This is a genomic window from Azospirillum sp. OGB3, from assembly GCF_014192915.1.
In the GTDB taxonomy this organism is placed as follows: domain Bacteria; phylum Pseudomonadota; class Alphaproteobacteria; order Azospirillales; family Azospirillaceae; genus Azospirillum.
In genome coordinates, this window is the sequence record NZ_JACHYN010000018.1 from 58,993 (window position 1) to 112,491 (window position 53,499).

Annotated in this window: 59 protein-coding genes; 46 read left to right on the forward strand and 13 right to left on the reverse strand. The window is 62.3% G+C overall.

Annotated features, from left to right (window positions below):
- Positions 1–125 precede the first annotated feature (125 nt).
- Both FHW79_RS26680 and FHW79_RS26685 read left to right on the forward strand, forming a co-directional pair.
- A complete protein-coding gene (locus FHW79_RS26680; RefSeq protein WP_183181713.1) occupies positions 126–437 on the forward strand; it encodes a ribbon-helix-helix domain-containing protein in 312 nt (103 codons plus the stop codon).
- A 57-nt stretch (positions 438–494) separates the two neighbouring features.
- The gene (locus tag FHW79_RS26685) at positions 495–1,061 is read left to right on the forward strand and encodes a FlhC family transcriptional regulator (protein WP_183181714.1); all 567 of its coding nucleotides are present in this window, start codon (positions 495–497) and stop codon (positions 1,059–1,061) included.
- A gap of 43 nt (positions 1,062–1,104) precedes the next feature.
- Here the strand turns inward: FHW79_RS26685 and FHW79_RS26690 are convergent, their stop codons facing one another.
- The 3 genes from FHW79_RS26690 to FHW79_RS26700 are packed head-to-tail and all read right to left on the reverse strand — an operon-like array spanning position 1,105 to position 3,835.
- Entirely contained in the window at positions 1,105–1,410 is a 306-nt protein-coding gene (locus FHW79_RS26690; protein WP_211108501.1) for a hypothetical protein, read from the reverse strand.
- A gap of 49 nt (positions 1,411–1,459) precedes the next feature.
- A complete protein-coding gene (locus FHW79_RS26695; RefSeq protein WP_211103733.1) occupies positions 1,460–1,747 on the reverse strand; it encodes a hypothetical protein in 288 nt (95 codons plus the stop codon).
- 54 nt (positions 1,748–1,801) lie between these two features.
- Positions 1,802–3,835, reverse strand: a complete 2,034-nt coding sequence (locus tag FHW79_RS26700; RefSeq protein ID WP_348984282.1) for a DNA cytosine methyltransferase — start codon at positions 3,833–3,835, stop codon at positions 1,802–1,804.
- Between the two features lie 152 nt (positions 3,836–3,987).
- Here FHW79_RS26700 and FHW79_RS26705 point away from each other — a divergent pair, with 152 nt between their 5' ends.
- The 10 genes from FHW79_RS26705 to FHW79_RS26750 all read left to right on the forward strand — a co-directional run bounded on the left by FHW79_RS26705 (position 3,988) and on the right by FHW79_RS26750 (position 12,834).
- A complete protein-coding gene (locus tag FHW79_RS26705) occupies positions 3,988–4,860 on the forward strand; it encodes a hypothetical protein (protein ID WP_183181716.1) in 873 nt (290 codons plus the stop codon).
- 14 nt (positions 4,861–4,874) lie between these two features.
- A complete protein-coding gene (locus tag FHW79_RS26710) occupies positions 4,875–6,224 on the forward strand; it encodes a site-specific DNA-methyltransferase (RefSeq protein ID WP_211108502.1) in 1,350 nt (449 codons plus the stop codon).
- Between the two features lie 276 nt (positions 6,225–6,500).
- A complete protein-coding gene (locus FHW79_RS26715; protein WP_211108503.1) occupies positions 6,501–6,764 on the forward strand; it encodes a hypothetical protein in 264 nt (87 codons plus the stop codon).
- A 316-nt stretch (positions 6,765–7,080) separates the two neighbouring features.
- On the forward strand, positions 7,081–9,063 hold the full coding sequence (locus tag FHW79_RS26720; protein WP_183181718.1) for a hypothetical protein: 1,983 nt from the start codon (positions 7,081–7,083) through the stop codon (positions 9,061–9,063).
- Between the two features lie 10 nt (positions 9,064–9,073).
- The gene (locus FHW79_RS26725) at positions 9,074–9,826 is read left to right on the forward strand and encodes a hypothetical protein (protein WP_183181719.1); all 753 of its coding nucleotides are present in this window, start codon (positions 9,074–9,076) and stop codon (positions 9,824–9,826) included.
- A 48-nt stretch (positions 9,827–9,874) separates the two neighbouring features.
- Positions 9,875–10,132, forward strand: coding sequence for a hypothetical protein (locus tag FHW79_RS26730; RefSeq protein WP_183181720.1), 258 nt, complete (start codon positions 9,875–9,877; stop codon positions 10,130–10,132).
- Positions 10,133–10,341: 209 nt separating this feature from the next.
- Positions 10,342–10,815: a hypothetical protein gene (locus FHW79_RS26735; RefSeq protein ID WP_183181721.1), complete on the forward strand. Its 474-nt coding sequence runs from the start codon at positions 10,342–10,344 to the stop codon at positions 10,813–10,815.
- A 179-nt stretch (positions 10,816–10,994) separates the two neighbouring features.
- On the forward strand, positions 10,995–11,255 hold the full coding sequence (locus tag FHW79_RS26740; protein ID WP_183181722.1) for a hypothetical protein: 261 nt from the start codon (positions 10,995–10,997) through the stop codon (positions 11,253–11,255).
- Positions 11,256–11,283: 28 nt separating this feature from the next.
- Positions 11,284–12,249, forward strand: coding sequence for a hypothetical protein (locus tag FHW79_RS26745; RefSeq protein ID WP_183181723.1), 966 nt, complete (start codon positions 11,284–11,286; stop codon positions 12,247–12,249).
- 48 nt (positions 12,250–12,297) lie between these two features.
- Positions 12,298–12,834 carry a hypothetical protein gene (locus FHW79_RS26750; RefSeq protein ID WP_183181724.1) on the forward strand — a complete coding sequence of 179 codons (537 nt, stop codon included), beginning with the start codon at positions 12,298–12,300 and terminating at the stop codon, positions 12,832–12,834.
- Positions 12,835–12,931: 97 nt separating this feature from the next.
- On the opposite strand, the gene FHW79_RS26755 is transcribed toward FHW79_RS26750, so the two are convergent.
- The gene (locus FHW79_RS26755; RefSeq protein ID WP_183181725.1) at positions 12,932–13,417 is read right to left on the reverse strand and encodes a MucR family transcriptional regulator; all 486 of its coding nucleotides are present in this window, start codon (positions 13,415–13,417) and stop codon (positions 12,932–12,934) included.
- Positions 13,418–13,615: 198 nt separating this feature from the next.
- Between FHW79_RS26755 and FHW79_RS26760 the strand changes: the two genes are divergently transcribed.
- The 3 genes from FHW79_RS26760 (at position 13,616) to FHW79_RS26770 (ending at position 16,981) form a co-directional block, all read left to right on the forward strand.
- A complete protein-coding gene (locus FHW79_RS26760; RefSeq protein WP_183181726.1) occupies positions 13,616–14,671 on the forward strand; it encodes a phosphoadenosine phosphosulfate reductase family protein in 1,056 nt (351 codons plus the stop codon).
- A gap of 89 nt (positions 14,672–14,760) precedes the next feature.
- A complete protein-coding gene (locus FHW79_RS26765) occupies positions 14,761–15,051 on the forward strand; it encodes a hypothetical protein (RefSeq protein WP_149650900.1) in 291 nt (96 codons plus the stop codon).
- A gap of 670 nt (positions 15,052–15,721) precedes the next feature.
- Complete coding sequence (locus FHW79_RS26770; protein WP_247884620.1) at positions 15,722–16,981, forward strand: AAA family ATPase; 1,260 nt, start codon at positions 15,722–15,724, stop codon at positions 16,979–16,981.
- Between the two features lie 192 nt (positions 16,982–17,173).
- On the opposite strand, the gene FHW79_RS26775 is transcribed toward FHW79_RS26770, so the two are convergent.
- Positions 17,174–17,560 (reverse strand): hypothetical protein, encoded by a 387-nt coding sequence (locus FHW79_RS26775; protein WP_183181727.1) that lies wholly within the window; start codon positions 17,558–17,560, stop codon positions 17,174–17,176.
- A 43-nt stretch (positions 17,561–17,603) separates the two neighbouring features.
- Here FHW79_RS26775 and FHW79_RS26780 point away from each other — a divergent pair, with 43 nt between their 5' ends.
- The 4 genes from FHW79_RS26780 (at position 17,604) to FHW79_RS26795 (ending at position 20,116) form a co-directional block, all read left to right on the forward strand.
- Positions 17,604–18,344, forward strand: coding sequence for a hypothetical protein (locus tag FHW79_RS26780; protein WP_183181728.1), 741 nt, complete (start codon positions 17,604–17,606; stop codon positions 18,342–18,344).
- Between the two features lie 5 nt (positions 18,345–18,349).
- Positions 18,350–18,760 (forward strand): hypothetical protein, encoded by a 411-nt coding sequence (locus FHW79_RS26785; protein WP_183181729.1) that lies wholly within the window; start codon positions 18,350–18,352, stop codon positions 18,758–18,760.
- Positions 18,757–19,341: a hypothetical protein gene (locus tag FHW79_RS26790; RefSeq protein WP_183181730.1), complete on the forward strand. Its 585-nt coding sequence runs from the start codon at positions 18,757–18,759 to the stop codon at positions 19,339–19,341. The genes FHW79_RS26785 and FHW79_RS26790 overlap by 4 nt, the downstream gene beginning before the upstream one ends.
- A gap of 91 nt (positions 19,342–19,432) precedes the next feature.
- A complete protein-coding gene (locus tag FHW79_RS26795) occupies positions 19,433–20,116 on the forward strand; it encodes a hypothetical protein (protein WP_183181731.1) in 684 nt (227 codons plus the stop codon).
- A gap of 10 nt (positions 20,117–20,126) precedes the next feature.
- On the opposite strand, the gene FHW79_RS26800 is transcribed toward FHW79_RS26795, so the two are convergent.
- Entirely contained in the window at positions 20,127–20,438 is a 312-nt protein-coding gene (locus FHW79_RS26800) for a hypothetical protein (protein ID WP_183181732.1), read from the reverse strand.
- A gap of 95 nt (positions 20,439–20,533) precedes the next feature.
- Here FHW79_RS26800 and FHW79_RS26805 point away from each other — a divergent pair, with 95 nt between their 5' ends.
- The 18 genes from FHW79_RS26805 to FHW79_RS26885 all read left to right on the forward strand — a co-directional run bounded on the left by FHW79_RS26805 (position 20,534) and on the right by FHW79_RS26885 (position 38,167).
- A complete protein-coding gene (locus FHW79_RS26805; RefSeq protein ID WP_183181733.1) occupies positions 20,534–21,469 on the forward strand; it encodes a phosphoadenosine phosphosulfate reductase family protein in 936 nt (311 codons plus the stop codon).
- Positions 21,470–21,532: 63 nt separating this feature from the next.
- On the forward strand, positions 21,533–22,315 hold the full coding sequence (locus tag FHW79_RS26810; RefSeq protein WP_183181734.1) for an XF1762 family protein: 783 nt from the start codon (positions 21,533–21,535) through the stop codon (positions 22,313–22,315).
- Between the two features lie 250 nt (positions 22,316–22,565).
- Positions 22,566–23,813: an IS4 family transposase gene (locus tag FHW79_RS26815; protein WP_183181735.1), complete on the forward strand. Its 1,248-nt coding sequence runs from the start codon at positions 22,566–22,568 to the stop codon at positions 23,811–23,813.
- Positions 23,800–24,216 carry a hypothetical protein gene (locus tag FHW79_RS26820; protein ID WP_183181736.1) on the forward strand — a complete coding sequence of 139 codons (417 nt, stop codon included), beginning with the start codon at positions 23,800–23,802 and terminating at the stop codon, positions 24,214–24,216. Before FHW79_RS26815 ends, FHW79_RS26820 begins: the two co-directional genes overlap by 14 nt.
- 507 nt (positions 24,217–24,723) lie before the next feature.
- Positions 24,724–29,256 carry a strawberry notch-like NTP hydrolase domain-containing protein gene (locus FHW79_RS26825; protein ID WP_183181737.1) on the forward strand — a complete coding sequence of 1,511 codons (4,533 nt, stop codon included), beginning with the start codon at positions 24,724–24,726 and terminating at the stop codon, positions 29,254–29,256.
- Between the two features lie 203 nt (positions 29,257–29,459).
- Positions 29,460–30,008, forward strand: coding sequence for a hypothetical protein (locus FHW79_RS26830; protein WP_183181738.1), 549 nt, complete (start codon positions 29,460–29,462; stop codon positions 30,006–30,008).
- A gap of 175 nt (positions 30,009–30,183) precedes the next feature.
- Positions 30,184–30,600: a hypothetical protein gene (locus tag FHW79_RS26835; protein WP_183181739.1), complete on the forward strand. Its 417-nt coding sequence runs from the start codon at positions 30,184–30,186 to the stop codon at positions 30,598–30,600.
- Between the two features lie 102 nt (positions 30,601–30,702).
- Positions 30,703–31,083 (forward strand): hypothetical protein, encoded by a 381-nt coding sequence (locus tag FHW79_RS26840; protein WP_183181740.1) that lies wholly within the window; start codon positions 30,703–30,705, stop codon positions 31,081–31,083.
- A 487-nt stretch (positions 31,084–31,570) separates the two neighbouring features.
- The gene (locus FHW79_RS26845) at positions 31,571–31,744 is read left to right on the forward strand and encodes a hypothetical protein (protein WP_183181741.1); all 174 of its coding nucleotides are present in this window, start codon (positions 31,571–31,573) and stop codon (positions 31,742–31,744) included.
- A 136-nt stretch (positions 31,745–31,880) separates the two neighbouring features.
- On the forward strand, positions 31,881–32,015 hold the full coding sequence (locus FHW79_RS33375; RefSeq protein WP_282184034.1) for a hypothetical protein: 135 nt from the start codon (positions 31,881–31,883) through the stop codon (positions 32,013–32,015).
- Positions 32,016–32,132: 117 nt separating this feature from the next.
- Positions 32,133–32,531 carry a phasin family protein gene (locus tag FHW79_RS26850; protein WP_183181742.1) on the forward strand — a complete coding sequence of 133 codons (399 nt, stop codon included), beginning with the start codon at positions 32,133–32,135 and terminating at the stop codon, positions 32,529–32,531.
- A 218-nt stretch (positions 32,532–32,749) separates the two neighbouring features.
- A complete protein-coding gene (locus tag FHW79_RS26855; RefSeq protein ID WP_183181743.1) occupies positions 32,750–34,081 on the forward strand; it encodes a hypothetical protein in 1,332 nt (443 codons plus the stop codon).
- A 316-nt stretch (positions 34,082–34,397) separates the two neighbouring features.
- Complete coding sequence (locus FHW79_RS26860; RefSeq protein ID WP_348984285.1) at positions 34,398–35,000, forward strand: recombinase family protein; 603 nt, start codon at positions 34,398–34,400, stop codon at positions 34,998–35,000.
- A gap of 14 nt (positions 35,001–35,014) precedes the next feature.
- A complete protein-coding gene (locus tag FHW79_RS26865) occupies positions 35,015–35,239 on the forward strand; it encodes a hypothetical protein (protein WP_183181745.1) in 225 nt (74 codons plus the stop codon).
- A gap of 85 nt (positions 35,240–35,324) precedes the next feature.
- The gene (locus tag FHW79_RS26870) at positions 35,325–35,690 is read left to right on the forward strand and encodes a hypothetical protein (protein ID WP_183181746.1); all 366 of its coding nucleotides are present in this window, start codon (positions 35,325–35,327) and stop codon (positions 35,688–35,690) included.
- 42 nt (positions 35,691–35,732) lie between these two features.
- The gene (locus FHW79_RS26875; RefSeq protein WP_183181747.1) at positions 35,733–36,437 is read left to right on the forward strand and encodes a hypothetical protein; all 705 of its coding nucleotides are present in this window, start codon (positions 35,733–35,735) and stop codon (positions 36,435–36,437) included.
- A 150-nt stretch (positions 36,438–36,587) separates the two neighbouring features.
- Positions 36,588–37,316, forward strand: a complete 729-nt coding sequence (locus FHW79_RS26880) for a zinc metallopeptidase (RefSeq protein WP_183181748.1) — start codon at positions 36,588–36,590, stop codon at positions 37,314–37,316.
- A gap of 122 nt (positions 37,317–37,438) precedes the next feature.
- The gene (locus tag FHW79_RS26885) at positions 37,439–38,167 is read left to right on the forward strand and encodes a hypothetical protein (RefSeq protein ID WP_183181749.1); all 729 of its coding nucleotides are present in this window, start codon (positions 37,439–37,441) and stop codon (positions 38,165–38,167) included.
- 29 nt (positions 38,168–38,196) lie between these two features.
- Here FHW79_RS26885 and FHW79_RS26890 read toward each other — a convergent pair whose 3' ends face one another.
- Positions 38,197–38,334 carry a hypothetical protein gene (locus FHW79_RS26890; RefSeq protein ID WP_183181750.1) on the reverse strand — a complete coding sequence of 46 codons (138 nt, stop codon included), beginning with the start codon at positions 38,332–38,334 and terminating at the stop codon, positions 38,197–38,199.
- A gap of 1,714 nt (positions 38,335–40,048) precedes the next feature.
- Complete coding sequence (locus tag FHW79_RS26895) at positions 40,049–40,921, reverse strand: glucosaminidase domain-containing protein (protein ID WP_183181751.1); 873 nt, start codon at positions 40,919–40,921, stop codon at positions 40,049–40,051.
- A 679-nt stretch (positions 40,922–41,600) separates the two neighbouring features.
- Between FHW79_RS26895 and FHW79_RS26900 the strand changes: the two genes are divergently transcribed.
- The 7 genes from FHW79_RS26900 to FHW79_RS26930 all read left to right on the forward strand — a co-directional run bounded on the left by FHW79_RS26900 (position 41,601) and on the right by FHW79_RS26930 (position 47,535).
- Positions 41,601–42,683 carry an AAA family ATPase gene (locus FHW79_RS26900; protein ID WP_183181752.1) on the forward strand — a complete coding sequence of 361 codons (1,083 nt, stop codon included), beginning with the start codon at positions 41,601–41,603 and terminating at the stop codon, positions 42,681–42,683.
- The gene (locus tag FHW79_RS26905; RefSeq protein WP_183181753.1) at positions 42,676–43,560 is read left to right on the forward strand and encodes a ParB/RepB/Spo0J family partition protein; all 885 of its coding nucleotides are present in this window, start codon (positions 42,676–42,678) and stop codon (positions 43,558–43,560) included. Before FHW79_RS26900 ends, FHW79_RS26905 begins: the two co-directional genes overlap by 8 nt.
- Before the next feature lie 138 nt (positions 43,561–43,698).
- The gene (locus FHW79_RS26910; protein WP_183181754.1) at positions 43,699–45,102 is read left to right on the forward strand and encodes a DUF87 domain-containing protein; all 1,404 of its coding nucleotides are present in this window, start codon (positions 43,699–43,701) and stop codon (positions 45,100–45,102) included.
- An 80-nt stretch (positions 45,103–45,182) separates the two neighbouring features.
- Positions 45,183–45,770 (forward strand): DUF1643 domain-containing protein, encoded by a 588-nt coding sequence (locus FHW79_RS26915; protein ID WP_211108504.1) that lies wholly within the window; start codon positions 45,183–45,185, stop codon positions 45,768–45,770.
- 105 nt (positions 45,771–45,875) lie between these two features.
- A complete protein-coding gene (locus tag FHW79_RS26920; RefSeq protein WP_211108505.1) occupies positions 45,876–46,232 on the forward strand; it encodes a helix-turn-helix transcriptional regulator in 357 nt (118 codons plus the stop codon).
- 116 nt (positions 46,233–46,348) lie between these two features.
- Positions 46,349–46,990 carry a ribbon-helix-helix domain-containing protein gene (locus FHW79_RS26925; protein WP_176025385.1) on the forward strand — a complete coding sequence of 214 codons (642 nt, stop codon included), beginning with the start codon at positions 46,349–46,351 and terminating at the stop codon, positions 46,988–46,990.
- Entirely contained in the window at positions 46,987–47,535 is a 549-nt protein-coding gene (locus FHW79_RS26930; RefSeq protein ID WP_183181756.1) for a YgjV family protein, read from the forward strand. Before FHW79_RS26925 ends, FHW79_RS26930 begins: the two co-directional genes overlap by 4 nt.
- Here the strand turns inward: FHW79_RS26930 and FHW79_RS26935 are convergent.
- The gene (locus FHW79_RS26935) at positions 47,517–48,686 is read right to left on the reverse strand and encodes a LysR substrate-binding domain-containing protein (protein WP_183181757.1); all 1,170 of its coding nucleotides are present in this window, start codon (positions 48,684–48,686) and stop codon (positions 47,517–47,519) included. The two genes, FHW79_RS26930 and FHW79_RS26935, sit on opposite strands and share 19 nt — an antisense overlap.
- Before the next feature lie 196 nt (positions 48,687–48,882).
- On the opposite strand from FHW79_RS26935, the gene FHW79_RS26940 reads away from it, so the two are divergent.
- The gene (locus tag FHW79_RS26940; RefSeq protein WP_183181758.1) at positions 48,883–49,566 is read left to right on the forward strand and encodes a GNAT family N-acetyltransferase; all 684 of its coding nucleotides are present in this window, start codon (positions 48,883–48,885) and stop codon (positions 49,564–49,566) included.
- Between the two features lie 130 nt (positions 49,567–49,696).
- The gene (locus FHW79_RS26945) at positions 49,697–50,548 is read left to right on the forward strand and encodes a transporter substrate-binding domain-containing protein (protein ID WP_149650936.1); all 852 of its coding nucleotides are present in this window, start codon (positions 49,697–49,699) and stop codon (positions 50,546–50,548) included.
- A gap of 71 nt (positions 50,549–50,619) precedes the next feature.
- Here FHW79_RS26945 and FHW79_RS26950 read toward each other — a convergent pair whose 3' ends face one another.
- The 4 genes from FHW79_RS26950 to FHW79_RS26965 all read right to left on the reverse strand — a co-directional run bounded on the left by FHW79_RS26950 (position 50,620) and on the right by FHW79_RS26965 (position 52,887).
- Positions 50,620–51,201: a hypothetical protein gene (locus tag FHW79_RS26950; RefSeq protein WP_183181759.1), complete on the reverse strand. Its 582-nt coding sequence runs from the start codon at positions 51,199–51,201 to the stop codon at positions 50,620–50,622.
- Between the two features lie 111 nt (positions 51,202–51,312).
- Positions 51,313–51,951, reverse strand: a complete 639-nt coding sequence (locus FHW79_RS26955) for a DUF1524 domain-containing protein (RefSeq protein ID WP_183181760.1) — start codon at positions 51,949–51,951, stop codon at positions 51,313–51,315.
- Between the two features lie 41 nt (positions 51,952–51,992).
- Positions 51,993–52,268: a hypothetical protein gene (locus FHW79_RS26960; RefSeq protein WP_183181761.1), complete on the reverse strand. Its 276-nt coding sequence runs from the start codon at positions 52,266–52,268 to the stop codon at positions 51,993–51,995.
- A 157-nt stretch (positions 52,269–52,425) separates the two neighbouring features.
- Entirely contained in the window at positions 52,426–52,887 is a 462-nt protein-coding gene (locus FHW79_RS26965; protein WP_183181762.1) for a hypothetical protein, read from the reverse strand.
- Between the last annotated feature and the right edge of the window lie 612 nt (positions 52,888–53,499).

Consider the following 53,499-nt stretch of genomic DNA (forward strand, 5'->3'; position numbering starts at 1 on the left):
CACACAATCAAAAGTCACACCCGCCGCAACTCTAACCGATAGGTGCAATCGGTGTGAATAGGTTCACACCCTTTCGATTATCGTTTGAGTTATAACGAAATTCGAACAGATATACGACGAAGGCAATGATTCTACCGGTTACCAAATCCAGTCGACGCGTGACGATCCGAGGCGATGCGACCATCATCCAGCTTGAAGATGATTTCTGGTCAGCACTGGACAACATCGCGACCCAAGCTGGCAAGAAAACGCCGGATTTCATCCGGAGCCTCTATGATTTCGCGCAGCCATGCCTTTGCGATGACGTCGATTTCCCGACGTTCCTTCGGGTATACGCTATGCGACACACCACCAACCAGCATGACCTCGACTACGATATCAGTGATCCCGCGAATCGCTCAGTCGATTTTTCTCCCTTCACGCCCGTAATTCTGTAGCTCTGATCACACTTCGCGATCCTTTAGAGCTGCACTTAAGGACAAGGACTGTCGGATATGCAACCCAGCCTCAAGAACACCTCGACGTCGGTGAACGACATGGAGACGTTTGATTTGGCTGCCCGAATGGCATTGCGGCACTTCCCGGTCGCCCTCATTCGCATCCAGACGGGCCTTCCCGCAGAGACGGTGGACGAACTGTACCAACAGGCGCACAACGCGCCTCCGCCGCCGCCTCCGCCCCTTCCGAAGGCGCTTGATCTGATCGCCACACCGGAAGCCGCAGCCCGCGCGACCAGCTTCCTGGCCCACTACCTGCGCCTAGCCGGACCGGCCGCCTATCGTCGGATCGATATCGAGGCGCTGATGTTTGCGCATGACCTTCATCTCGCGGCCCGCGACGACGCCAAGCAGACCGAAACCGTTCTCCGGGCGTGGGTGCTGGCGCGCGAGATGCGCTGCCGCACCCTCACGTTCCAACTCTGCTCCTGTGGTCGGGAATTTCTGGCACACGCGGACCAGAAGCTGCCGGCAGCCTGTCACTTCTGCAGCCCGCGGCCGGCCGTGGCAACGCGCTCGGCCGGCGGCGAGAAAAGCAGCGAGGTACGGCTGGCCAACGGCTGACATACTCGGCGACCGTTCGAAACAGGCCACTGGATACACCGTGTCATCGCCGGTCGGATCGGGGCGTTTGGTAAGCCCACATCCGCCGGCCTGACCAGGCCGGAAGACGATGGTAGAGCGCCGAACACGCAAGTGCCAAGGTGAGCGGATACACCACCGGCTTTCCGTCGCTGCTGCGACGACCGGTTTTGTAGTGCTTGATGGAGTCCACCGACAGTCCCAACGCTTCCGCCGCTTCCTCCCGCGTCCTGTACCCCATGGCATCCATCCAATCGTTGAACGCCTCGGGCGTCATGGCGCCCCAGCCATGCTCAGCGTCGGTACCAGATTCCGGCGGCTTGCTGCTCATGTCGTCTTGTCCTCGGTCTCCCCGACGACGTGCCGGGCCGGCCACAGGTTTACGCCGCCACTTTCAGATCGACAACACGCGAGCGAAGCTCGGCCCTGGTTGGTCGCACAGCGCGGCTAATGTGCAGAGCGTAGACGGCGACAGCTTTCCAGTAGACGGCCAAGGGCCCCTTCTTGCTCGCCCACGACTTATCGGCCCTGACCTTCGCATCCTGGTACAGGTCACGCAGAACCTGCGCGAGAATGAGCCGGACTTCAGGTGGAAGGTCGAGCAGGCGGGCGGTGGCAGGCAGGGCCAGGATCGGGTTTCGGACCTCAGGGCGCGAACTGCGGTTCATCGTCATTTCCTCGTTCATGTTCGGTGGTTAGAGAAGAGGGGGAGGGGACCGCCCTTAGGCGGCCAGCTCCTGCCGGCGGCGCGGCGGGGAGTTTGCCGCCACCAGGACACGGGCCAACTCCGGACACACGCTGTTGCCGATGCGCGCAATCTGCTGCTCCTGGGTCAGCGTCCGGCCGTTGGACGTGCGGTCGATGACGTATTCCGGCGGGAACCCTTGAATGAGCTTCAGTTCCTGGGGGACCAGCATCCTCATCGACAAATCGACGATCTGGAACCACCCGCCATTCACGCGGCACAGGCCAAGAAGGTGCGGCAGATCGGTGGCGGGGCCATCGTAGCCGAGCTGGGCGGCGAGCGCGGTCAGGAAGGCGTCAGGTTCAGCGGGCGGCAGCTTGCGCAGGCCGCGCGTGTTCTTCCAATCAACGCGGGCCAGGAACCGCCGTACGGCGCGAACCTGCTCATGCAGGCGCTTGGGGACCGCGGTCAGAAGGGCGTCTTCGAAGGGAACCACCTCGCCGAGGACGGCAGCACCAACAGGTTCAAGCCGCGTTTGGACGAGCCCTTGGTGCATCCCTGACGCTAGAACCGCGGGCGCCGGCCGGTCGAGGGGCCTGCCGTCCTTGCAGGTGCCCTTCAACACCACAATGTGGGCGCCGTGCAGCCCCTGGGCGTTGCGCGTTTCGGCTGTCCCGGGCGCTTCCTTCGTATCCGGCCCGATGCTGTTACCAGGGAGCCGTTGGAGGGCAGCGAGCACCGGCTGCTGGTGGCTGCCCGTGGTCGTGATGGTGGAGGCGGGGCCTCGCAGGCTGTGCCCGATCTCACCGGTGTTGTGCTGAGCGAGGTAGGCGACATTGGTAGGCCCCCTGTCCGACAGCGGGCGAGCCTGGGCGGTCAGCAGAGCACTCTCGTTCTTGGTGACGATCGTCGGGTGCGGCCCGCGCGGATCGCGAACTTTGATGGAGCGGCTGCCGCGCTGCGTGATCTGGGTTGTCGTCGCCATCACGAGCCCGTGGGCATCGCGGGCTGCGGTGATCGTCTTGGCCGGTTCGGTCGAGGCGAAGCCCCGGAATCCCTTACCGGCGTGGTTGAGCGTAGCGACAAAAGGTTCATGACCGTCGCGCATGGACGAGGCGATCATGAAGCGATGGGTGCCGTGGGCCAGCCGATCCAATGTGGCGTCCACAAGCGGTTTCGTCCGCCCAAAGATGCTCCTGGTCGGCAAGGAGAAGTCAATGCAGGTAGACGCCCAAGTGTAGGGCTTCAACTGGCCCGAGCGCACCTCGTCGGAGCGCGGGTCGCCATGCGTCGGCTCCGGCCAGACGACTGGGAGCCCATCGCGGCGAGCAACGATGAACAGGCGGGTCCGGATTGTCGGAACGCCGTAATGATGGGCTGGCAAGGAGCGGAACTCCAGCTGGTAGCCGAGCCGCTCCAGTTCGCCCTGCCATTGCCGAAAATAGAGCCCTTGAAGCGACTTGACCGGCTCACTCAGACTATCCGGTGCCACAGCAGAGCCATCCGGGAATGGGTACAGGATCGGCTCATCCAGCGTAGGTCCAGCCGTAAGCATTTCAGAAACATTCTCGACGTAAATAACCTTCGGTCGCTGCCATTCTGGCAGTCGTGCCCATTTAATGACAACCCACATCAACCCTCTAATCTTCGGGCTACGAAGTGATTTGCCAGAAGCTTTAGAAAAATGCCGACAATCTGGTGAGGCCCACAGGTTGCGTATACTTCTTCCACGGCATACTATATGTGGTTCCACTTCGTATACGTCGCTATGAAAATGCTCCGTTCTCGGATGGTTAATCTCATGCATGGCAATAGCGGCTGCATCGTGGTTAACCGCTAGATCGACGGGCTTTCCAAGCGCCTGCTCTATTCCTTCAGATGCGCCACCACCTCCCGCGAAGAGGTCAACATCAAGCTCATCGTCAGCTGTGGACTTTAATGACAGTGAAAATTGCCTGCCGTGACTTTCAGTTCGCGGCTGCGCGCGCCGCATTCCGTTGCGACGTTGCGCACGAGACCGGGCAGGCGCTTGAGGGGCACGGAAGGGCAGGGGACGGACGAGCATAGCCATCGACAGAACCTCGGGGGCGGGCAGGAAGGTGCGGGGAATTTTTCCTCGACAGCCCCGCTATACCCCTTGACCTGCGACGAGCGCAAGGGTAATTTTTCCCCGTTGTCCCGCCGAGGCTGAGCCTGCGGCTTTAGCGCAAAGAGGCTTGTATCATGGCCGCTTCCACGCAGTTCTCCCGCATGGTCCCGCCCCCCGTCGCCGGGGAAAATGTCCCCGCGAAGGCTGTGCTTGTCCGTGGCATTCCCCTGCACGTCGCTGACCAGGCGCTGCACGCCATCCACTTCGGCTACTGTCCGGTTTCTTCGACCGGATACTGGTCTCACTATGGGCAGTCGCTTCCGTCCCCTGCCGCGCTTGAGGACATCGCCCGGGAGGCGGACAGGCAGCGGGCTTCCGCGCTTCAGCGGCTGCGTGAAGCGAAGGCGATGTCGCCCAAAGGCCGCACCCTAGACCAGCGGTTTTCGGATTTCGTTTCACTCGAAGGCGCAATCTCCGCCGCCGTCAACCACGCCTACCTCGCGCCGCCGGCAGACCAGGACAGACTGCTGCGGGAGATCGCCACCGCGACGCAGGCGCTGGAGCCCTTCCTGAAGCCGGGACACGCCAAGCCGGCCAACCCCGGCTCGCACTGGACCACCGAGCTGCTGGTCGAACGCGCACAGGCCTACCACGGCCTCTGCGCCCTGACGTGCCGCCTGCTCGCACGGCTGCACCAGCGTGGCAAGGCCGTCGACCTCGCCGCATGGACCGCCTTCGTCAACGCCCTCCCCGGCGGCCCCGGCTTCTCCATGCGCCCGCCCACCGTGCTCTTGAAGCTTCTTGGCCAGGTCGAGGACAAGGAGACCGGCGACAAGAATGACGCGCCGAAGCTGGAGGTGCATAGCGCAGCCGCTCCACGGCCCACCCACGACATCGAGGAGGATCAGGCCGCGCCAAAGATTGACCTCCCTCCGGCGGAGCTGGTGGCCGCCGCCTCCGCACCGGTCTGGGCCGTGGACAAGCGCGGTCAGTTCTCATTGTTCTGAGGAAAGCCCCAGGAATGCCGACACACGACAACAAAGGAGGGCTGGTCAACAGCCCGTCTCCTGGCGCTCTGAAGGCGCGAGTCCGCCGCGTCGAGCGCGGACGCCGGAGCGAGGCCGAGGCCAGCGCCATGACACCCAAGCCCTCGCTGCAGGGACTCATGCAGCTTCCGCTGCTGGAGGAAATCGACACCCTGGGCGGACGAGCCCGACCCGGTGAGCTGTACGAGCGGCTGGCCGCTCGACTGGACGTGCCAGCGCCCCTGCTCGAAGAGACCAGGCAATGCGCCGATGGGCAGACCTACAACGTCTTCCGGCAGGCGGTCAGGTGGGCGCGGCAGACTGCAGTCATGCAAGGCCTCATCCACAATGGCGAACGCGGAATCTGGGAACTGGCCGATCCGGGCTATGCAAAGCTCCAAAAAGCCCGCCGGGGCATAACCGTCCTCGTTTACACCCTGGATGGGGGCCTTGCCCTGTGGGGCCACGCGGAGGATTGCGCGTCGGCCATTGAGCGGGGCTCCTTGAACTTGATCCTGACGTCGCCGCCATATCCTGTCGTCAACCGCGCCTACGGCAAATTGTCCGTCCCTGAGTGGCTGTCCTGGATGAGCCGGCTCACGACGCTTTGGCGCGAGCTCTTGACCGACGATGGCACACTGGCCCTCAACCTCGGCGATGTGTTCGTGGGAGGGACGCCCTGCCTCAGCCCTTACGTTGAGCGTTACACCCTGGACGCCATCGACACGCATGGCATGTTCCTCGCTGGCCGGATGCGCTGGCATAGTCCGACACGCCTCGGGCATATTGAATGGACGGCGAAGCGCCGCGTGCGCCCGCGGAACACGCTGGAGCACATCCTGCTGCTGTCCAAGACCCCACACCCGGATTGGGACACGCGCCGGCTGCCTCCCGAGCCTTACAGCCAGCGGACGATCGACGGCTGGGAAGCCGCGCAGAAGCGGGGACGCAATCGCCGTCCATCGGGCTACGACATCAACGAACAGGCTTTCGCGCCCACCGGCGACGGCCCGCTGCCGGGCAACCTGATCGTCGCCGCCGGCGCTCCCGGCAACGACCGCTACAGCCGCCGCTGCCGCGCCGCCGGCGTCCAGCCGCACCCGGCACGGTTCAGCGAGGAAGTGCCCAAGCGGATCATTCTGCTCACTACGAAGCCCGGCGATATGGTCCACGACCCCATGTGCGGATCCAACACCACCGGCAAGGTCGCGCTGGATCTGGGACGGCGATTCATCGCGTCGGACGTGATGCTCTCCTATGTCGACCAATCTGGCATGCGGTTCGACGACCGTCCCGATTTCCGCCGTCATACCCTCCCCACTGGGGCCGTCAGCGTTGTCACCTAAAGCGTATGCGCCAAGCCTCTGACCACGCTGCCGCCGTCCAGAGCGATAGGGGCATCCCGCACGTGACGTGCGGGTAGGTCCCCTGAGGTGTGGCGCTCACGTCATGACCGGCCGTGCGATCTGGGCGCCGGCACTACGAAAGCGCCATGCACGAATGAACTCGTTAACCTCTGTCGCTGCATCATTGGATTAACACGAAGCAACCTGTGATTGCTCATGTCACCCGAACACAACATTTCTAGAATGGTTAGCCCCACGAAGTATCAGACGGACACGTTGGGCTTCGTCGTTGATAACCGTGGGCGCTGGCTGCGCCTCTGCAGCCATGACGGCACCGTTCGCACGTTTTGGGCGCTGAACGAATTGGATGCGCAGGCCTATGTGACGGCCCTTACGGGCGAAGAATACGGCACCAATGTGCCGGTGACTCCGGAAATCGCCGAACGCTGCGCACCTCCAGAGACGACGGCGAATTACACGCTGGCACGCCGGTGGGAGGCCGAGCGCGACGCGGAGATGCTGAGCCTCGTCAGCCTGTAACATCAAACCCATCCACGCCGGCATGAACCGGCCTCATCTGTGGCGAACATGAGGGACATGCCGGGGACGACCATCACCGCGCCTTATCCGTCGGCGATCTGTGGATCGACCGCAGCGATGCCGTCGCTCACTGTTTAGTTCGGAAGCTGGTAGATCATCACAAACATTTCTCCGTCGTCGCACTTTGACGCTCAATAAATATTGCAAAAACCGCTTAGTATACGTTGATTTTAGCCCGTTACGGGCTTTTACGATTGATGCGCCCTGTACGATATAGTAGGCTCCTGTCATAGAGTCCTCAATCAATGGCGCTGCCATGACCGCTCTTTTCTCGACCGACAAGCTGCTGGACGCCGGTTTCTCCCAGAAGACCGTTGACATGATCGCTGCCGCCTACCACGCAGTGCGCGACCTGATCGAACAGGATGTGCCGTTGGCCGTCGCCGCCAGCTTCGGCAAGGACAGCACGGCGATGCTTGCCATCGCGCTGCTAGCCCACCACGATGCCGTGCGCGAGCATCCGTTGCGCCACCCTCTGACCGTCCTTTCCGCGGACACCGGCATTGAGAACCCTGTTATCCACGCTCACGTAGCGAGCCAGATCTCGATGTTGCAGAGTTACGCTCGCCGGCACGCGATTCCGCTACGGGTGCGTATTGGAAAGCCGACACTGGCCTCGTCCTGGATGACGGCCGTGCTTGGCGGTCGCAAGGTGGTCACCTTCGCGAATTCTTCGCACCGGGATTGCAGTATCGAACTGAAGAAGCGCCCCAACCAACGAGAGCTGCGCAAAATGGTGCCGGAGCTGAAAGCCGAATACGAGCACATGCTCTCTTCCGCTGCACCGTCCGATTTCTTCCGCATCTCGGAGCTTGCCGCCTCGCTGGACCGGGAAAGCGTCATCACTCTCGTCGGGGTCCGCTTCGACGAGTCGACCAGCCGCAGGCACCGTATGCAGGCCCGGGGCGACGTTGCCCGCGTCGTCACCATCGGCGACGACGGCCAGCGGACACTGCCACTGATCGGAGATTTCTCCTCCGACGAGGTCTGGGAGTGCCTTGCCATGGCTGGGGAAGGGCGGGCATTGGAGGCCTACGCCCCGAATTTCGACGACACCCGCGATCTGTACCGCTCGGCCACAGGCGAATGCCCGGTCGTGGCGTCCGAGAAAGCCGCGTCCGCCGCTTGCGGCAGTCGATTTGGTTGTGCGCTTTGCACGGTGTCGGGGGGAACCGACAAGAGCATGGCCATCATGCTACAGGACCCGCAGTACGCCTGGATGAAGCCACTCAACGAGCTGCGCAATTTCCTTGTCGCCACGCAGTACGACCTGGACCGTCGTCGGTGGACGGCCCGCACCACGGATTCGGTGACGGGACACGTCCGCATCCAGGCAGACGTTTACTCCCCCGCCATGGTCCAGGAATTGCTGGGCATCTGCCTGACCATCGACATCCGCGAGAAGGAGCGCGCCGCCGCATTGGATGAGGATCTGTGGGCTCATTATGCCGGCGAGGCCGTGTCGTGGTCCGACCCCTACATGCGCGAGACGGCCGCGGCGGGCAACCCCGACATCGCCTGGGCCACTCGCATGGCAAAGCCGCAGTTCCAGCTCGTCAGCTCGGAACAGGTTCTGGCCATCGACTTTATGTGGGCACGTTACGGCGCGACCGTCCCGTTCGAGGCGCTGCACATCTGGCGCGAAGTGACCAAGCGGGGGGCGCGCTACGAAGTGCCGAGCGTTGAGGCTCCGCAGGATCGCCGCAATCTTCGCATGCCCGAAGGCCGCTGGATCGCGTTGCCGCCCAACGCGCGCATGCTCCATCCTCTCTATGACCCACTCACCACGCTCTACTACGAGCGCCCTGGCCGGGACATGCCCGTGGTGACTGGGCAGACCTGCGTGGAGCATCAGGAAGAGGAGACATTCTCCGTGGATCAGGAAGCGGCCTGGATGATCTTCGAGTTTGAGGTCGATCGCCTGCTCGACCTCTACCATGAGCGAGGCTTTGCGCCGTCCGTCGCCGTGGAATTCTATCTGCGCTTCGGCGCCATCGCTCTTGCCGCTGGCCGCCTCGCCGAACTGGCGAAGACGGTGGATCACGCACAGCGACTGCAAGATGCCGGCTTGGGGCCGGGCACCCCGATTTCGGCGCTGCTAGCCCGGTCGATCTCCGACATCGAACACAACGCACTCAAAGCAACGATGACGATGCCGATAAACGTGGTGCCAGCGCCTCGGCGTCGGTCACAGACCGTCACCACGCAAGGCGACCTCTTTGCCGCTCAAGCTGCCTGAATAACAGAGAATGTCACCCCGCCAGCACGAAAGACGATTGAATTCGTCGTCTTTTGGTGTCGCAAAAGCTGCTAAAAAATGGCTAACCATAAGCCACCGCATTTTGGAGTACCTGACCGTGACCAGACTGCCCACCGTCGCCCTGCGCTCTCTGGCTATCGCCGCCGTGACCATATCCCTGGCAGCCTGCAACACGACCTCCCGGCCGAGCGCCCCGGACCTTGCACAGCAGGCACGCGATGCCCAGCGACGCCTCCTCTCCAGTACCGGCCTTGAAGATATCTTCGAGCAGCCTGTGGTCAGAGGGGCGCCGACGGTGGTCACAAGTCGCGACGCCCAGTTCGGCACATTGGGCATCAGCTACGATCCGCGCTATGTCACTCCGGAGGAGATCACCAAGGCTGGCACGGTCTACTGCGAGAAGCGCAAGCAGGGAGGGCAAGCCATCCTTCTGGAGAACAGCGCCCTCCAGGTGAACGAAAGCAACCGGGCGTCTCGAGACACTATCCAACGGGTGGGTTCCGCCAAGTTCTTCTGCACGAACGGCTCTGCGGCCGACGAAGCCCTGCTCGCCGAATATCAAGGCTCCCGTGCGACGATACTTCAGAAGGAGGAGCAGCGCTCCGCAATGCAACGTTCTGCGCAGCTCCGTGCCAAAATCGAAGAGTCGCAGGCCAACCGTGCCGCCTGGGATGCCATCAAGCGCCGTGATGAACAGCGGGTGAACGGGCCAGCCAGCTACCGCTACGCTCCCACATACTGACGGACGGCCAGTCCCAACACCAGAACCGCCCCTGGAGAAGCAACCGCTATGAGCACTCCCGTCACAACCGACCGCATCTCCCTCGATGTTCCCGATTTCGTCGGCAACACCAAGGGGTGGGATGGTGGGGTGTCGTTTGGGAACCTGGAGATCCTCCAGTTCGCCCATGTTCTGAAGCAGATCGATCCGACCGGCGCCCTCCGCCAGCAGATCGTCGAGGCGCTGAACAACGCTCCTGGCCTGCGCGTCGCCATGATGCACGGGGCGTTCAGCCGCGCGCCGGCGGTTGCTACGGCGGCTGAGTGAGCACCGTAGAGCGGCAAGCAGTGATCACCCCGGCGTCGCGGCATGACGCCGGGCATCCGTGCTTCGACCAGTGAAGCGGCGTGCGACAGCGCTGATTGGCGGTGACCTTCAAGCGCCTACGGAAACGGAGCGGCAACCGGCGAATACGAGTTGATTATTAGCCCGTTACGGGCCTAAAATATATGCGTGCCCGCAGCCCAGAGGCCATTATGAGCATGACGCCCCAGCCTCAAGTCATTGACGCCGCACTTCGCGCTTCTTTTGATGGCCGCGTGCGGTTTCCCGTCAGCGGCACCGAGATCACCGACAAGGCTTTATTGTCCCTGGTCCGCTCCTCCGGTACGCCGGGCTACTCGACGCGCGTGGACGTTGACGGGACAGCAATTCACGCATCGGTCGTCCATTTCGGACCGCGGCTGTGGCTCAACGCGAACTGGAACACCGATGCTCCGACGCTGGAAGGCACCGCTTTCCTGACCGCCGTCCGCCGCGTCTACGGCCTGACGCGCCTAGCCAACGATCCTGGCCTTGAACCCACTGCGGCGCCGGTGAAGTCGCGCGTCGACGCCGTTCCCCTCCCACCCGCGGGGAAGGAACAGGAGACCACTGAGCAACCGTCTGAGCCGCCAGTGCGGGGTCCGATCGGAGGCGGTGGCGGACATCAAGGCTCCCTATTCCTGTGAGGGCAGGGCGGCGGGCACACTGCCCATCCTAATTGCCAAGGACGTGGCGCAGCGCCTTACCTCCTGTATCGCGGCGGAACCGTTCGCAAACCGGGTTCTGCAAACTTGGAACACTCTGACCGACCTTCAATCGACGTCGCCCGCTGGCTGCGCTGGGCACAAAACAAGGACCCCGCCATATGAACACGCGCCTGCCACTCGCTCGCATGAGCGACGTGACCACCCCTCCTCCACACCTGTACAAGCACAATAACGAAGTCTCCGAGATCGTGCGCTCGCTTGTGGAGCTGTGGCCCGGTGGCAACCCTGAAGGCGACCTCAGCGCCGGCCGCACCCATCCCAGCTATAGCCTTGCCCTCCGCGACATTGCCGAAAGGCTTGGCGTGCTTGACGAGCTGCGCGCTGCCTTGCCCGCCCACCAGGGCGTGACGCTGGCTTAGCCCCATCCAGGGAAGGTCCACATCGTCCATGCCGTTCAGCCTTCCGTATAACACCGCTGTCCGTGAGCAGCGTCGCTCGTCCCCGAGCGCACTTGACTTCCTCCCCACCCAGCCCTGGGCGGTTCGAGCGCTGGTCGATCAAATCCTCGGCGCCGACGCCCTCGCCGGTTCTGTAGTCTGCGAACCGGCAGCCGGTGCGGGCGACATCGCTCGGACGCTGTTGGAGTTCACACCGCATGTACGGGTCGCGGATGTGGCGGATTACGGGATCAGAAACATCTATGAGCAACCGATCAGCATTCGCGATTTCCTGAGCTGGACGCCCGATGAAACCGAGGTCCCGGATTGGGTCTGCACGAACCCACCGTTCACCCTCGGAGAGGCATTCATTCACCACGCGCTCCGCTTCGCCCGCCGCGGCGTGGCTGTGATCGTCCGCACCGCCTTTCTCGAAGGGCAGGGCCGCTACGAGCGGCTGTTCAGCCAGTGTCCGCCCGACATTATCGCCGTTCACGCCGAGCGCGTCCCTATGTTCTCAGGGCGGCTGGAAGCCAAAAAAAGCAGCGCGACCTCATATTCGTGGCTGATCTGGTTCCGGAACGGATCTGGCGAGGCCCGTACGCGCTGGATCGCACCGTGCCGCGAACTCCATGAACGTGCGTCGGATTACCATGGTTGGCGCTGGTGCGCTCACGGTGGCCAGCCGCTGCCGCATCTGTCAATCGTTGGCTCCACGGATGTCGAACATGATGTCTCCCAGGCGCTGGCAATCCTGCGCGATCCCGTCCGCGCCGTCATCCATCCCGGACGCCTGCGTGTGGTGTCCAGCCTGGTCGAGACCACGCCCGACTGCCGCGAAAGGGTCCTGGCCCGCATAAGCGTTTGGCACGCTGATACCGATCCGAAGGACGCGCAGGCGAAGCTGGAGCAGGTCCTCGTCGACCATGGGCTCCGGATCGATCCTGTTGGTCTGAACACAATGCTCGCGGCGTGACATGAGCGAATTCGACGTCGCCCTGAGGCGCTGCTGCGGCGCCCCACGATGAACAAGCTGACGCCGCCCCAGATCGTTCAACTCATGCGGATCGACGCCGGCGGCATGCATGGGATGCCCGCCGCTGGCTTCACAGCGTCGGCACCGGAAAAGCGTCTATTGGCGCGCGGGCTTATCCGAACCTGGACAACCAGCGTTCCTGCCGGCATCGGCTCCCTGACCATCAAATTGAGTTTGGCGGCCGTGACCAACGACGGCCACCAGCTGTTCACGGATCTAGGCCTACCGCCGTCCGCCAGCATGGCGAAGTTCATCGGCCGCCGACAGGGATGGTGCAGCACCGAGTACGAGCTGCTGCGGGTCGCCCACCTGAGAGGCTATGTCGAGGTCGTCGAACGGGGTGGTGTTGGCGGCTGCACAAGCCGATGGCGCCGCACGGAGACTGGTAAGGCCGCCCTGATCCTGTTCCACGAACATGAGCGGCTGGTGGCCGAGACAAAGGGCAAGCTGGAAGCCGCGAGCCGGCCTCGGAGAAGAACGCAAGACGTGGCTAATCCACGAACCGGCGCTGGCCAACGACGGTGATGGTCCAGGACGTAGCGTTGTTCGAAGTGGCCGGGACCGCCAGCACCTACTGGGGGACGGCAGCGGCAGGCTAAACCTCTGCCGCCCCACCCCGACCTTACGCGGCCGATTTGCCACGACCACGGCCGCGCCCCGCTGGCTTTGCCGGCGCTACCGTCGCGGGGGTCCGGGCCAGATTCCCGAGCCCCATGCCCTTTGCAATTTCAGACCGAGCCGCCGCGTAGGCGGGCGCCACCATCGGGTACTCCGCCGGCAGATCCCATTTCGCCCGGTATTCAGCGGGTGTGAGGTTGTGCTCAACGCGCAGGTGGCGCTTGAGGAGCTTGTTTTTCTGCCCGCACTCCAGACAGCCGATCGTGTCGTGCGACACCGAGCGCCTGATTGGGACGGCCGGTTGCTGAGGCCCAGCCGGCGTCGGTGGAAGGGCATTTTCGGTGGTGAGTGCTCCGTAGATCGCGCGCACCACCTCAGCGACGCCAGCCACCGCTACGGTATGGTTGCTCAGATACGCGGAGGCAATCTCGGCAGTGATCTGCACGAGGACCGATCGATCCGCGTGGCCTTCATGGTTCTGCTCGGACATTCAAAGTGCCTCCACTGTCGATGCAAGACGGTGATGGATGTCACCAAAAAACACTAAGAACAATATCCACTAGAGCACCAAACAAACCAATAAAAAATCAAATCATCGCACTTTTTTATTGAAACATGCTCTCTGTACGATATATTAAAGCTCATCAGCGCGGCTTTCGCCACCTCCCCACACTCCCGGAGCCCTCCCATGTTCCAGTACACGCTGGACATCTTCTCCGAATCCGCCCCGGCTCCGGCCTCCACACTGGACCCCGTCTCGGTTCCGTTCTTTGAGCCAGACCTCGCTCGCTACGATCACATTCTCGTAGCGTTCAGCGGAGGTAAGGACAGTATAGCAATGGTTCTTGATCTGATAGAACGCGGTGTAGACCCTGAAAAGATTGAGCTTTGGCACCATGACATTGATGGCAGGGAGGATGCCGGCAACTTCATGGATTGGCCAGTGACGGCAGATTACTGCCGAAAGTTCGCCGCAGCGTTCAACCTGCGCATCTATTTCTCCTGGCGCATAGGCGGCTTCAGGCGTGAACTCCTGAAGGACAATGCCATGATCGCTCCGGTGGCCTTCGAAACACCCGATGGCCTGAAGGTGGCCGGCGGCGAGCGCGGCAAGATCGCGACCCGGCGGCGCTGGCCAGCACTCACCCCCGACCTGCGCGTACGCTGGTGCAGTGGTTCCTTGAAAGTGGATGTGATGTCCATAGCAATCAACAATCAAGAGCGGTTCCGGGGCAAGCGCGTCCTGGTGATGACCGGGGAACGGGCGTCCGAGAGCGCGAACCGGGCCAAGTACCTCCCCTTTGAGAACCACCGCTGCAACGCTCCCGGCCAACGCGTCAACCGGACGGTCCATGTCTGGCGGTCCGTGCATGCGTGGAGTGACGAAGAGGTCTGGGCGATCATCCAGCGCTTCGGGGTGGTCGCCCATCCGTGCTACCACCTTGGCTGGGGCCGGGCATCCTGCGCCGGCTGCATCTATGGCTCACCGTCGCAGTGGGCCAGCCTGCGCGTGGCGGCTCCCGAGATGTTCGGCGTGATCTCGGGAATGGAAGGCGAGCTGGGGCACACCATCCAACGGGATGAAACGGTCACCCAGCGCGCCGACCGCGGCCGTGCGTATGACATGGATGCGGAGACCATACGCGTCGCGATGTCCCGCACCTACGACGGGCCGATCCGCGTGGCTCCCGCGGACTGGCGCCTGCCGAAAGGCGCCTACGGTGAGAACGCCGGGCCCTGTTGACCGCAGGGCGCTCTCCTTTTTGTTCGGCCCACTTCGCTCTGTCGGACGGCCTCCGCTCCGGGTATGCTCCCGGTGAGAGGTGAAGCCCGATGTCCTACCGTAACAACCGACGACGCAACAGCTTGGGCCTGCTGGCTGTGGCCATCTTCATATCGGCCCTGGCCGTGGCGAGCCAGGTGCTGGCGTGGTTGCACGCGGCGACGGTGATCGCGGGTGCGCTGATTGCGACGGCCCTGGTAGCGTGGCTTGGTCTGCGCTTTGCGGCTTTCTGGCACGACATTTGGACCACGCGCCGCGCCTTCAACCAGGCGGTGGACGAGGCCAACGCGCATCGCAACATGGAGCCGCTGTCTCACCTGAACACGGACACGCGCAGTTAGCTCTTACCTCATGGGCTGATGTGGCCATCCTGGTCGTCCAGTCACGGTGAAAGTGGTGGAGAGCAGCCTGTCGCGTAAGCTCGACGGCCTGGAGCCGCGGCTCACCCGTCACGGCTACAACGTGCGCTTCCTGGCCAACCAAGTCGGCGCCAAGCCGGCGGATCCGCCGGTTCTTGCGCGGGGGATTGGGTGGTGTCCGCGCGCAGGAACTGACCCAGCAGATGCGGGCAGCCGGGCTCCCGCTATAACGGGGGCTTGTCTCACGGATCGCGAGCCGACGCCCACAATCTCGGGTCGGCCCGCCAACGACCTCGGGCCGCTACACCTATCGACCGAGCGGCGGGGGTGGGTCGTTCTGTCCAGGCACCGTGGACTCTTCCCGCTCCGGCTGAGCCGGCGTGGCCCGTTCTGACGGCCGCAAGTCAGGCGGCGGGGAGGGCGTCATTAGGATAGCGAACGGCGCGCATCCCGCCAACGTCAGGTGGAAAAGGGCGGCCAAAGCCAGATATCTGCGCTTCATTGTCTAAGTGGGAATTCCGTCAAACACAGCGACATATTCTATCGTTTTACTCGGACGCAGAACAGTTTTTATTTTGCTGACTGCTTTCGCGTCTTGCAATAAAGCCCGTTACGGGCCAAAATTGCGCAAAGCCGTTATGGAGCTTCCCTCATGCTCTCCCTGGTAAAGCGAATGGCCGCCGCAATCGTCCCGCAGAACACCCACGACGACACCTCGCCCAGCGATGAGCAGTTCGCCGCGATCCGCACGATTGAAGACTGGTACAGCGACAGGCGCGCCCCTCAGGTTTTTTTCCTCGGCGGCGGCGCCGGCACTGGCAAGTCGTTCACCGCGAACAAGGTGATCGAACGGTTCAAGGAACGGAACAAGGTCAAGAAGGTCGTGTCCGGCGCCTACACCGGAAAGGGTGCGCACGTCCTGCGCAAGAAGGGTGTCAAGGACGCGATGACCATCCACCAGATGATCTACGAGCCACGCGAAGACGAAGAAACGGGACAAGTCCACTTTGTCTCACGCCTCGACGGTCCTGCCGCCGAGGCGGACCTGATCCTACTGGACGAATGTTCGATGATCGACGAGCGGCTGGCGAACGACATCCTGATGTTCGGGAAGAAGGTGCTGGTTCTGGGCGATCCCTATCAGCTTCCTCCAGTCCACGGCTCTGGCGCCTTCACAAAGAGCGCTCCGGACTTCCTGTTGCGCGAGATCCACCGACAGGCCAAGGAGAGTCCCATCGTCCGGCTGGCGACCATGATCCGCAATGGCGAGTTGCCGCGCCGTTTCGGATCGGCAGGCGCGGCGCACGTTCTCCCGCTCACCCCTCAGACCCAACGCCTCGTTGCCCGCCGTTCGACCCAGACGCTGTGCGGGGTTCACAAGGTTCGCTTCGCCTATACCAGTCGCCTGCGCGCCCTGCGCGGGTTCTCCGGTCCGATGCCGAAGCGGGGAGAGCCGATTCTCTGCTGCAAAAACAACAGCGACGCTGCGCTTTTCAACGGCATGATGGGCGTTATGACGGGGGACGCCGAGCTGGGTTTCGAAAGAGGGGAGCGCGTCTTCAATCTGTCTGTCCTGATTGAGGACGAGACGAAGAGACGGACGGGCCTGCCGACCTCGCCCTGGATGTTCCAACAACATTTCGACCAGAGTATCACCCGCCCCAAGGTCAGGAAGGGCATCGAAGAGTTTGATTTTGGCTACGTTCTTACTGTCCATAAAGCACAGGGCAGTGAATGGGATAGCGTGACGGTCATTGATGACTCGCGCGTCTTTCGCGACGACCGTTGGCGCTGGCTTTACACCGCCGTCACCCGCGCCAGCGAAGAACTGGTTTTGCTCCTGAGAGAAGACCTTGGCGGCAAATGGAATATGCCAGCGTTCGACGACTGCCCATTGCCGCTCGCCGCTTAATTCTCAACACCGCACATTGTCGAGTGTCGCAGTAAGACGAAGGAAATCGGGAGTTTTCTAATAGGCGCCGGGAGCCTTAATATCGTACAAGGCGCATTATTCTGTTGTCATAATGCACCCTGTACGATATTCTCTATGTGTTCCCCAAACACACCCGAGGCTCCAATGCGCATGTTCCACCCACCACCCGGATCACAGAACGACCTTTTCGGCCCGCAGCAGCCCCCGCTTTGGCAGACCACGAATGCCCGTTGGATCATTGAGGAAGGCGACCACAAGGGGCAGCGCTGCATTCTGAAAAGCAGCTTCGATAGCGAGCGCGGAGATCGGTTCGGTCGCGTCATCATCGAAGACACCCGCGAGGAGATCGTCCTTCCAGTGACGGATTTCCGGCTCCTGATGGATACGGTCGTTCCACCCGGCGTAGAGCCTTTCCGCGTGCGCCGTCCGCGCACCGCCATCGCCGATACGCCGGCTTATCAGCCGATCCAGCCAGTCGAGGCTCGCTCCCTGCACGCGGCCTAAGAAACCGTCGGCGGCGCTCCCTTCTTCGTTCGGGAGGCGCGCCGCGGTTTCCACACCGCACCCACAAGCCTATTCACACCTGGAAGGAACCTTCCTCATGTCTCACCGCAAGGGCGACCGTGTCAGCATGGTCCACCCCAAGAAGAAGACGACGGTTCACGCCGTCGTGTTCAAGGTCACCACCAAGGTTTCCGTCGCCACCGACGATCTGGAGGTCTTCACCGGCGGCCCAGCCGCATTCACCCCGTCCACCGCACCCGTTCCGGCCAAGCTGCGCGATTTCCTGGCGACCATGACGCTGGAGAAGGGCGCCCGCGTCGAATACGACCACGAGGGCGCGATGGCGTACGGCATGGTCAGCAAGGGCGGAGAGAACGTCGTCGTTATCCTGGACGGAGGGCGGCAGGAAAGCCGTGGCCCGGCCTACCTCTATCGCCGGTCCAACCAGCCCCTGCCGGTCGATCCACCGTCGGACATGGACAGGTGGGCCGTCACGAAATACCGCGAGGTCAAGGCGCTGAGCGAAGAGACGCCGTGCTTCACGGCGACGATCACCTATGACGGAAAGCCGGTCCTCCTCGTCGACAATCACGGCCAAGGCGCGCCCAATGCCTACAATTACCACCCGAAGGCTCCCAAGAGCACCAATTGGGAAGCGAAGCTGCTCAACGATGTGAAGGCCTGGGCCGAGCGGTTCGGCTGCGGCAACCCGGTTCCCGGCCCCATCGACGACTGGCTGGACTGGCACGTCAGGGAGCGCCCCTTCGCCGTCACCGCGTCCGCGCACTTCAAGAACTGGAACGCCATGACGGCCAGACTGCGCAAAGCGGAGGTCTGACCGCAATGCAGAGCCCGGCATCCCCTGTCTGGTACGTCCCCGGCGACGACATGCCGATGGTTGAGCCGACGGCGACACGCGCCATGTTGGGCCCATGGATCGCGGCCTCCGACACCCTCGTTGAGGGCCGCTGGCTCGTGGCTGTCGTCAGCACCCGACGTCGGGTGTTCGACGAGAAACTACGCCGGCGCGTCACACGGAGCTGGCGGATCGGCCACTTCCTCATCTGGCGCGACGGCGAAGCCGCGCCAACGCTGGACCTGACAACCTACCGCGACATCGTGCAGGAGGCTCGCGCCCACAGCGTCGACGAGATCGTGGTGCATGGGCGTCTCTGCTCGATCGGTGGAACGTCTATTCGCTTCGAGCAGTTCGGGGTGCGATCACAAGAACAGAATGTGGGGTTGGTTGGATGACCGGCTCCCGCTTTTGCCGCCATCAACCGGTTGAGGCCGTGGAGTACTGCTTCGACGGACGTTGCAAGGGGGGAAACTGCCTGGGGTATTGCACGAAGGATCGGAAGGCGCAGCGCGAGGAAGCGGCAAACTGGCTCAGGCAGGGTGCCAGCGTCGTCTGCACCTACGACAGCCGGATCATGGGCGACCATATGACTGGCCGCGTCGGGACGATCCGGCGACTCTGCGGGCCACCGTTCGATGACCACTGCTACGTCGACTTCCTGCCTATCGGGCGCGAACGGAAGCCGCGCGAGCGCATGATGCAGTTGAGCCGCCTGGAGCCGTTCGATCCGGAGGCGCCCTGGCGACCGGTGCTGGATGGCGAGCAACTCCGAACCCTGGCGGCGATCCAGGAGAATCCCTCCGTGCCGCTTGTCTGGGTGCAGGAGCGAAACAGCCGCTGGCGTCTGGCTCAAACCCTCGCGGCTTTGGGATTCGTACGGCGCCCGCCGGGAAAGAAGGCCTGGGAGGAGCCGTGGACACTTACCGAGCGAGGGCAGGGGGCCCTTGCTCTGCTGGCCCAACCGCCGTCGGCGTAGGCCTCGGTACGTCCACTGGCCTGCGTCCGCGTCATCACCCGCTCGCCGCCTTTCCCGCACCGTGAATCCGTCCGCGACACCGGAGCGCTCCATGACCGTCATCTTCCCTCTCCCGATCCTGTGCACCGCCGAGTTGGACGCCCTCATGGCGATCCATGCCGATCCCGCCTGCTCCATCGTCGGAAGGGGCACGGTGCCGACCGACCGCCTGCTGGAACTGCACAACGCCGGCGTCCTGGTGAAGCCCGCCTATTACGAGCGCGACGGCAAGCCGTGGCCGGTGTCGGCGCGGGGCTTGGCGGTCCTCCGCGCCGCTGGCCTGATCCCGGATGTGGATCCGATTGAGTGCGTAGCCGCCGTCCGGCAGGAGGGCGGTTATGCCGCCATGGAAGGGGCACCGGTTCAGCCCTGGCTCCCCACTCTCACCCGCTATCCCTACGCCATTTCGGTCAAGGGCGAGGTGCCGCTCACCCCTGGCTGGACCCATGTGTTCACCGGCCATGATGGGCCGGGAACCGATGACTGGTTCGTGCTGCTCCGGCTTCCGCCCAAGACACCGGGCACGCGGATACGCGTGATCCATAAGGAGCCGGAGTTCTCGCTATCCAGCACCGAGGGCATGACCGGAATCCTCACGACTTCGCCGCTGGCGGGCGAGTGCAAGAGCTGCGACTTCCCGAACAGCCCCTACTCGTGGTTCGCCCCGGACGAGGTGTGGAAGTCGTACTGGCACACTTGTGTGACCCGGCTCGACAAGGTGGAGCTACTGCCGTGAAGGTGGACATCTACCGCAACAACCATACCGGCCTTTGGTCGATCCGCGCCACAGAGGGGCGCGGAAGGGCAAGGTAATCGGGTCCTCCGACCAGCTGGAGGTGCGCGACTGCACCTTTCGTGTTTCGAAGAGGCGCCAGCAGGCGGTAATTCGCACCGGTCAGCGTGAAGTCCATGCGTGGGTGGCGGGCAACCCTCATCACCGATTCAGCGGTGCCGCCGGACAAAGCGATGGACTTTACATACAACCCGTTCTGCGCCCCGACCTTCACCCGTCTGTGCGACTGCGCGCTGATCTGGGCCGCGAGCACCTGCTGATTCATCGGCCGCCGCGCCACCGCGCTGCCCTAGCCGCCACCGTCCATCCCCGACACCGAGCGACCCAGCACGGGTGGCCGCAGCCGCCAGGACTCCAGCTATGACCGCCATCTGTCGGCCCACTGCCGCCTCTACCCTGCTTGATCTGCCGAACGTCATCGCCGAAGCGCTTGTCACTGGCGCGGCGCTGGCGCTGTCGATCAGCGGCGGGAAGGATTCGCAGGCGATGCTGAACCTGCTGACCCGGCATCCCCAGCGTTCCCTCTGGTCAGGGAAGATGTTGGCGCTCCACGCGGACCTCGGCCGCATGGAATGGCGAGAGACTGCGGCAACCGTCGAGCGCCAAGCGCACGACGCAGGATTGGAACTCGTCGTGGTCAGCAGGCCTAAGGGTGACCTGCTGGAGCGGATGAAATCGGAGATGCGGCGCACCGCTCCCGAAGGGAAACCCTTCTGGCCCACGGCTACGAAACGGTACTGCACCGCCGAGGCAAAGCGGGACCAGCTCGTGAAGGTTCACCGCCGGCTCGGTGGCGTCGTCATCGCCGCTCAGGGAATCCGGGCCGAGGAAAGCCCCAGGAGAGCCAAGGCCCAAGTGGTGACGGTCGAACGGCGCGCGACCTCCAAGCGCATCCGGGATCTATCCCCGGCCGAAGCCCTTGCAGAGCGCAAGCCGGAGGAGCGCCTGGTGCTCAACTGGCTCCCGATCTTCGGCGTCCTTATCGCCGACGTTTGGGCAGCCTGCGACACGAGCGTTTTTGAGCTGGAGCAGCGCCGCGCGCTTTACCGAGCCTACCGCGAGACGGGAGACGCCGCCCTGCTGGCTGCCGCGCTCGACGGGTGGACGGCGCACGCAGCATATGTCTTCGGCTCCAGCCGCCTGTCATGCGCCCTTTGTGTCCTGGCCTCCCGGCAGGATCTGGAAACCGGTGCGATCCACAACCCGGCCCTCTTCGCTGAACTTCTCGCGATGGAGCGAGAGTCCGGCTTCTCGTTCCAACCCAACCTTCGGCTGGCCGGTCTCACCGCCCGCTGACCCGCCGTCCATCCCCGACACCAAAGCACCGCCGCTCGGCCGCTGCCACACCCGGACTCTGCCATGAACATGCTGTCCAAGGCTGATCGCCAGCTCGCTATCGACTTCGACCGCGACTACACCATCCCGACGTGCGTCCATTGCGGGGAGCCGCAGGTTGTGGAGCTGGCGGAGATTTGGTCGGATCACTCGTTCATGATCTCGACCTGCTGCCATCTGCTCTATGAGGAGCTGGTTTATGAAATGCAGGACCCGGAATTCCGGACTGCCCTGCTGCGGAACCTGCAAGCGGCCGAGCACATGGGCGCGGAGCGGCTGCGCCGGGTGGCTGACCAGGACGGCCAGCTACTCCTTGATTGCGAATTGGAAGTCGCGCCTATCGCCTTTTCCAGGATGAAAGCCTTCGTCCAGCGCCACCACGATCACTGCCCGCCACCAGTCTGTTGGCGCTTCGGTGCTGGCGTTTGGAACGGGCACACGCTGGTGGGCGTCGTTTCCGTTGGACGCCCTGTGGCTAGGATGCTGCCGCAGGCCAGCTGGGTGGAGGTTAACCGGCTGTGCGTTGATCGGAACTTGCCGGAAACGCTCCGGTACAAGGCCTGCTCGACCCTTTACAACTGGGCGGCCTCTGAGGCTGCCCGCAGAGGGTTCGACCGCATAATTACCTACACCCTCTCGACGGAATCCGGCATGAGCCTCCGCTACGCCCGCTGGAAACCCGAGCATGTGACCCGACCGAAGAGCTGGAACAGCCGGAGCCGCCAGAGGACCGACAAGACACCCTTGGTGCCAAAGATCCGCTGGGGACGCGATCTCAAGCCGGCGCGTCCGGTGACGTCAATCTGAGGGCAGGGCGAATGCAAACTCCGCACGTCCGGCACGCCGCGGCCCTCCCTGCATCGAAGCGCCACCTCGGGAAGCCGGCCATGCCGGCTGCCCATCCTTCGTTAGGTACGGTCAGCCGAGGCGCGCGTCGCCAGGGCCAAATCGCGCTCAGCGCCCCAGCCGGCAGTACCAGCCCTAACATCAACACCGTGTCGTTAAGGTCCGATCCCCTGTTGAAGGTCATGGAGTGCGACCTTCGGAGGGCGGTTGGATGGCACGGACGGTGGCCGGCTTGCCGCGTGGAGCGCGGCTCAGCGATCACGTGACTCTTGGGGTTCTGACGACCACGGTGCCGGCGGCGCTGATCGACGCGGTTCTGGCCGACACCGAGCGGGGCAGCGTGCGCCAGCGCTCGCTGCCGGCTCGGCTGGTCGTCTACTACGTCATGGCCCTGGCGCTGTACGGGCAAGCTTCCTACGGCGAGGTGCTGCGCTGCCTGCTGGAGGGCGTGCGCTGGCTGTGCCGAGGTGGGGATGCCCTCGCGCTCGCCACCAAGTCCTCGATCACCAAGGCGCGCCGCCGCCTCGGCGTGGCGCCGCTGGCCGAGTTGTACCGGCGCGTCGCCCGGCCGCTCGCGCCAGCGGGCTTGCCCGGCGCCTTCTACCGTGGCCGGCGCCTGGTCAGCCTGGATGGCACCACCCTCGACCTGCCGGACACGCCCGAGATCGACACGCGCTTCGGTCGGCCGCCGGCGTCCCGGGGCGCGAGCGCCTTCCCGCAGCTGCGCCTGCTGGCGCTCGCCGAGACCGGCACCCATGCGGTCTTCGCCGCCGCGTTCGATGCCTACGCCGTGGCGGAGACGACGTTGGCCGGACGCCTGCTCGATCGGCTCAAGCCGGGCATGCTGTGCCTGGCCGACCGCGGCTTCGTCGGCTTCGAGCTGTGGCAGGCGGCCGGCGCCACGGGGGCCGACCTGCTGTGGCGGCTGCGCGCCAATCAGGTGTTCGCGTGCGAGACGGCGCTGCCGGACGGCTCCTACCTGAGCCGCTTGTACGCCTCGCCCGCGCAACGCCGCCGCCGCGAGGGCGGCGTTGTGGTGCGCATCATCGATTACCGGCTCGAGGGCGTGCCGGAGGCCGAGCCCGTGTACCGGCTCATCACCACGCTGCTCGATCCCACGACCGCCCCCGCCGGTGATCTGGCCGCGCTGTACCACGAGCGCTGGGAAGCGGAAGGCGTCTTCGCCGAAATCAAGGTGACGCTGCCCGGGCGGCGGCTGATGCTGCGCTCGCGCCGGGCCGACCTGGTCGAGCAAGAGGTGTACGGGCTGCTGCTCGTCCACTTCGCGCTGCGCCACCTGATGGTGCAGGCCAGCCAAGCCCTGGGAGCCGATGACGCCCGCGACCCGGACACGCTGTCCTTCCTGCACACGGTGCGCGTGGTGCGCCGCCATCTGCCGCTGCACGCGGCCTTTTCCCCCTCGGCGGCGCCGGCGGATGCTGGCGGTGATCTTGGTTGAGATCCGCGCCATGCCCGCCGACCGGAGCCGCGGGCGCCACAACCCACGCGCCGTCAAGCGCAAGATGAGCAACTTCCCGACCCGCAGCCGCACCGCCACAGGCGACCGCCGCCGCTGGTGCTACGAGGACCACATTCACGTCCTGCCGCCCGCCAGCCCGCCACCACCGGCTCCCACTTCCGGCACGCCCGAACCAGCTCCCGCCGCAACGCCGAAGTCCAAGGCGGAGCAGCCCGCGCCGCCGGATTACCGCCAACTGGTCACGGCGTGGCGCGCCAGCGGCCTGTCGCGAGCCGACTACTGCCGCCAGCACGGGCTCAACCAGAACGCCTTCAATCATTGGGTCGCCCGCCTGCGCCCCAGCATCCGGCCCAAGTGCCGCAACGCTCAAGGTGTCCCTTAACGACACGGTGTTGGCCCTAACATTCAATCGGAAGCTCTCGCACATCCGGAACGCCTGCCGTCGATGCAGCAGAGATGCCGCGTTGTTTCATAAGGCGTCCCTCCTCCAGCGTTTCCTCACGCCGAGGGTGAGCGCGGTGGCGCGGCCTGTCCAGAGCGATAGAGTAGAGTGCATGATCTGCACCTAAGCTGACGCAGTTTGTTCCTTGCGGCTGGCGGCAGCAAGTCCCAGCACCGGGTGATAGGGGGTTATTCGCTAAGAGTTGATTGTCGGTAAGCCAGCGTCCAACTAGGACAGCAAACAATAAATGGACATACGTCTTAGTCCGACCTTGAACATGTCATGATGATTCCGTCTATTTCGCAGCTGGACATTAAATATCAATCATGTCCCGCAGAGAAAATGCGTATCGCGCGCTGAGTTGCGCATCTTTTTAGCTTGTCGTCATGCGCCCTGTACGATATTAAGGTGGTGTGTTCCCTCGCACACCGCCTACAGAGGCCCCGCATGCAATCCGCCCCCAACTTTTCGTCTGTGATGCACCGTTACCGTTCCAGCGTCGGCGCCGCCGTTCAGGCCGGCACGCTGCCTCGTGGTTTCGGCATCGAGGTTCGCTGCACGCCCGCCGGCATGTTCACAGCGCTCAACATCGAGGTCATTCGGTGTGAGGTTCTTGTTGTGGACCCCGCACACGCCGCCTCGCCTATGCCGGTGCTGAACATCGCTGGCGAATACCTGCGTAAGGTGCTGCTCAAGCTGGCGAACGAGAACGCCGGTGTCGTGGGCGTGGTGAAGTACCGCCGTGATCTTCTGGCGCAACAGGCTGCCACGGTGCGGACGTTGGACGCCTCGGCGCTCGCCGCGATAACGTGGAATCCTCCGGCCAACGATAGCGCTCCGAAAGAGGCTCCAGCGCCCGCGTCGGCGGCTTCCGATGAAACGATGGTGAGCGGCTATGCGCTGCTCGCCGATCGCCTCCTGGAACGGATCATCGCCGGTTCCGCCATGTCGTCGGCGGAGCTGTTCAAGCTGGCCGACGATGCGTTCGGCGGCACCATGGGCGCGGGCGCTTACGTCGCCAAGGATGCCTATGAGGCGGCGGAACTGGCGGTGAACCGCCACATCCGGGCCAACTCTGCCGTCTGGACGCTGGACGTTGACGCGGACAACGCCGTTCGCATCGCGTCGGAGATCGAGGCGACGGCGGCGCTGCTCCCCACCCAGACCCGCCGCGATGGGGAAATGCTGGCGCTGCAACAGTTCTCGACGCCTCCGGCCTACGCCTACGCTATGGCTTGGGCCGCGGGCGTGACCGCGACCGACGTTGTGTTTGAGCCCAGCGCCGGGAACGGCGGACTGGCGGTGCACGCCTCCAACGCCGGGGCCAAGGTTCACGTCAACGAAATCGCCAACCGTCGCAAGCTGGTCCTGCGGGCGCTCGGCTACGAACCCACCGGAGAGAACGCCGAACAGGTCCACAACATCTTTGCGGGCAAGCTGACGCCGACCGTGGTTTTGATGAATCCGCCGTTCAGCCGGTCGATCCGCACAGGCGACAAAAAGGACCTATCCGTGGCCGGCGAACACGTCGAGGCCGCGCTAAAGCTGCTCCCGGAAGGTGGGCGCCTTATCTGCGTCACCGGCAAGAGCACTGGGGCCACCGGCAGCCGGGGCTCCTGGATCACGCGCATCCGTTCCAAGTACGCGGTGCGGGCCAACCTGCTTGTGGGGGGCGCGCTCTACAAGGCCCATGGGACCAGTATCGAAACCCGTGTCGTGGTAATCGACAAGGTTCCGGCGAACAACACTGCCCCTGTCATTGGGCATGCCGACACCCTTGAACAGCTTGTCCGGCTTCTAGCCCCGGTACGCCGCACGTCCAAGGTGGACGATGACGGCGACGGCGCGGACAGCCGTTTTGCAGCTTACCGTCCGGCACGCCTGGACACCGTCAAGCTGGGCCTGCCCACGCCGGCGCCGCATCCCGGAAAGCTCGTGGAAAGCTGGGCCATGTCGGCGGTCACGCCGCCGGAAATCTGGTACATCCCGAGCTTCCCACAGGAAGTGATCGTAGAAGGCCGCATTTCAGCCGCGCAACTTGAAACCGTCTGCTATGCCGGTCAGGCGCACGCCCAATGGCTGGAAGCAAATACCAACGGCGTACCGTGGCGGCGCGCGTACTACATCGGTGATGGAACCGGCGTGGGAAAAGGCCGCGAGATTTCGGCCATCATCCTTGACAACTGGCATAAGGGTATTCAAAAGCACGTCTGGCTGACTAAGGACAGCACAAAGCTTTTGAAAGCGGCGAAGCGTGACTTTAAGTCTGTTGGCGGCGATCCGGCCCTAGTCTTTCCGCTGCGCGCCACTCCGGCGGGTGAGCCGGTGAAGAATCCGCATGGCGTTATGCTCGTCTCCTTCGGTGAGCTGCGGTCGAACCGGCCCGGCAAGTCCCGTATTCAGCAAATCAATGATTGGCTCGGGAGCGACTTCGAAGGCGTTCTAGCAATGGACGAGGCGCACAAGATGGGCAACGCCATGGAAGAAAAGGGCGAAAGGGGCCGCACCAAAGCGTCGCAAACGGCAATGTCGGGCATCGAAATCCAGAAATTGCTCCCAAAGGCGCGTGTCGTTTATGTCTCGGCCACGGCGGCATCCGAAGTGCGGAACTTTTGCTTCGCTGATCGCCTTGGCATCTATGGGCCGGGCACGCCGTTCCCCACCAAAGAGGCTTTCGTGTCCCGGATCGAGGCCGGCGGCGTCGCCTCGATGGAAATCGTGGCGCGTGACTTGAAGGCTATGGGCTTGTTCTCGGCCCGCTCGCTATCGTACGCCGACGTCAAGTTTGAACGGTTGGTGCACGAGTTGGCTCCGGCCCAGTTGGAGACCTACGACACCCTGGCTGAGGCTTGGCAAGTCGTGCTTTCCAACCTGGATGCCGCCATGGAATCGGCGGGCTCCAAGTCCGACGCTGGCGCTCGCAGTGCCGCTCTGTCCGCATTCTGGGGAGCCAATCAGCGTTTCTGGAACCAAGTCCTGACATCCATGCAGCTTCCGACGGCTCTCCGGGAAATGGACCGCGACATTGCCGCCGGTCATGCCGTGGTTGTCCAGTTGGTCAACACCCTGGAAGCCCAGCAAGAGCGCGCCCTGTCGAAGGAGGGTGCGATGGAAGCTCTGGACGATCTGGACCTGACGCCTCGCGATATTCTGATGCAGTTTTTGGAAGGGTCGTTTCCTGTCCACGCCTACGAGGAATACACCGACGAAGAGGGCAACACGCGGACCCGTCCCGTGCGCGATGCCGCGGGGAACCGCGTCGTCTGCGCCGAAGCGGTCAAGATGCGGGACGACATGCTGGCTCGCGTCGGCTGCCTCAAGGTGCCGCATGGCCCGCTGGAAGCGATCATCGACCATTTCGGCGTGGAGACCGTGGCCGAGATTACGGGGCGCTCGCGCCGGGTCGTCACGCTGCCGGATCAGGAGACCGGCTTGCCGATGCGCCAGATCCAAACCCGGAGCGAAGGCGCCCGCCTTGCGGACATGGAAGCGTTTGCCGACGACAAGAAACGCGTTCTCGTATTCAGCAATGCAGCCAATACGGGAGTTGATTTTCATGCCAGCAATCAAGTAAAAAACCGCCGCCTCCGTCGTCATTACGTGCTTCAAGCCGGTTGGAATGCGAAGGAATGCACCCAAGCTCTGGGCCGAACGCATCGCTCCGATCAGGCTCAAGCTCCGGAATACATCCTAGTCACGACCAATCTGCGTGGACAGCTGCGCTTTATCACGTCCATTGCCCGCCGTTTGGGAGCACTGGGCGCTCTCACGAAGGGACAGCGGGATACCGGCAGCCAAGGACTGATGTCGGAGCGGGACAACCTGGAAGGCGAATACGGCACGGCGGCGGTCAATCAGATCATCCATGAACTGCACTTCGACGGCACGGTTGCCGGGCTCACCATGGTTGAGTTTGAGCACAAGCTGGGGCTGCGGGTCACGGACAAGGAAGGAAACCTGACCCGCAACAGCTTCCCCCCGGTGCGCCAATTCCTCAACCGCATCCTGGCCTTGAAGGTGGCCGACCAGAACGCGCTTTTCGATGAATTTCAAGATCGGCTGGACGAACACATTCAAGCGGCGATTGACGCGGGGGTCTATAATCAAGGAGTTGAGGAATATCGGGCGGATCGTATCGAAGTCGTGAGCCCGCCGCGCACCGTGTATGTCGAGCCGTCGTCTGGGGCGGAAACCTACTACGTCCACCTCCGGGCATGGCACCGCCGCACGCCCCGTTCCTTCCATGCCGTTGCCGACGGACGCATGGGCGGCAAGAAGCGCGAGGTAACCGGCTTCGTCCGCGAGATCGCCACGGGGGCGGTGTTCGCGGTCGCCACGGCTCGCGCCCGGACGGACGAGGCGGGAACGGTCATTCCGCAAGTCCGGCTGATCGGCCCGTATGCGGAGCGCTTCGAGGAAGCCAGCAACGTGTCGTCTGCTAAGACCTTCTCTATCCTGTCCACCAGCGAGGCCGAAATTCTGTGGCTTGAACAGGCACGGGCAACGAAGGAACTCCAAGCGTACGATTTGAACCTCATTTGTGGCGTTCTGCTTCCTGTCTGGGACCGTCTGGATGCCGGTGGCCGGGTCTATCGCGTGATCGACGAAACCGGAGCTCAGTACCTCGGTCGCCTGATTCATCCGGGCCGCGTGCGTTCCACCCTGGCGAAACTCGGGGCCGATCTGAACCAACCCTGGACGCCGGAAGAAGCCATCGACGCGGTTCTTACCGATGTGCGGCTAGATCTGGTGAACGGCTGGAAGCTCAAGCGCGCCCGGGTCAATGCCGAGTACCGGATCGAAGTCGTCGGCTTCCTGCCGTCGGATATCAAGCGTCTGATCGATCTTGGCTGCCGGCGTGAAATCGTCCAGTACGCGACCCGGATTTTTGTTCCGACCGGCGATGCGTCGGTTATGACCACACTGCTCCGGGCGGCCCCTGTGGCGGAAGACGAGGCCGACGAAGCGCAGGCGGCCTAAGCCAGGGGAGCGGGGCCTGTCCGGCACTCCGGGCAGGTCCCTCGGGCTCCGGGATGGGGCAGGGGAGGGAAACCCACGCAACCCCATTCTGCCGCCCCCTTCCTTGAATGCCGCGGTCGAACGCCGGTGCGAGTGAAGGAGAGAGGGGCAGGGTCGCTGACCAGCGATGGGCCCCCTCCCCTGGATAGGAAAGGACATGGAACATGGTGACGAACAATGGCCTGGGGCAGGCCAGCGGGGCGGAGTTGCAGGCTTTGCGCCAGGCACTTGGAATCGAGTCACAGCTTGGCATCGCGGCGCTGCTGCATTTCCTTGGTGGGGTTCCGGTGGCGCTGTCCACGATCAGCCGTCAGGAAAGGCTTGCCGCCGCGTCGTCAACGGAGCTGGTTGCCTTTCTGCGCCTTCTCTTCCTGGTCAGGCCCCAGCCTCCAACGGAGGGGTCGAAATCAACCGAGTCGCCGCCCCCGAACCTTAATCGCTTCCTCGATTACCGGCTGGGAGCGTCCCGGTCGAACGCCGACGCTTGGACCATCGAACAGGCGTCGGCGGATTGGCGTGAACTCCTGCTGACCCACCTGCGCGGGGGACGTCCTCTGCCAGTGGAGCTGCTGGAGGGCCAGGACGATCGCGACTTCATCCTGCGGCTCGTCCAGGCTGCGCCCGGTGTCGCGGCACAACATCTCCTCCGGCTGGGCTACGGGCCAGAGACGGCTTCGCGCCCCGAGACTGAACCGTGCTCAATAGAACGCTGACGTGTCCACTGTGCTGACGTCCGTACCGCACCTAAGACGCGCTGGGCAGCCACCTGGGAAACGTGCACCGGGCCGACTCAACCGCCGTTACGACGGTGCTCACCCCTAATGCCGTGCCCAACCAATCGTCCACCCGCGCGCCATCGTGGCGCATGAGCAACAAGGAGACCTCTCATTGTCCACCCTAAACGCCGAAAACGTTGAGAGCCCGTTCGAAGACGATCTGGCCGCTCTGCTGGCCACATTCTCCGGATACGGCAGCTTTGTGCATGAATTGGTTGGGGATGCAGGTGGGCGGCTCTGGGCTGGCGCCGAGCGCCCTGGGCCGGAGAAGCTATTCGCCTTCGAGGTGCACAATGCAGCGGGAGACCGCTGGCTCGCCCTGCTTGTCTGGAAGGACCAAGCCGACGGCGGCCTCACCGGTGCCCTGGTGCGCTCCGCCGACGTGCCGATTCAATACGAGGACGAGGCAGTGACGCTGGGCCAGCTGGCCGTCCGACATCGCCTGTCCATGACGACGCGGCCACAGTGGGATGACGTCCTCGATCTTGCCGATGAGCTGATCGCGCCGCCGGACGCCAAGAGCCCCTAAACAGTGACGGATCGGAAAGGCGATGATTTCCGCTGCCTTTCTCCGGCGCGCGGGCCGGGCCTTCTGCCGTATCGTCGTGGCTCGACACTCGGGAGCGCGCCGATGAAGAAAGGCTTCGCCAGCCCAATCAGCGAAGAACACGCCCGCGGCCAAGTCACAGCGCTCCTCAAGGGGACCTTCCACCGCGAGCGCCCCGCCGACGCCGAGCTGGTCCAGTACCTGTCGGCCGAGATCGCTGGGTCGATCTGGTGCCAGTTTGGGATCGGAGCCTTTCAGTGGGAGGCAAAGCACCTGCGCTGGTTCTTGCGCGATGGGACGGCAGAATTGAGCTTGGAGGACCGGCACACGTACTACCTGACCGTCGAGCGGGTGTCTCAGGCCCTCGGCAAATGGGAGCGCTGGGAAGACGGGCTTGCCTCGGGACCTTGGGCAGTTCCGCCGGCGGCACTTGTCCAGCCTGCCAAAGCGCAACCAGCCGCATAGAGTTTCACGCCAACCTCCCTGAACTTGGGCCGCTGCCACCACACAGCGGCCAATTTTTTTGCACTGGACCGCATGCCGTGTAATAATGACCAATCTCATGGAAGCATAGTTTAAGAGTTTTGGTATTTTCCATAAGTGAACTTATGTGATTCTCATGCTCATCGGAAAGGTTGTGAGTTTCGCGAACTCAATCACCATCGCCTTCGGTCCGCCAGTTGCGGGTTAGACGCTCAAATCAGCCAGCTTTTTCATCGGAACAGACAGCGGCCCACTGGTTGTCATCCTTATGTCGGCGGGTATCGTTTCGTTTTTCATGCCGGACATCTCGGGCTTTGTCGTCAAGCGAGTTCCAATGAGGCTCAGCTACGGGCCCGAGCGCCGCGGCGATGGCACATGATTCGCAATCTTGCAGGTCCCTTCGACCTCGCGCACCGACAAGCCCTCTTGGGGAAACTGCGTCAGCCGAGCTACGGAGGACAAGGTGCGGATGGCGCTCGTCCCGACGGTTATCACCCCGGCGCTCCTCGCGTGGGTCGGCCGCAACGCCGGCATCATGGAGCAGGCCGATACCGACACTTCACGCTTTGAAGCGCCCCGCCTGAATGGTGTGTTGTCCGACGCAGAACACATCCCTATCAGAGTTTCCCACCCTGCCCGCTGAGCGCATGATCCACGCAACCAGGTGCGACGCCCGTTCCCTCTCGCTAAGCGGAACTCCTCCCCTGCCGGCCGGATCCAGATCGCCGCCGGCATGTCGGCGAGCGGAACTCGCCCAGGGCGGCCGCGGCGGCGCCGAGGTGCAGGACCTGCAGGTCGCGGCGGGCGTCGGACCGGCTGGTGCTGGTCATCCTGCTGGTGCTGATAGCCGCTGGCTCGTCGGCCAGATGTCCACCCAGGGTGGCATCGAGGTGCAGGACCTGAAGGGCAGCTGACCGCCCGGGCGGCGCTCACCATCCTGCCGCCCGTCGGAGCCGTCCCATTATGAGACGGGCGCATCCCCTGCCCTGCCCTACCGACCGGAGCAAGATCGCTGCGGGCCTGCCGGCGAGTTGGTCGCCCAGGTCGGCGCCGTCGGCGCCGGCCGGGTGCAGGACCTGGAAACCGTGATGGACTTCCAGCGCAAGAACCTTGAGGCGGCTGGGCACGCCGCCGAGACCGTAGGTGCCGCCGTTCGCACCATTGCGACCCGCAACAACGAAATCATGGCGCAGGCGATCGAAGCCGCTCCGGAACGCGTGCGCGCGCTGATGGGGGTCACCACCTTCGAGGACGCCATCACCAAGGAGGTCGAGGCCGTGAAGGGCAGCTTTGAGCGCACAGTGGCCAACACCCAGGAAATGACCACGATCGCGGCGAAGGCGCACTCGGAGGCCGCCGGCATCCTGACCGCGCGTGTGCGCGCCGGCATGCACGAGGTCGCGGCCTTGGCCAAGGCCGCGACGAAGTAAGACGCCTGGTTGCACCATGGAACCAGCCATTCGCCAGACCGGCGGGTGGCCGGTTCGTTTTAGAGTCGCCGCCGCAGCGATGCCTGAATTACACCTTCTTTGGAGTAGACCACTCCTCGACGTTGCATCAAGATGCTTCGGCTCGACGGCAGGGGGTGCCGGCGGCTGAAACGCATGAGCGAGGGGCGGGAATGATGGGACGTCGCGGTGCCTTATTCGTGTTCGCGATCCTGACTCTGGCCCCCAGCTATGTCTATGCGTTCTCTCAGTACGACCCGGATGATCTGGAGGCTGCGGTCGCCGTGATTAAGCGAGGCACGGCTCTCGCCTTCCACGGCAGCACCGCCCCGATGAGCGAAGACATGCCGCCGGACCCGTATGATGGCCGCAAGGGCACGATTCTGGAAAGCGCCACCGAGTACCAGTTCAACAGCCACCCGGACCGGGCCCAGGACGGGTACAGATATCACTCGCTGCCGTCGGATGGCCAACGCGCCGAGCCGGATGGAGCGATCACCGACAAGCACGGCAACAAAGCGGTCCAGACGCAGCTGAAGTCCTTCGACGCCGACCCGAAGGCCTGCAGCAAGATCGGCAGCGCCGTCGCGACATACCCGACGCAGTCCATCATCATTCCCGAATCGACCCTCGATTACGTGATGCTGAACTGCAAGGAGATGGTTGCAGGCCACGAGCATCGCATCCACAAAGGCGGGCTGACCGACAGTGAGGCGGCGGAATTCAGCCGCCTAGCGAACAAGATGAAGTGGTCGGGGACCAAAGACAACCCGATACCGGACCTGAGTGGCCTGACGGACGAGGAGAAGGCCCGGCTCGCCGAACTGGGCCGAAAGGTCCGGACGCCGCACGTGTCGTTTTCGAAGAAGGCGGTTGCGGAGATCAAGCACGGCTACACGACTACAGCCAAGGCGAAGGGCTATTCAACGGCCGCAGCCAACGACAACAAGCCGGAGGCCAGGGAAAGCAAGGCTCACCACACCAAGGAAGCCGCGGCGGGAGGATCGTCTGGATCGTACACGACGATGATTCTCAAGTTGGCGGAGGGCAGCGTGCCCGAGGGCATGATCCACTCGGCTGAAAAAGTCATCCATGTGACCTCGGGGATACCCTATGTCCGGCAAGTCGTTGGGGTCACCACGGTTGCCGTGAACGGGTACTACTATGTGAAGATCATGATGGATGTGGACCCGGCAACGGACGAAGGCAAACAGCGGATCCACAAGGCGACGAACACTCTGATCGACAGCGGATTTGTTAACGCAGGAGCGTTTGCCGGCGGCCTCGCGGGTTCGACGAGCGGTGGCGCTGCCGGTACGGCCATCGCTGTTTACGCATGCCCTTACACCGTCGCCTTTGCACCCTACTGCCTGATGGCGGTGCCGGTCGTCATGGGAATTGGCGGTGGGATCGTTGGTGCCTACTATGGCAGCGGTGCCATGGAGGTGTTTGTTGAAGGGGTCCACGAGGCAGATGCCATGCGTAAGGCCAACGAAGAATATCTGAACGCGCTCAATCAAGCGCCCCAGTAGAGCCGTCCCGCCGGCGTTCGCCGGCGGGGTGTCGCGTGTACGGATGCGAGGCGGTCAGGGGGACTTGGCGGCGTTTTCCATGCTGAGACCGATCTGTGCATCGGCCTGCAACACTGGGCCAGTCTCAGGGGTGTTCGGCGTCCGGTCTTGGCCGTCAAGGCGCCTCGCTGATCGGCGCGTCTCGTGAGATAACGGGAATCTGCGACATCTTGCGCATCTCCAGGCCGCAATAGTCTCATAATCGGTCTTGTAATTGGCCTCGCATGTGGTAGTGTTCTCTCCAGGTTATTATCGCTTAACGGTCTCAATGTCCCCCGTGTCCGCCGAAAATTGGGTGTATGGGTATGCCCGCGTTTCAACCGATGACCAGAACCTTGCCTTGCAGCGTGATGCGCTGTTGAAGGCTGGGGTTCCGGCGGAGCGGATCTACACGGACCAGATGTCCGGGGCGACCGTGAAGCGTCCGGGCCTCACTGCCCTTCGGAAGGCGTTGCGACCGGGAGACAGTCTGTATGTCTGGCGCCTTGATCGCCTTGGGCGGTCGGTGTCCGAACTGGACGCCCTAGCGAAGGAGCTGCGCGAGGACGGCGTTGTGCTCAAGAGCCTGACGGAAGTCTTCGACACATCGAGCGCTTTCGGCACGTTCATGTTCCAAATCCTGTCCGTGTTTGCGGAGTTTGAGCGCAATCTGATTCGCGAGCGGACGATGGCTGGTCTGGTCGCAGCCAAAGCCCGAGGAAGCAAGGCAGGCCCGAAGCCGAAGATGTCGGCCGAGCAAGTAGAGGAAGCCCAAGCTCTGTTGCTCGACGGCAAGATGACGGCGACGGAGATCGCCAAGAGGTACGGAGTCAGCAAGCCCACCCTCTTTCGCTACATACCGGGTGGTCGTGAGGCTCTGGCGTTGATTGCACAACAGTAGTGAAAGGCATCGACATGAACATCACCACCATTGAAGCCAATGGCCGCCCGTGCCTCATCTGCAAGCCGGCTGACGCCGATGACCTTGCCGGCTTTCTTGGCGCGGTCAGCTCCATTCAAGGCTTTACCTTCACAACGCGCGACGCGACCGACGACGAACGCTGCCGCTGGGCCGCGGCGGCAATGCTGCACGTCCGCAAGAACGGCAATTTCGACGGGTTCTTCGGCATTGAGGCCTGACGCAATCCTTCTTCACCCGCCTCTTGGCTCAATCCTTCCGTTCGGCAAAACCATAACTTTTTAGCCTGTCGAAAGGTTTCTTAACGTGTTCAATATTATTGTCCATGTCTGTCTGTGCGCCAGTGCCTTAACCCTGCTTATTGCTTCAGCATTAGTGGCTCCGGAAAGTGTCAGGGTGGTCGCCGCCCTCATCTCGGCTTGCATGCTTTGGCTGTCTGGTGTCGCTACCGGCGCCGCAGTAATCGAATACCGCTTCGCGCGAAGAAAAGCCAAGGTGGTCAAAACCCGTCTTGGACGGATTGTCCATCCCATAGGTCTTTTGTTGGCGCTTGCAGCTCTTGGTGTCGTTCTGGCGACCGGTGCCGAGGCGTCTGCCATTGTCTCTTGCCTGATCTTCATCGCCGGCTCCGCCGCGCTTAGCGCGTGGAACTGGGGATGGTTCAGTCGCTGAAGCCGCTGATCAGAACCGAACCAATTAAAACGGCATGAAAGCATGGAATCGACATACGGCAATCGTCCGCACCAAACATACTCATTATTCCACGAGACTGGCTTATATGGTGCATTTGCGATCGTGCAGAATAATCGCTTAGCATCAATCTCACCACCCTATCCGGGTGAATTTTTACCGATAAGGGACCACTCCAATTTTGTTCAGCGCGAATCTGTTCACGCTGGTGGGATTGGTGGCTTCAAAGGCAGAGGTGTTGTTCTGGAATTCACTTGGACGGGGCTACGTCTGGATTGGCCGTCCTCTCTTGCATTTCAGTCTATCTCAGAGGACCGGATCAACAAAACGCCGACTGAACATGCCATGCGATATTCCGTCGCGCCCAACGTACTTTACAATGTGTACAGCGAATGGTCCCTAAACACCAGCGGCTGGATCGGGCGGCCGGGGCGCTATATGTGGAGCCGAATTTTTAGAACCACGGGCCCTGGGCTACGTCTTATCGCTGCTTTTGCACGGGGCAATGCGCTACCGGAAAATTGTCGAATCGGTGAAAGGGATCCTCTTGGAGCGCTGGTAACGCCATGGCACATTGACCAGTTAAATGCAGCAATTCGGAATGGGCTCGACATCAGCGTCGATGGCAGACCTGCCGAAGAGAACCCAAACAGCGTCATTGTGCCTCAGCAACCCGTGCCGCGTTCCACATCGTGGTTGCCCAAGTGGTGGCGGATGCGCATCAGATGATAATTGCGCATATTCACTGCACGCATGGTGCCACCGTGTCTCCGCAATTCGCTCCGTGCCTCGCGCGTGTTATGGTGATGCCAATCACAACCAGTCGGCTTCCCGACGCGCAGCGCCTCAGCGGAGGAGGCGGATCGCCAACGAACAATCATGCTCACCGAATTTTTGACTGACACAAAAGTTGCTGCTTGGCTTTGGCTGACGTTATCCTGTTCTACGCTTTTTGCTGTCCGGCTGATTTTGGCACGCCGGGTGTCGCGACCCGACGACTATTCTGGCACTCGGGCTTTCACGCCGGTCGAATTTGCCGAAATGACCATTGCCCGCTACCGATTGTCGACGTGCGTGGCTGTTGGAGGGCGCCAGAACAAATTTGATCCGAAAACCGACACGGTTCATTTGACACACGATGTTGCCAATAGGCGAGACAGTCGCGCCTACGCGACTGTCAGCCATGAACTCGGGCATGCCATCCGCTTTCATGATCGCCGCCTCCTTACGGTGCTGTATGCAAAGCTCGGCTTATGGGCACCCGCGGCGGCGTTGACTGTAGCTGCACTCTCGCTTGCCGCAAGGGTCTTTGATGTCGAGGCACTCGTTTACCTTTCGAAGTGGACGGGCACGGCCGCGCTCCAGGCGGCTGCATCGTCCGTAACTCTCGGCATCAGCACCACCGCGGCCACTACCCTGTTCGCCATTGTCGCATCCGATGAATGGCGCACCTCATTCCCCTTGGCCCTCACCTTGATGGAGCAGGCCGGCGTCTTCAGCGAGGATGACATTGTCATCTGCCGATCCAGCCTGAAGGCGGCGGCGACAACCTACCTTCTGCCATTTTCCATTCTTCCGGCCTTTGTCATCGCACTGTGGCCGCTCTAGAGTGAACCCTTTCGGCTCCGCTTCAGGAAGCCCCTGACCCAGGACGTCAAGTGAGCGCCATGAGAAGCCTTTGCCTCCGCGTCCTCTCCTTTACAGCCGCCCTTGCTCTCGCTGTGCCGATAATGATTGCCGGCATCGGCATCGGCATCGTCGTCACCCTCCCCTTCATTGCCTCCGCGCTGCCGCTGGAGTTGACCCGCGTGACGCTGACCGACGGCTCTCGCCAGGTCGAGATGCAGGGGATGATTCACATCGCCTCGCCAGAGTTCTACCGCGACGTGGCTGATCTGGTTGCCAAGCGCCGGACAGACGGATGGCTCGTTTTCTATGAGGGGGTCCGCGACGATCTCGGCCGCGGGAACACTGAAATTCACCCGTACGAGATGATGGCCCCCGCGCTCGGCGAGGGGTTGGTGCTTCAGGACAACGCGAAAATTCTTGGTCTGCCCGGGGCAGACCTGCGCAACGTCGACGTGACGCTCTCTGAGCTGCTCGCTGGGCTCCCGCCTCTCCCCTCTCCCGACCACGACGCCCCGCAGGAGGTGCCTTTCACCCTAGCGGAAGCCCGGGAGATGTTTGACGCCCTGCCCGGCTGGGCCCAGCGACGTGTCCGCGCCGCCTATCAGATCCTTCTCGCCACCACGACATCCGGCCGCTATGCGCATCAGGTGCTTTTACCGGCAATCACAACCCTGCGCGAGCAACGAGTGGCTCGCGCGATCGAGGATGCCCAAGGGGTCAATGTTCTTGTGATCTACGGCCAGCTCCATATCAACGCGATCTGGGCGCATCTGAGTGCTGCTGATCCCGCCTGGCATCCCCTGTCAACAATCTCGGTGAGACCGTTCTAGCCATTCTCCTGCACTGAGGCTGTGCCCGGTCAGGCCGCCGCACGACCATGCTTAGAGTTCAGCGGCAAAGGCACGCCAGCAGCCGTCGCTTGGAGGGTGGCCCGAAGAAGGTGATTCATGTGATCGTCGGGATCGATTGACGACGTGAGCCTGATGATCTCGGTCATGGTTGCGAGGCGTTCGCTCCCGGCGCCCTCCCCTCCCCTCCCCCATCTCCGGTCGACCACGTTGCTGAACTGTGCTGAGTGCGGCGCGGCAGCCGCTCGTGCAATCGCTACGCTTTACCTCCGGCGCGGTGACCGCCTCCTTCATTGTCGGCAGGTGATCTGTGAATGATCGCCAGCCTGCCTATGATCAATGGGCTTGAGCACCACCCACGGTCCGAATGCGCAATCTCTGCGCCCCCTCCCCTTCTCCGTCTACCCTCGACGCGGCTCCGTCTCGGAAGTTTGAGTTCCACCAATCCAGTCGGTCAAGTCGCTCACCCGTGAACGCACCAATGCCAATCGTGCGTGGTGAATGGACAGCAAGAAGGAACCTGTTCGATGGAATTCTGGCGTGGTTTCGTTCCGGTCGGTGATCTCGACTGAGCTCATCACGAAGCTCGTACGGCAAGCCGTTCAAGCCAGCTTCGCACCGTTACCCGACGTCGGGTAAAATGGGTGTCCTACTGGCTCTGACGCAGAGGAACGACCAAGAGACGGCATCTGGAGCTTCCGAGAATTTCTACGCTCCAGATCAACTGTCCAGCAGCCGTTTTCCGTGCCATTGGCGAGGGAGTGGGCAATCCACCATGACCGGCAGAATTCGCGGCGGGTATCACCGCCCGTCGCTTTACCCGACGTCGGGTAAAGAGGCCGGTGCTGTGCAACGGGGGCATTGAGCGACCGCACCTCCTGACCGGATCGAGCCTCATCGACCCTAGCTCGATGCGCCCATCGACGGCCATGGCCGTTGGCCAACGAAGAGGTGGAGCGGCACAGCACCGGTTGGGCCATCTCGTCCGTGCGCAGCTCACCACCGCGGCGGCCGTCGTCGTCGCATTCCCCCCTGGCGCGCACTGAAAGCCGGCCCAAAGCTTGAACAGGCATTCGTCTCGCTATTGAGCGGCAAGGGCAGCGCGCATTCGATGCGCCACCGCATTCAGCAAGACGTCGTTCCCGTCATCCTGCGCTCTGAGTTCGTTCGCACGGATGACGCTGGGCCACAGATGCTTCGGATCTCCAGCTGGCGAGGCCCCCACAGGCTCCTGCCCCCCCGAACGTCGATAGTCATCCCTCGTTGCGCTAGCGATGCGGGCATACCTACGAGTAGCGATGACTGGAGCCTTAGCGGCCCGGTCCATTGCGGCAACATCCAACTGGACATCGGTAAAATTCAGGCGCTCCTCGGTGACGACGGTGGTGCCATCGCGAAATTCTAAGTAAACCGGGTCTGCGCCCTGCCCGCCGGCGTCGACCTTACGCTCGATTACCAAGCCTGCGACAGGAAACTGGCCGCCACTCTGCCCAATTATGTGGCGCGCCAGACGCTCGCCGCACCGGGGGTGATCGGCTAGACCGACAGCACTGCACGCGTTACCAATCCGGACAGCGATATTCGCCGCAGTCGGGTTTAGCAGGTAAACAATCGCGGACAGCGTCTTGCCGCCGCTGGTGACCGAGTATGGGCATCGACGGACGTCTCTGCCTTCGTAACCAGGCCAGTTTCGCAGGGGATCCGCATCGCAGTTACGCGACATGTAACGCGAAGCCGCCAACTTTTGGCTCAGGTGGTCCGCTGCTGCGCGCTCAGCAGATCCCTGCGCGGCGAGCGCGGCACTCTGCGTGCACATCACTGTTAGGAAAGTAACCATCACCCCGACACTCACGGGTAATGCTCTCATCTTGACACCACCTGCTTTCCGACGCTTTCGCAGTCTTGGTGGGCCGCTTTGAGGCCTTGCAACGTGACGTCCTCTCCCTTCCCAGCGGAGAACTTGTAGAGGTTTGTTTCTGAGTTCAGATTCCCTGTCCTAGCAATTGGATCCCGCATGATACGGCAAATGTCCCGCGCGTACGCCGCAGGTCGCCAGTTGTACGGCGATGCAATGCCAACCACCCAGTCCTGAACCCGCTCAACGACAGGATTTCCAGTGCTTCTGGCTTTGAGAAAGCTAGCGTGTGCCGCGGCGTATCTTGGGTTAAAGCCTGCAGCTAATCGAGACGCGACGTAGTCGATTGCAGCGGCCTCGGTCGGAAAAGCGATGTAGCAACGGTTCTGGTCGGCGTCGCCGCGCTCTCCCGTGGTGTCCTGGCATGCGAGGACGTAGCGCGGGCGGCTGTTATTCCGGGTCCATTTCCAACCGAACAAGTTGCTGGCTTCCAGCGCCGTTCTCGTAAAGCCGGATCCGCTCTCGATGATAGCCATAGCTATGATAGCCGCAGCCGGAATGCCATGATCGTTCTCGGCCTTTTGCGCGATCGGCGCGATACGATCAATGAACGCCTTGCGCTCGGTCGCTGTTGGGTGCCCTGGCTTGGGATTGTAGCATGGCCATGCCGTCCGCACCTTTCGGGCTTCGTCACGCTCTGCTGGAGTGCGGACGAGATCAAGGCGACGCTCGACCTCTGACACGGGCATGTCACAGGCCTCTGGGGCCAGGAGGACGTCGCGGGAGGCCGTATTTGACGACAAGGTCTGTGCGCTCGCTGAGACCGACAGAACAAACAGCCCGGTGACGAGAACGGTACCAGCTGCAAGGACGCGGCGCATGGAGCACCTATAGTTTCACAACCCACAGGAAGTATTGCAGCAGCCTCAGAACGTCGCAACCGCCCAGATGGTTAACTTTCGACCAGTGCGCTTCGAAGTAGTTCTCCGAATGCTGTCTAACTGGTCTCTAACTGCTGAGACACCTTAAAGCTGGTCTCCAGAATGAGTTGACGCGGATGCCGACGATGACGTTTGCCACTCCGGTGAGAAAGGCGAGGGCGAGCCGGTCCAATACGTGCTGCGCGGCCCCCTCGTTGGCCGGCGGCCATGCGCAGGCCAGTGCAGCGATACACCGGACCTTGCCAAGTACAGAAATGAGCGGTTGTCGACCTCACGAATGACGCGTTGAGTCCCCACGCGAATGAAGAAGCGTAGCCTCTCTGTTATGTCGGTCGTGGGCTCCAGTGGCCGCCCTAGCCCGGGCAGCCTGCCCGTCATTCAGGCAAGGGCGCGGAAGTGTACGGGACCGCTGGGAACCGTCCAGTAGGTACCGGTACCATGCTCCGCGTCGGATTACCCGACATCGGGTAAGCTCGGCCTCAAAGAGCAAGCATTACCGTGACCGCTATGCCGCATCCGGATTAATGTGCAGCACGCGCGCAATGCAATGTTGACGCACATCGCAACACCTGCGAAGCTCAAGACAGACCTTAATCCATAAGAAAAATGAGGCTGAGCAATGGATGGATTGACGCTCAAGGGGGTGCGCGAGCAGCGCGGAGAATCCCAGGCGGATTTTGCAAACTGGTTGAACGCCGGCGTCGGCCGAAGCTATGACCGAGCCCGCATCAGCCGCTGGGAGTCGGGCTCTGAAAAGATCCCTGGAGCCGTTGCCAAGTTCGTTGAGGCCAACTCCGACACCGTCGGCGACAAGCTGGTGCCTAGCCTGCGCCAGTCCCTCCTTGCAAGCAGCGATCATCTGTTTGGCAAGCCGGATAGGCTTCCAGCGCGGCACACCGCCTGTGTGGTTCTGGCGCTCGCCAACCAGAAGGGCGGCGTGACGAAATCGACCAGCTCGTGCAATCTGGCCTTCCTGCTCTCCGAGATGGGGAAGCGGGTCCTGCTCATTGACGCCGATCCTCAGGCCAGCTCCACGCAAAGCCTCGCGATCAACCCGATGCAGCTGGAGACGGAAGGGCGATCTCTCGCCCATCTCCTGCTCGACGAGGATGCCGACCCGGCGCGCTTCCCCACGAAGGTCTGTGATGGTGCATTCGACCTTATTGGCTGCTCGATCACCTTGGCGCAGGCTGAGGGTCAGCTGAAATTCGGCCAGACCCAGGGCGACAAGGTGCTGGGCGAACGCCTAGCCGCCCTGAAGCCATCGTATGATGTGATCATCATTGATTGCCCCCCCCACCTTGGCGGGCTGACGGAAAGCGCGCTCATTGCCGCGGACCAAGTCCTAATCCCGACCATTTGTGAACCGATGGCGGTGTTGGGCGTCCCTCATCTCATCAAGACGATCCAGGACGTGAAGCGGCGCGGCAATCCGAAGATCGAGATCCTTGGCATTCTGCCCGCGATATTCGAGCGACGCTCGACGATCGACATGCAAACGCTTGGCGACCTGCAGGCGGCATTCGGCGCTCACATCAAAGTGTGGGACCCCATCCCGAAGCGCAAGGACTTCGCCAAGGCCGTGCAGACCGGCAAACCGCTATTCGCCATTGTCCCGAAGTCTGATGGCGTCGAAACGTATCGCTCCATAGCGCGCGCCCTGCTCGCTAAGGCGCCCGCCCTGGAGGCAACCCATGTCTAAGAAGTTCGCGAACACCAACCCGGCCTTTGGATTAGCGACGGCGACGATCAACCTGGATCGCGTCACGAACCCCGATTTTCCGGAGGTTAACGAGATTCTTTTGGACAGCATTCATCCGTCGCCGTCCCAACCTCGCACGATCTTTGACGATGCTGAGCTCTCGGGTCTGGCGTCGAGCATCCACACCCACGGGCTGAAGCAGCCAATTTTGCTACGTCGCCGCGCCGAAGGTGGCTACTTGTTGGTCGCTGGCGAGCGCCGTTACCGTGCCCACCGATTGCTTGGACGCGACAAAATCCTGGCGATCGTCGTTCCGGACAATGAAGACATCGAGGCCACCGCGCTCATCGAGAACCTCCAACGCGTTGACCTGACGCCTGTTGACGCTGGGCGCGGCTTGCAGGGGCTTCAGGAACGTGCGGCAGAGCGGGGCGAGAAGCTGACTCAAACTGCTCTCGCGCAGTTCATCGGTAAAAGCCAATCCGAAGTCACACGGCTGTTGAACATCGTCAAATTGCCGGCCGCTGTTTTGAACGAATACGAGGTCATACATAAGGACGTCTCAAAGTCGGCTCTGACTGAGTTGCTCGGGATCGACAACGAGGCGATGACCATACACCTCTGGGGCATGGTCAAAGACGGCGCAAGCGTAGCTGAAATCCGGAAAGCGAAGGCAGCCTACCGAGAGAAGCTCGAGCCTGCCGCCCAGGCCACTGAGCTGCCAAAGGCCGCGCCGATCGACAAAGCACGCAAGCAATGGCGCACGGTTGTGACCAGCCTGAGCAAAGTGGAAATTCGCCCCCAGGATCTCTCATCCGAGGACATGGACGATCTGCGGCGGCTGCGCGACGCGATTACCAGCATAATTGGGGAATGAGCATGCGCCGTGGATCTGGGAGACTCCTTGGTCCACGGCACCAGCCTCTTTACCCGACATCGGGTAAAGCGACGGGCAGGGGGATGAGCTCGCTCACCGCCCCCGTTGCCTATGTATGTTCAGCGGCACGTTCCACCCATGCGAAAGACGCCAGTTTTCATCGTCTTTCGAAGCCGCGCGGCTCGCATCAATCCCTCTATTATCCGCGCCGTACACCGAGCCGAAGCAGCGGAAGAGGGCGTAGTGAGGATCAAATTCGGCACCTATAAACCGGAGGAAGGGCCTGAGGAGGTTCCGGTTTACTGGGACTCCGCAAAGGTCATGAATTCCCACTTCACCGTGATCGGCCCATCGGGGTCGGGCAAAACAACCCGCTTGCGACGGTTGATGGCGGGGATGGCTCTGGTCAACCCGAAGATCCGGTTTGTGGTCCTCGATCCCCATGGGGATATGGGCGTGACGGGCGAAGACTCGTTCCGATTTAGCACAACATCAGAACTCGGCCTGAACCCTCTTATAGTTCGCGAGGACCCGGATTACGGCGGCGTCACAAGGGCCATCGAGACCTTCATCAAGACGATCAGCCGGACCAGCCGGCCGCTCGGCTCCAAACAGGAGCACACTCTTCACAACATCCTGCTCGACCTTTACGCCTACCTCGGCTTCCACGCGGACCGCCCCGAAACATGGAATTATCGCTTCGACGATCGGCACAATCCGGAGATGTCCAAGCGGCATCCCACCGTGAAGACACTCAAGTGGTTTATGGAGCGCAAACTGACCCAGGTGTTTTTGGGAACCAGCTCCGAAACCGTGGCTGCGCTCGACGATCTGAGCCGTAAGCTGCGCTCTATGGATCGTGCGATAAAGAAGGAGATTCGGGGAGAGGAGACCAGCGTGGACGTGGACAAGCTCAAGGACAAGTGCCGCGAGCTGTTCGAGCGCTTCCTGGAAGGTATGAATGACGGACAGGAAGTCAGTGCACTGTTCCGCTATGGGAACAAGGACGTGCTTCAGAGTTGTTACGAGCGGATATGTAACTTGGAACGATCGGGACTTTTTCGTGCTGACACTTACGTGTTCGATCCTTCCGCACCCATCTGGCGATACGACCTCTCAGCGCTGTCTTCGGACGGACAGAGAATGGCGGTCGATTTCATCTTGGATGAAATTTTCTCGACAGCGCGTGGGGAAGGTCAAAAACCAGAAACAGAGATATTCATCCTACTTGATGAAACTCATAAGTTTATCACATCCGAGCCGGATCATATTATTAGCGTACTGGCACGCGAAGCGCGAAAATTCGGCCTCGGGCTGATTCTGTCGTCGCAAAATTTGACCGATTTTCCGGACGAAATACTTGCGCAGATGGGGACCAAATTCGTCTTGGGCGTCGATCCCATCTTCCTGGATCGCGCCGCTAAGAAGTTGAAGGTCGACACTCGACGCCTCGAGCGCATCCAGACGCATAAAAGTTCGATCATCGCGATTAAGAACAAAGGGGACAGCGGGACCCGGTGGCTGGACATGACACTGGTCTGACTGCGGCGCGCCTTGCGAAGCGCCCGTTACGGGCCTAAAGTGACGATGCGCTTCGCGCCGCCAAACCATCTGGTGCCCCCGTGACCTCGTTGTTCGACTTCACCCCTGCGGATACATCCCGCTATCCTGGATGGCCTTGCGCGTGGTCGCACACCGACCGGTACGACAGCAGTCATCGCTACACGCTCTGGCGCGTCTGGGACGACAATAAACCGTTCATGCAGGTGGTCGGTCTCAACCCCTCCACGGCGAATGAGGATGCCCTCGATCCGACCGTAACCCGCGTTCAGAAGTGGGGAAGGGCATGGGGCTTCGGCGCCTTCTGCATGACAAACCTGTTCGCATTCCGATCACCACATCCTGACGTCATGCGCGCGGCGACCGACCCCATCGGGCAGGACAATGATCACTGGCTCGACGCAATCTCGCAACAAGCCGCTTTGGTGATCGCTGCATGGGGCAACGGTGGGGAATTCCTAGGTCAGGCTCAGTCGTTCGTTACCAGCCGGGAAGGGAAGGGGCTTCCCCCACTTCACTGTCTGGGTGTCACCGCGAGCGGCGCGCCGATCCATCCACTTGCCCGCGGGCGATATCGCGTCCCCGATGATATCCAGCCCCGCCTATGGATGATCCAGGAACCCGGGCGCGTGGCGCGGACCAAACGCTGACTGAAATCGGCCCTTTGTTCCGGCGTCGCCCACCGCCTTCCACCACGCTGCCCTCAAAACCGTGAGCCAACCATGCCTGCCAAAAGCCCAGAGGTCGCGTCCTCGATGACCAACGCGCAACTTGCCGCTTATCGTGAACGCCTCGGGCTCACACAACGCGAGTTGGCGCACCGCGCCGGCCTGGGGCTCAGCACGCTGAAGGATCTCGAGCGTGGCTACCGGCAGGACGGCGAAGGCCGGCGACGACCGGCGACGATCTCGAAGACGGTCGAGCTTGCTCTGGCTGCCATCGAACTCGGAATCACCAGCTATGACGGCCGGAAGCTGACGGAACCGGCTGCCGACGGTGTCGGCGGTGACGATGGCGCGAAAGGGCAGGGCAGGCGTATTGGCCGGCCGGTGAGTTCGAAGTATGCCAAACAAGGAGCAACGCCTTCGTCCAACCCCGACGACCACCCGTAAGCGCTGCGTGAGGCAGGCGAGGGACGTTGTCCGACGACGCCTTTTGTTTCCGCTGACGTGTGTCCACTTCCCGATTTTGAGTGATCCTCGAATCGAGCCGGATGCCATACCGTGGCATGGCGACCACCAATTCGGGGGAAGAGGCCATGCCCGCTGTTCGTTCCGTCAAAGCCAAAGCTGTCTTTCCGAGGGAAGTGCGGCACTCCGAAAGCCAGAACGTCACGGCAGACCTGAACCTGCGCCGCGCTGCGCCGACGCCACGCAAGTTGAGGGTGATCGGCCGCGATGCTTCAGTTCGCCTTGAGCAGGAGCAATGGGATGATCTGGACCGGATCTGCCACGAAATCGGAATGACGATCAATGAGCTGGCCCGCCGCATTGAAGCCCGCTGCCACGGCCACTGCGGTTTGACGGCTGGCTTACGCGAGTTCGTTCTGAGCTACTGGCGCTCGGCCGCGACCCGTCCTCAGGATGACGCGGTGACGCGAGTCCAATCCGTTCTACTGGGCCTTGGTGGGTCTCCGCAGGGGCAATTCTCCACGATGGTTCTGCGCATCCAAGACCGCATTGCGCCGCACCTCACGCCTGGCCGAGTTCGAATGATGGCTGATCTGCCCGCCCTGGATCTCGGCATGCTGGGCGCCCAAGCGCGCGAGCGGTGGGGTGGAGAAGCGCCATGGGAGAAGGGCGAGGACTTCATCGCCGCCCAGGTCCTTCGGAACCTCGTTTCTCCCGCGGCGGTCGCCGCAGTCGCTTGACCATTCCACACCACATGATCTCGGCTGCCGATGTAACTGGCGTGGTGGCGTTCGCTCTCGTTGCCCTATGGCCGTTGGCCAAGGGCCGACAAGCGATGCTGGTAGGCCAAGCCGCCAGTGCAGCGGCATTCGCTGTTTACTACCTGCTGCTGGGCGCCCATACGGGCGCGGCGATGACTTTGCTGTCATTGGTGCAGGGCTTTGCCATGTATCCGGTGAAGCGATCCTGGACGCACAAAGCGTTGTTCATCGCCACCCTTCCAACAATGGCGGTCTTAGTGGCGCTGACCTGGCACGGCTGGCCGTCGGCGTTCGCCGTGATTGGCCTTCTTCTGGCAACGGTCGGACGGTGGCAGGCGACGGCAGCCGGCTTGCGACGTGGCTTTCTAGGGTCGGGGTTCGCCTGGATCGGGCACGACATCGTAACGGGCAGTTGGTACGGCCTTGCCGCAGATGCGCTCTGCATGGTCAACCTGATCGTTGGGTCTATGCGAGAAACCCGGCAAATGGTTAAGCCGGGCGGATCTCAGCGAAGCCCCGCCTGAGACATGATCTCGATGCAAGCGTCGATCGCCGCCCGGTACTTAGCGATGTTGCGCCCCTGCTCGTGATACACCAACCAGAACTGGGCCGTCGCTTTGCACGATAGATCGATCACCCGCAGGGATGGATAATGATCAAGCACACCGGTGGGTTGGAGCGAAATACCGAGGCCGCTGACGGTGGCCGCCAGCAAACTCATCGACAGATCGGTATCGAGACGCACGTTGTTTGAAGTTCGAATTATGGACTCCCACAACGCGAAATCCGAGTCATCATCAACGTGTTCGTCGTAGTAGGTGTGAGACAGCAGGTGATGGTTCTCTGCGAGATCTTCCCAGCTTGTGGGCGCTGAATGCCGCGCCAGATAGTCATCAGATGCGACCGGGACGAAATGAATGCGGCCCAGCAACAGGCGTACGAGGGAGTTGCTTCTGGGCTCGCTGTAGCCAATCCAGATGTCGGCCTCACCATTCAGAAGGTCAGGCTCGTGGGGACGGTACTGGAGCTGCACCGCAAGGCGCGGGAAGCGCTCGAAAAGGTGCCGTAACCTTGGAGCGACCCAGAAGGCCCCGAGCCCGTCCGTCGTCGCGATCCGCACCAACCCCTCAGGCCTGCGGTCAAGGCTGGCGAGTTTCCGGCGGACATCGGCGATAGCCGCTTCCATCGATGTGGCGGCTTGCGCAAGCATCTCCCCGGCCGGCGTCACTTCAACACCCGCCTTCGAGCGCGTACACAGAGTCACACCGAGTGCGGTTTCGAGCGCTGAGAGCTGGCGCCTCACCGTTTCGAAGCTCATTCCCAACTGGCGCGCCGCAGTGACAAAAGTGCCGGATCGGGCAAGAGCAAGGAACGTCCGCATGCTCTCCCATCGACGCAGCCGGCCCGAAATCCTCTCGACGATCTCAGGCTCCGGTTTCGTCCGCAGAGCAGCCTCGGCCCCCTCGGCGGCGGCGGCCATGGATCTGGCGGCGACCAACAGCCGCTCCCCCGCTGGCGTAAGCCTCACTCCACGGCGTGACCGGATGAGCAGCTTAGTCTCCAAGGCAGCTTCCAGGGCGGCGATCTGGCGGTGCACCGACGACAACGGCTCACCCAGCTTTCGGGCGCCATGCAACAACGCGCCGGCTTCTGCCACGGCCAGATAGACGCGCATCAGATCCCATTGTCGGTCGAGCGGCGATGCTGGGAGCGTGGGTGGGTTCGTTGGCGGCATGTTTCCGCATTTAAATGGATAACTTTCCAGATGCAAGTATTCCACAACTAGAGCGGATGCCATACCGTCGTATGGCGTTCGCTGCTGGCCACGGCATTTGCAAAATCCAACATGCACGGGGATGATAATGACGGTAATGCAGAAGACAGCCCGCACTACGGAGCCTGCGCTTGAGACGCCCACTTCTATGCCGCCCTCGCCGTTTGCAGCTGGCCCGATCTCGGTTGATATTGTCAGAACGCATGACGACTTCTTTCAGGCTCTGAATATTCGGGCTCTGAGCTTCATGGGCGAGCAGCACTCGCCCTTCCACGAAGAGTTCGACAACGAGTTTTCGGCCACCCACGTCCTATGCAAGGTTGCAGGGGAACCTGCAGGCGCGCTCCGCATCCGCTGGTTCGCCGACTTCGCGAAGATTGAGAGGCTTTCGGTGCGATCCGAATTCCGCACCGGTGGCATGGCCGGCGCTCGGGGAATCGCCGACGCCCTTGCTCGTTACGCCATCGAGATCATTAGGAGGAAGGGATACGTCAAGATTGTGGGTCATGCCCAAAAAAGATTGTACCCGTTCTGGAAGAAACATGGATATCGCGCCACCGGTGAAGAGGTGGTTTACGCTGATCACGTCTACGTCCTAATGGTCGGTCATCTGCAACCGCATCCGGAAGCGATCAGAGCCGATGCAGATCCGATGGTGGTTATTCGTCCTGAAGGGAAATGGGACGAGCTCGGTCCGTTCGACAACTCGCTTGACCGCCCGGCCACGTGTCCCCATCGTGACCGCCGCCCGCGGCCGGCAGCAGAACGCGCTGCCGCATAAAGCGCTCGGCTTCAGCGTCATTCGGGCTTTCCGTGGGACCGTATCCGCACCCTCAGTCAAGTCGAATAGGCTTGGCTGAGGATGGCCAGAACGCTAAATGGTCTCAGCTTCCCTATCAGCCGAGTTTGCGATGCAAATTTCCATCACCGCGAAGGCAATCCGTGTGCTTCTGAGCGCGGCGGCTATTGTTGCGGCGACGTCCGGGCATGCCGATGCGCTCGACCGAACAGTGGTCCGCATAGCGAGTGAAGGGGCTTACGCACCCTGGAACGCGACAGATCCGTCGGGCAACCTGGTGGGCTTTGAAATCGACCTCGGTTACGAGCTGTGCAAACGGATGGCGACGCAGTGTGAGTTCGTCGCGTTGGATTGGGAGAGCTTAATCCCGGCTCTTCAGAACGGCCGGATTGACGCGATCATGGCCACGATGTCGATCACCGCGGAACGTGAACGGGCGATCTCCTTCGCTGGCCCCTATGCCAACGAACCATCCACGTTCTGCGTGCCCGCTGGATCAGCACTGACCGCCACGTCCTTCGAAAGCGAGCGCGTCGATCTGAGCGCGGATGGACAAAGGGCGGCGGGTACCATCTCAAAGCTTGCCGCCTCATTGCATGGACGCACCGTGGGCGTTCAAGCATCCACCACTCAAGCCAACTTTATGGCGGCCCACTTACCAGACGTTGCTATACGCGCCTACACCAGCGTCGACCAAGCCGCGCTCGATCTGGCCGCGGGCCGCATCGATGCCATCCTGGCGGCACGCTCCACGATCGATACGATCGTTAGATCCCATGGATTTCGTGTGTTTGGTCCGCCAATCACTGGGGGGCCGCTCGGACGAGGCGTCGGTGTCGGCCTCCGAAAGAGCGATACGGACCTTCGGTCCAAATTCGAACAAGCAATCAGCAGCGCCACAGCTGACGGGGCGATCGCCCGGCTTAGCCATCAACACCTTGGATTTGACGCCTCAGTTCGCTGATTACGTGCCGAACGGTGCCCCATGATGCGTGGGGCGTCGCTTCGACACCAGACCACCTTGCAGCGCCGGCGTCACCGTTCGCTGGTCCAGGGCTCCAGGCCATGGAGGAGCGCGTTCAATGCCAAGGCCCGGTCGCGGTAGATCGGCGCCGGCTTGCCATCACGGCGGACGCCACGCGCCCAGAAGGCTGGCGTCTCGACGTTGTTCAGCCCAAGCATTTTGGAAACCTGCCGGAATGGTACCGGTTGCCCCAAATCCAATTCGTCGCCCAACTCCGCGCGCCACCGCTCGAAGGACTCGGTCGGCATCACCCCATTTTCTTCATCCCACGCATAGGGCGGAAGTCCAGCGGCAAGTGCTGCGCAGGCCAGGGACATGTAGGCCGGGATAGTTGTCGGCTTTTTCGTGCCGCGCTTTGTACCGCGCAGCATGTCGTCGATGCGGCTGGTGCTGAGGCCCAACTCGTTCGCCGCCTTGACGTTGGTCCAATTCATCGAATGCAGCCACCATGCGAAGGCTGCGCTGCTCATCGTCTCGGCGTCTACGGCTCTGGGCATCATCGCATCCATGGTCGGTGTCGTTTTCCCGACCGTTACCACGGGCTTGCGCGAAGTCCTAGCACGGGTGGAGCCAACCGGCACGGTGTTAGTCATTCATCGTCCTTCTCCGACGCTCAGGGCTGCTCCTGCAGCTTGGCACCAGATTCCGCCAGCTTTCGTGCGGACAGCTGTAGGTGACCGGCTTGTTCAAGCCAAATGTCGGACTCAGCGATAGAGATCCGAGAGGGGAATGGGCGCATTCGGGTTCTGCGCCGCTGCCGGCGCGACTGCCTTCTCCGCCGGGCAGGCGTGAAGGGCATCCCGAAGCGCCTGGAGTTCGCGTTTGTCGGCGCTGAGCTGCCATTTGTGCTTGATGTAAATCCAGCGCCGCACAAAGAAGCACCGCTCGACCTCCCCATCAGGCAGCCAAGCCTCAGGGCCGTACCCCCCCTTTCGCTTGTTCACCTCACGTTCGGTAACCACCAGGTTCTCCACGTCGTTGAAGAACCGGTGCCGGACCGCGGTTTCCCACTGATAGCCTCCGGAGTCGTGCGCCTCCTGGACGGCGACGACATGATCGATGTCGGTGTTCTTGGGGTCGTTAATCTCTACGCCGGTCCAGGCATCGCGCCAGCGGCCCGCGACCACCTTGCAGTTCCGGATTGTCGGCCTCACCAAGGATCTGGTGGCCAGAACGGCGTGCCGCGTCGTAAGGCAACCCTCCACCGGCTCCCAATCACCCCAGGCTTTGCGGTCGTAGCCCTTGCGCATTTCGGCAGCAGACGGCGGCAGCTCCTGTGCCAAGGCGGGCAGGCCAGCAGCGATGGCGATTGCGGCAGCGGAGAGGAAAACGAAGCGGGTCATTGTGCGTGTCCATATCGAACAAGAAAAAGGCGGTTTGGGACTCAGTCGGAGGTAATAGGGAAGACCTCGTGTTCGGTGGGCTCTGCGAGTTCACTCCATGGATGGCCGATCTTCAGCGTCGCCTTCCAGCCCTGGTGCCCGACCGGCAGCTTGTTGGGGTCGAACGGCTCGATCATCCCGGCCTTGGCCAACTCGTCGAAAGCCGTCTTGGCGCGCGAGGTGATGACGTGCGGGCGATCGAAGGTTACCGTTGTCACAGCGCCCATGCCGAAGAGGCGGTAGGCAACGACCTCGGCGTCTCTGGACAGCGTGCTCATGACTGGATGCCTTTCATCATCGGATGGGTCAGAGGAGGCGCGGGGCATAGCTGAGTGCGACGCCCAACCAGAATCCAAGCAAGACGCCGAGAAGCATCTTGGCTCGGATGTCCGGCTTGTTGTCGTTGGCGGGTGGCACGGAACGTCTCCAGGGGCATCACATGCAGTGGCGGCTCTCGCCGTGCCTCGCCGGCCTATTGGTGGTTGGATCGACGGCGGTGGTGCCATTCAGCGACAACTCCACCACTGCGGCCTTCAGGGAGGTGATCCAGCAGCGTAGTGCTCCGGACGGGCTGTCGATTCCCGCCAGCATTTCATCAAGGTTGGGAACGCGCATCAGCGTGTCGGCGAAGGTCTGGGCAAGATGGATATCCTGCCAGCATGACAGCAGGCGCCCGGTGTCGCGCCAGAACACCAGCCACCATGCCTCGCCCGCGATCTCGTGCAGGCACACGCCCATGGGACCGCGACCGAACACGACGCGGGGGTGGATGGGGTTGTCAATGGCGGCAACGGACGTCGGGGCGTAATCACGAACCCACTCACCGGGGCAGTGAATCACATCGATCTCAATCTCAACCAAGCCGGTGGCGCACGCTGTCGAATTCTTCATGTTCATGGCACTCATTATGGCGGACCAGGCATCGGCAGCGCGTCGGCGAAAGACGTCGGTTTTGAACGTCGTTTCCCATCGTCTCTACTCAGCCAGCCCCTTGGAGTTGTCAGCGGCTTTTGTCAGCCTCGAAAGCGAAACGGGGTTCATCAGGCGGCGACAAGGTGGCGGCCACGCTGACCGGCGTTGTTGACCTGGGCGATGCAGTTGATTGCGTTCACGGTCGTGTCGTCATCAAGCATGCAGGTCACACGTCGGCGCCAGCCTAACGGCCATAGACCTCGCGGTATCCACCCTGGGCGCGGCGAAAGAACATTCCGTTCGGCAACGCTGGGGCTGAACTGTTCTGCGGGTCATGGCTCGCCCTGTGTGAATGGCGTCTCACTAGGGCAACAGTAATCGTACAGAGTGCATTGTTCAAGCAATCATCGCGCCATTGCGCAGAATAAAGAAAGTTATTCATTGTCGAAACACGACAATAACTGGCCAGTGTACTATTCCGACATTCAAGGCCACATTTATCGGCTCTCCGGAAAATCGGGTTGATCCGGGGTCAAATCGCATCCTCCTCGATCAGCCGCGCCAAGGTTGATAGGTCGATGCCGAAGTGGACATCCG

Coding starts and splice junctions, on each gene's coding strand:
- FHW79_RS26920 (WP_211108505.1), top strand. CDS start 45,876: ATGACCAACGCGCAACTTGCCGCTTATCGTGAACGCCTCGGGCTCACA.
- FHW79_RS26780 (WP_183181728.1), top strand. CDS start 17,604: ATGTCTCACCGCAAGGGCGACCGTGTCAGCATGGTCCACCCCAAGAAG.
- FHW79_RS26800 (WP_183181732.1), bottom strand. CDS start 20,438: ATGAATCAGCAGGTGCTCGCGGCCCAGATCAGCGCGCAGTCGCACAGA.
- FHW79_RS26685 (WP_183181714.1), top strand. CDS start 495: ATGCAACCCAGCCTCAAGAACACCTCGACGTCGGTGAACGACATGGAG.
- FHW79_RS26765 (WP_149650900.1), top strand. CDS start 14,761: ATGTCCTACCGTAACAACCGACGACGCAACAGCTTGGGCCTGCTGGCT.
- FHW79_RS26695 (WP_211103733.1), bottom strand. CDS start 1,747: ATGAACCGCAGTTCGCGCCCTGAGGTCCGAAACCCGATCCTGGCCCTG.
- FHW79_RS26740 (WP_183181722.1), top strand. CDS start 10,995: ATGAACACGCGCCTGCCACTCGCTCGCATGAGCGACGTGACCACCCCT.
- FHW79_RS26790 (WP_183181730.1), top strand. CDS start 18,757: ATGACCGGCTCCCGCTTTTGCCGCCATCAACCGGTTGAGGCCGTGGAG.
- FHW79_RS26680 (WP_183181713.1), top strand. CDS start 126: ATGATTCTACCGGTTACCAAATCCAGTCGACGCGTGACGATCCGAGGC.
- FHW79_RS26900 (WP_183181752.1), top strand. CDS start 41,601: ATGGATGGATTGACGCTCAAGGGGGTGCGCGAGCAGCGCGGAGAATCC.
- FHW79_RS26810 (WP_183181734.1), top strand. CDS start 21,533: ATGAACATGCTGTCCAAGGCTGATCGCCAGCTCGCTATCGACTTCGAC.
- FHW79_RS26805 (WP_183181733.1), top strand. CDS start 20,534: ATGACCGCCATCTGTCGGCCCACTGCCGCCTCTACCCTGCTTGATCTG.
- FHW79_RS26945 (WP_149650936.1), top strand. CDS start 49,697: ATGCAAATTTCCATCACCGCGAAGGCAATCCGTGTGCTTCTGAGCGCG.
- FHW79_RS26795 (WP_183181731.1), top strand. CDS start 19,433: ATGACCGTCATCTTCCCTCTCCCGATCCTGTGCACCGCCGAGTTGGAC.
- FHW79_RS26845 (WP_183181741.1), top strand. CDS start 31,571: ATGGCGCTCGTCCCGACGGTTATCACCCCGGCGCTCCTCGCGTGGGTC.
- FHW79_RS26965 (WP_183181762.1), bottom strand. CDS start 52,887: ATGAACATGAAGAATTCGACAGCGTGCGCCACCGGCTTGGTTGAGATT.
- FHW79_RS26720 (WP_183181718.1), top strand. CDS start 7,081: ATGACCGCTCTTTTCTCGACCGACAAGCTGCTGGACGCCGGTTTCTCC.
- FHW79_RS26935 (WP_183181757.1), bottom strand. CDS start 48,686: ATGCGCGTCTATCTGGCCGTGGCAGAAGCCGGCGCGTTGTTGCATGGC.
- FHW79_RS26875 (WP_183181747.1), top strand. CDS start 35,733: ATGGAATCGACATACGGCAATCGTCCGCACCAAACATACTCATTATTC.
- FHW79_RS26960 (WP_183181761.1), bottom strand. CDS start 52,268: ATGAGCACGCTGTCCAGAGACGCCGAGGTCGTTGCCTACCGCCTCTTC.
- FHW79_RS26710 (WP_211108502.1), top strand. CDS start 4,875: ATGCCGACACACGACAACAAAGGAGGGCTGGTCAACAGCCCGTCTCCT.
- FHW79_RS26895 (WP_183181751.1), bottom strand. CDS start 40,921: ATGCGCCGCGTCCTTGCAGCTGGTACCGTTCTCGTCACCGGGCTGTTT.
- FHW79_RS26815 (WP_183181735.1), top strand. CDS start 22,566: ATGGCACGGACGGTGGCCGGCTTGCCGCGTGGAGCGCGGCTCAGCGAT.
- FHW79_RS26735 (WP_183181721.1), top strand. CDS start 10,342: ATGAGCATGACGCCCCAGCCTCAAGTCATTGACGCCGCACTTCGCGCT.
- FHW79_RS26700 (WP_348984282.1), bottom strand. CDS start 3,835: ATGGCTATGCTCGTCCGTCCCCTGCCCTTCCGTGCCCCTCAAGCGCCT.
- FHW79_RS26830 (WP_183181738.1), top strand. CDS start 29,460: ATGGTGACGAACAATGGCCTGGGGCAGGCCAGCGGGGCGGAGTTGCAG.
- FHW79_RS26910 (WP_183181754.1), top strand. CDS start 43,699: ATGCGAAAGACGCCAGTTTTCATCGTCTTTCGAAGCCGCGCGGCTCGC.
- FHW79_RS26880 (WP_183181748.1), top strand. CDS start 36,588: ATGCTCACCGAATTTTTGACTGACACAAAAGTTGCTGCTTGGCTTTGG.
- FHW79_RS26730 (WP_183181720.1), top strand. CDS start 9,875: ATGAGCACTCCCGTCACAACCGACCGCATCTCCCTCGATGTTCCCGAT.
- FHW79_RS26865 (WP_183181745.1), top strand. CDS start 35,015: ATGAACATCACCACCATTGAAGCCAATGGCCGCCCGTGCCTCATCTGC.
- FHW79_RS26690 (WP_211108501.1), bottom strand. CDS start 1,410: ATGAGCAGCAAGCCGCCGGAATCTGGTACCGACGCTGAGCATGGCTGG.
- FHW79_RS26705 (WP_183181716.1), top strand. CDS start 3,988: ATGGCCGCTTCCACGCAGTTCTCCCGCATGGTCCCGCCCCCCGTCGCC.
- FHW79_RS26840 (WP_183181740.1), top strand. CDS start 30,703: ATGAAGAAAGGCTTCGCCAGCCCAATCAGCGAAGAACACGCCCGCGGC.
- FHW79_RS26955 (WP_183181760.1), bottom strand. CDS start 51,951: ATGACCCGCTTCGTTTTCCTCTCCGCTGCCGCAATCGCCATCGCTGCT.
- FHW79_RS26950 (WP_183181759.1), bottom strand. CDS start 51,201: ATGACTAACACCGTGCCGGTTGGCTCCACCCGTGCTAGGACTTCGCGC.
- FHW79_RS26760 (WP_183181726.1), top strand. CDS start 13,616: ATGTTCCAGTACACGCTGGACATCTTCTCCGAATCCGCCCCGGCTCCG.
- FHW79_RS26745 (WP_183181723.1), top strand. CDS start 11,284: ATGCCGTTCAGCCTTCCGTATAACACCGCTGTCCGTGAGCAGCGTCGC.
- FHW79_RS26905 (WP_183181753.1), top strand. CDS start 42,676: ATGTCTAAGAAGTTCGCGAACACCAACCCGGCCTTTGGATTAGCGACG.
- FHW79_RS26785 (WP_183181729.1), top strand. CDS start 18,350: ATGCAGAGCCCGGCATCCCCTGTCTGGTACGTCCCCGGCGACGACATG.
- FHW79_RS26940 (WP_183181758.1), top strand. CDS start 48,883: ATGCAGAAGACAGCCCGCACTACGGAGCCTGCGCTTGAGACGCCCACT.
- FHW79_RS26885 (WP_183181749.1), top strand. CDS start 37,439: ATGATTGCCGGCATCGGCATCGGCATCGTCGTCACCCTCCCCTTCATT.
- FHW79_RS26890 (WP_183181750.1), bottom strand. CDS start 38,334: ATGACCGAGATCATCAGGCTCACGTCGTCAATCGATCCCGACGATCAC.
- FHW79_RS26770 (WP_247884620.1), top strand. CDS start 15,722: ATGCTCTCCCTGGTAAAGCGAATGGCCGCCGCAATCGTCCCGCAGAAC.
- FHW79_RS26725 (WP_183181719.1), top strand. CDS start 9,074: ATGTCACCCCGCCAGCACGAAAGACGATTGAATTCGTCGTCTTTTGGT.
- FHW79_RS26755 (WP_183181725.1), bottom strand. CDS start 13,417: ATGTCCGAGCAGAACCATGAAGGCCACGCGGATCGATCGGTCCTCGTG.
- FHW79_RS26825 (WP_183181737.1), top strand. CDS start 24,724: ATGCAATCCGCCCCCAACTTTTCGTCTGTGATGCACCGTTACCGTTCC.
- FHW79_RS26925 (WP_176025385.1), top strand. CDS start 46,349: ATGGCGACCACCAATTCGGGGGAAGAGGCCATGCCCGCTGTTCGTTCC.
- FHW79_RS26750 (WP_183181724.1), top strand. CDS start 12,298: ATGAACAAGCTGACGCCGCCCCAGATCGTTCAACTCATGCGGATCGAC.